The following is a 55,599-nucleotide window of genomic DNA, read 5'->3' on the forward strand; positions in this document are numbered from 1 at the left end:
AATTGTCGCTCGACGGTTGCTCCTCGCAACAGCAAATGGTAGCCAGAATTCACCAACCGGCGCGGCCACCTATCGGCCATCAAAATTGACGCCGACCGGACACCGTAATCGTCGCGCTACAGTTTGCAGGCGGCGGTGTCATTTTCGCCGGCAAGCACAGCGTGCAGGTGGATGGCGATACGCTGCATTCGAACTGGTGGATGCCGAACATTCCACCTCCCTCTGTTGCCATGGGCGTTTACCCGCCTGAATCGTGCGTAGATCACTGGCTGGAAATGCGCTGGAACGCGCCGGCCTCGATGCGATTGCATGTTGGCGTCGCGCCTCATGGACACCCTCGCGACACCGGTTTCGAGGTGCCCCAGGCGCACATCCTTACGCCGGCCGACGAACACACGACCCACTACTTCTGGTCGTCGACCCGTATGAACGATGTCGACAATCCCGAGGTTGATGCGATGCTGATCAAGCTGTTTGGCGAGGCATTCGACGTCGAGGACAAGCCGATGATCGAAGCGGCATATGCCAATGTGCGCGGCAAGGATTTCTGGAAGGAAAAGCCGGTTTCGCTCGGGATTGACCAAGGCGGAACCCGTGCACGCCGCCTACTGGAAGCAATGTTGGCGCGCGAGACGGCGACCTGACAGGTCGCATATGAATTCCCTGATGCTGCGGGAGCATCACACCGGCAGCATCAGGAGCTACTTTGGAAGGTTGTTGGACCGGTATTCCACTTCCAGAACCTGCATATCGGGCGCGTTAGGGCGGATCGGGCTCGCGCCTGCACGCGGATCGCACTGTTCTGACCGCGCCTCTTCCTGCAGACGCTCGACCACCCATCGCAGCGCGCTGTCGCCGTTGTTGGCGATGTTCCACTGGATCGCTTCACGGATCGGCGGAATATCCAAAGGCACTTCGCGCATGGCAAGCGGCAGGCTTTTGACAAGGCGCTCCGCCATCCGGCGGTGCACCGTTGCAATCCGATTGGTGCCAAGGACGAGCCCAGGTAGGGAAAGGAAAGTAGGCGCGACAACCTCGATCCGGCGCTGCTGCTTTTGCCGACGCATGAACCAGTCATCGAAGGCCGCTACCCTGCCCCTGCCGAAACGCGGTGTAACGTGACCGAGTTCGAAATAGGTCTGGCGCGTCACTTCACCAGCAAGAGCAGGATTGTTGCGGTCTCCGACCAATACATAGTCGTCTTCGAAAAGGATCAGACTGGGGTGATCAGGCGAGATCGCGTAGTCAATGATCAGCAGCAGATCGACATACCCGCGCTCGATCGCTTCGATTGGATTGTCATTCATCGGCTGGATTTCAAAGCGCATGCGCGGCGCAAATGCCTCCAGCCCGGCTAACACTCTGGCGAGAAGCACCTCCGTCGAATAGTCCGAGGCCATGATCCGGAAATGTCGGTCGGATGTTGCCGGATCGAACGGCGGTGAGACGGCGATGGTCGTGCGGATCTGCTCCAGCACCGCGCGAACCGGCTCGATCAGCTCTTCGGCGCGGGCAGTGAGAATCATATGTCGTCCTTTGACGACAAGCAGTTCGTCCTCGAAGTAATCGCGCAGCCGGCCCAGTGCGGACGATGTCGCTGATTGCGAAAGACACAGCCGGTCGGCCGCCAGGCTGACACTGCGTTCGGTTAGGAGCGCGTCGAGTGCAACCAGCAGATTGAGGTCGAGCCTGCCGAACCGCATGACCATCTCCCCGCCCCCTTATGTCAACGTGGTGAGGGGACTGGCGGCAAGATTAACAGCGTTTCCGTCATGCGCAAAACCCGCATTGTCAACGGCAGAGGTGGAAAACGGCGGCAGGGCGGCATAGGCTGCTTCGAGGGCTTGATCTGGTACATGCAAGACCAGTCCGGCCGAAACCTGTGCCATTCCTCGCGCTGCCGCCCCCCACTCGATGCGCAGGAGATCGGGGGCAAGTGGTTCCCTCTCGCGGCTCCGGCCTGGTACAGGTGGGGGCTTGGTACATGTGGGCGAGCCTGCATGAGGACGTGAAGAAGCTCGGCGGCCACATCGACGACATCGGCCATCACACGCTGTGCCACGCCTGCATCACCCGGCTCGGCGTGGACGGGATGGAGTCGCAACACCTTTCCATGTGGGCCGGGCCCAGCGATCTCTCAATCACGGCCATGCGGTACAACCACCTCAAGGCCGATGCCCTGCTCTATGGTACGGCTATGGTGCGGCCATGCTTTAGAAAACCGCACAGCCCGCTAACACGGCTCCCAACCCCGATGTTATCCCGTGTCACGAACGATCAGGATACTGGTGGCATCCGTGCCAACGCTGGCACACCCATGGTTCAAAAAATGGCAGATTGCTGGGGAATGGCTGGCGGAGAGGGTGGGATTCGAACCCACGGTACGGTTGCCCGTACACCGCATTTCGAGTGCGGCGCATTCGACCACTCTGCCACCTCTCCATGGTGCCAAGGGATGCCGCAAGGGCTGTTCCCGGTCGAGGAAGCGCGCCGTTAGCGCAGTGTTCGTTGCTTGCCAAGCGGAAAGGTGCAGCTTTCTCGCGAACAAATACACCCTATTGCGTCGGTTCGCTTGTTTCGCACCTGCGGCGGACCTATATCAGACACATGGAACGTGCGAGCATCTTCCTGCCCCAGGCTGGCAGGCACATCACTGTCCCCGATATCAGCGAGGCGCGCTTCGCCATCGGCGATGTGGTGAGGCACAAACTGTTCGATTTCCGTGGCGTGGTGTTCGACATCGACCCAGTCTTCGCCAACAGCGAGGAATGGTACGAATCGATACCGGCGGATATCCGTCCGCCGCGCGACCAGCCCTTCTACCACCTGCTCGCCGAGAACGACGAGAGCAGCTATGTTGCCTACGTCAGCCAGCAGAACCTGACGGCAGATGCAGAATCAGGTCCGGTCGATCACCCGTCGCTTGACGAGATGTTCGATGGCTTTCGCAACGGACGCTACCGTCTCCGCCGCGGGCTTTCGCACTGACTGGTGCTGAAGGCCGTGTTCAGGCCTTCAGCTTCCAGCCGCTCTGCAGGATGGCATAGGTGATCGCGCCCAGCGCAAGGTTCAGCACGCCAAGCCCGATTGCCCCATGCAGCACCGCCGTGTTCGTGCTTCCGATGTCGCTCTGGCCCAGAAAGCCGAAGCGGAAGCCGGAAATCACGTAGAAGAAAGGATTTACCCGGCTGATTGCCTGGAACGTGGGTGCCAGCTTGTCGATCGCATAGAACGTGCCTGAAAGCATCGCCATCGGCGTGATGATGAAGTTCGTGACCGCAGCGTTGTGATCGAACTTTTCCGCCCAGAGCGAAGTCAGCACGCCGATCAGGGCGAGCAGGATCGAACCCATCAACCCGAACCAGACGATCGCCCAGCCATGATGCACCGGCAGTTCCAGACCCGGCCACAGCATCATCGCGCCCCAGACCGCCAGCCCAACCAGCGCCGCGCGCGTCACCGCTGCCGCAACCAGCGCCAGCAGCAGCTCTCCGTTGGAAATGGGCGGCATCAGGTAATCGATCACGGTGCCCTGCACCTTGCCCACCAGCAATCCGAAGCTGGAATTGGCGAAGGCATTGTTGATCATGCCCATGGCGATGAGGCCTGGAGCGACGAAAGTGGCGAAGGGAAAACCCCACACGGTGCGGCCGCCCGCACCAAGGGCAAGGGTGAAGATGACCAGATAAAGCAGCGTGGTCACCGCCGGAGCCCAGATCGTCTGCGTCTGCACCTTGAAGAACCGGCGGACCTCCTTCATATAGAGGGTCCACAGGCCAAGTCGGTTGAACCCGCGGAAAAGCGGTTGTCCGGGCGCTGGAAAGGCTCCGGGCATGCGGCTTGCCGTTTCCGGCGGCGTACCGGCAATCGGTTTGGGCTTCGGTTGATCAAGCATGGCAGGTGCGGTATCGCGCCCCGACCGCGATGGCAAGGCATTGGCCCAACGGGATTCCCCGGCGCGGCATTGAAGGAAATGACGAAGGCATGAGCTGGACGGAAGAGCGGATCGAAAAGCTGACCAAGATGTGGGAGGGCGGGGCCACCGCCAGCCAGATCGCCGATGAGCTCGGCGGCGTCAGCCGCAATGCCGTGATCGGCAAGGCGCATCGTCTTGGCCTCAAGGCGCGCCCTTCTCCGGTGAAGCCGAACGAAAAAGCCGAGGCTGCACCTGCAGCGCCCAAGGCTGCGCGGCCGGCACCGCCACCTGCAGAACCGCGTGCTCCTGCGCCGCGCCCGGCGCCTCCTCCGGCAGCAGCGGCTCCTGCGCCTCGCCCTGCGCCAGCGCCGGCCGCACCGATGGCTGCGGCTGCCCCTGCCGCAGACACTCCACCCGCTGCGCCCCAGCCGCGCATCGTCTCGGTTGGCCCGGGTGGCTTCCTGCGCCAGGGGCCGGGTGATCAACAGGCGCCGATCCCGCCTGCGCCCCCTCGCCGCCTTGTGCCGGCTCGCCCCAGCCCTGAGATTGCCGACAAGACGAGCTTGTTGGACCTGAACGATCGCATCTGCCGCTGGCCGATGGGTCATCCGGGTGAGCCCGATTTCCACTTCTGTGGCGACAAGGTGAACCCAGGCTTCCCCTATTGCGTGGAACATTGCGGCCGAGCCTACCAGGCGCAGCTGCCACGTGGCCACCGCCGCCCGCCGCCGCCGATGCCATTCGGCGGCCCTCGCGTTCGCTGAGCGACACACGTTTCGAGAAGAGGGCGCAGGCGATTTCTCGTCGGCGCTCTTTTTTCATTTCGCAGCACATTTTCACCCTCCCGATGGTTAACCTCGTCGCTCCTGCGCCGTTCTGACGTGCATGACGCACCAGAATTCCAGCGACAGCGGGCGCCGCGGCGGTTGGCGACAGTGGTTCGGTCTCGTCCCCGAGGCTGAGGACGACGAAGGTCCGATCGAACAGCCCCAAGCGACGGCTGCGGCTGCGTCATCGCGCGATCCCACCGCACGCGAAGTGTGGCTGCCGGCGAAACGTCGCCTGCTCGGCAAGGTTGCCGATTTCCTGATCGATCACGATCTGGAGGTACTGCCTTACACGCTTGGTGTTGCCTATGATTGCGTCACCGGCGCCAGCCCCCGGCTTGCCCAGCTGATTCTGGAACGCACCGAAAAGGGCATGCCCATCACCATCCAGTGGCTGGAGGAAGTGGGCGGTGAGGTGAGCCGCGACAAGAACGCCGAAGCCATCGCCAACCTGATGGAGCGCCTGGAAGACAGTCTCGACGAGTTCGGGCAGGCGACCAGCGGCGCCCGCACGGCCACTAGCGAATACAACAGCGCCCTGCAGCGCCATGTTGACGATCTGCAGCAGGTGAGCAAGGCCGGCATGGTCATTTCCGAGCTGGCATCGCTCACCCGCGCGATGATGGAACGCACCCGCTCGATCGAAGGCGAACTCGCCCGCAGCGAAAAGCGCGCCCAGGAACTGCAGCGGTCATTGGAAGAAACCCGTCGACTGGCCGATCAGGACCACCTTACCGGCCTGCCCAACCGTCGCGCCTTTGAACACCTGCTGGAACGGGAACTGCGCGAAGCGAAGCTGGCGCATGAGCCGCTGAGCGTGGCATTCTGCGATATTGACCACTTCAAGCGCATCAACGACGCCCACGGCCATCCAGCGGGCGACCGCGTGCTGAAGGTTGTCGCCGATACGCTCAGCCGCATCTCCGATTCAAAATGTCACGTCGCCCGGCACGGCGGCGAGGAGTTTGCAGTCGTATTCCGCGGGCTGACCGTGGAGCAGGCGTGGCAGAAGCTGGACGATGCACGCGACGAGATTTCGCAACGTCGGCTGGTCAATCGCGCGAACGACATGCCGTTTGGCCGTGTCACGTTCTCTGGTGGCGTGGCCGATGTCTTTGCCTACGAGACCAAATCGGCAGCATTGAAAGCAGCGGACGTGGCGCTTTATGCAGCCAAGCAGGCAGGTCGCAACCAGATCCTCATTGCAGGCCAGGATCCCGAACCGATCCGCGAGGCGGCGTGAGCAGGAACACGACATAGCCGGTAAAGCGGGGATCGCGCGACAGCTCCGGCGGTTCGCGCCAACGCCCACCCTGCACCAGGGCCACGCGATGTGGCACCGGCACGCGGTCGATCCTGCGAAAATAGGCTTCGTACCCCGCGATGGTTCGTGTCCCCTGATAGGTCTGGATCACCACTTCATCGACCACGCCCTGCAGGCTGGCGAGCGCGGCCGGATCACCATTGGCGCTCCAGTCCATAAGCCCGGTGACCGACAGCCGCATACCCTGCGGTAGTTGCGCACGCAGGCCGCGCAGGAATTCGGCATAGCCATCCAGCTTTCCGGTCGCCGTGTCGAAATCCACCTGAAGGCCGGCCAGAGGATTGCCCGCCGCCCGCCACCGCACCAGATCCGCCATCACGGCATCGGTCGTCCGCGCATCCCAATCCAGCCGGTTGCTTCGCACCACCAGCCAGACCTCCCCCCGATGCAGCCGGGGTATCCCGCGCAGCGAGACATAGCGCGGCGGCCCACCGCGCCGCACTTCCCCGCCCAGGATGTAGAGCGTGCTCGCCTTGGCCAGATAGTCGGGTGGCGGCACGCCCGCCCAAAGATAGAAGGCATCATGCTGTGCCGGATCAACCGGCATCTCCTGCGCCGGAGCACAGGCGGATAGCGCAACCGCCAGTGCCAGCCCCGCGCGCTTCACCAGTAGTAACGCAGCTTCTTCGCCCAGGGGCTCTTCGGGAACTGCGCCTTCAGCTGGTTGAACCACGCCTTGCGCTGCGCCACCGACACTTCCGTGCCCCCGCAACCGTCATAGCCACTCGGCGCGTAGCACATGACCGAACGATAGAGCGCATAGGCCCGCTCTTCGCCCCCGGCCGACTTGCTGGCCAGAACGCGGGCATAGATTGCGCCCCGCGTCAGCGGTGCTCCGGCGAATTCCTGCACCGCCCCGCCCAGATCCGCCGCAGGCGGGTTGCGATCCTGCTCCTGTGGGCCGTCATATCCATTCAGCCGCCAGAACTCGCCCAGGCAAAGCAGCGCGCGGGGATCGGCTGCATTGCTTGCCAGGGTCCGCGCCGTGCTCCCCAGCGCGCCACAGGCAAACCCGTCACTCACCTTGCCCTTGCTGAACAGTGCCGCCTGTGCAGCCTCCGTCCCCTCACCCGCAGGCCACGGAGCATCGGTCGGTACCTTGGCCAAGTCGCCCAGGAAATCGCCATAAAGGCCGCGGCTCAACTGCTTGTAGAGCAGCAGGTAAAGCGCCCGATCGCGCTCCTTTGCAGAGGCTCCGCCGCCGGCCACCTGCCGCAGAAGCCCCGCCCCCGCCGAGTGAGTCAGCAGGATGTCGCGCAGTTCGAAGCGCGTCACGGGCGAACCGGCGGCGAACACCTCCGCCAGCCTCCCATGCCGTTCATAATTCAGCGTCAGCCCCAGCTCGACCATCGGTCTTTGCCACAGGCCTGTGGCGCCATTCAGCAGGTCACGCCAGAACCCTGCCTCGTTGCGATCGCCCAGCGCAGCCAGCGCCTGCCCGCGCAACACCTGCCGGCTGAAGGCAAGCGGTGTGTAGGACGGCCGGTGGGAATCGTCGGGCAATAGCGCCAGCACCCGCCGGTAATCCTTGGCCACATAGAAGGCGTGGTTCGCCTGCACGAAGGCGTAGAGATCTGGCCGTGTGGCGAACGCGAGCTGCTGGCTGGCCAGGTCCTCGGCAGTCAGGCTCGGCTTTTCGAAAACCTCGCCGCTCTCGTCGATCACCGTGCGCATCGCCACCAGATCGGCCGCCGCCAGCACCATCGGCCCACCGCCGTGCGGCTTCTCGATATCCGGGTTGAACAGGAACTTGTTGTCGATCTCCTGAACCAGTTCCAGCCCCTGCGCATCTTGCACCGGCCGCGCGGTCAGCATGCTTTCATACTGCCTGCCCAGAGCATCGAAATTGCCTGCCAGCCACAGGACACGCCGCTCGAACCCTGCCGCCGATGCGGCATAGCGGCCCTGCGGGTAGGCCTTGCGGTAATCGCCCAATGCCTGCGCCGCGCGCGCCACCGCGGCCTGGTCGATGCCTTTCAGACCGGTGTAGTAACCGTATTCGTCCAGCGCCTTGTTCTGCGAAGCGGCCATTTCGGTCCGCACCAGCATATAGGCGGCCGTTTCCGCCACCCACGGCTCCTTGGCTCCACGCAGCGCGGAAAAGCCGTTGCGCGCCTCGTCCCAGTTGTCCGCATAGAAGGCATCGCTGGCGCGCAGGTAACCAAGGAAGGCCCACCCCGCAGATGACTTGATCGCCGTTGGCCATTGCACGGGCACGGCGTCACTCTTGCATGATTGCCCGATGCTGCCGCGTGTCGCGATCAACGCCGCCTTTTCCTCGGCAGGCAGGCCCTTTGCCGCGCCCAGCGCCTCATTGAAAGCCACAGCCCCGGCATCGAGGTGATCGCAGCGTGACATCACGCCGCTGTACCCACGTTCCGCATCATCGGGCAGCGGCGCAATGGCGTTCTGCAGCATCTGCCAATCGAGGAAGACCTGGCCGAAGCCCTCCTCCTCCCACTCCGCCTTGGGATAGCTTGTCGCGGCAAGCCCCTGCCCCGCGCTGTCACTGGCCAGCAGGAACAGGTTGACCCGGCTGTCATTCCCAGGGCCAATCGCGATGCGATTGGCGCAGGAATAGCTGCCCGAAAACAGGTTCCAGCTCATCTCGCAGCCAATGTCGGAACATGCCAGCGCCACGCTTGAACTTGCCAGCAGACCGGCGCCCACCACCCATTTCCACCCAACGCGACGCATCGGCCAACTCCCTTCAATCCAGCCCGCATGTGCGCCCATGCAGGTCTGTCGAGCAAGCGCGAACGCTACAGCGTCGGTTGCGGATGCTCCACGTCAAAGTCTGCAAGGACTTTAGCCGCATCGACAATGCGCCATTCCGCACCCTGCAGATCTGCGGGCAACTGGTCGGGGCGCACCATGCGGATGGTCAGCTGCGCCTCCCGGCCGTCGTTGATGTCACCCGATGCGTACATGCCGACCTGGTGCAGCGTGCGCTGCATCTGGCGACGCAGTTCGATGATGAAGTGGCCATACCCCTTTGATTTGGTCAGCGCCGCCGCACTGGCGATCGCCTGCTCGTCGATGGATGCCGCAGTCGCCAGCGATCCGGTAAAGCGCACGGTCCAGCGGTCGGGCAGATCCATCTGCGTGCTGGAATAGCCGTTGTCCGACAGGAAATAGCCATCGCCCGCCTTATGGACCTTGGGCTGGTTGCCCGGTGTTTCGGGTCGCGGCAATGCGCCCAGCCATTCCGGAAAAGTCAGATTGGCCTGCTTGGTCAAATAGCTCAGCAGGTCCTTGTGCTGCGTATCGATGAAAGTCTGTCGCTGCGGCGCCTCACCGGGCTCAAGCTTTACGATCTGGCTGACGATATCGGCCAGGACGAGCGAGACTTCCTTCGACTTCAGGCGGGAAATCTCGGCGAAGAGTTGTTCCGAGGTCATCGCCGGGGCTTCCTGTCGCAATGTCATCGCCGCGCGCCAGCCCTTCAGCGCCCGCTCCCCTTTGCCGCCCTCGGCCAGGCGTTGGTTGTAATCCTCCTGTACCGACCGCTTCCACGATCTGCCGGGTTCGGGCGGCGGCGGCGGTTCGGTTGCCCGGGCCAGGGCCGCATCGGCTGCATCCAGCGTGGCGCCTGCTTCCTTGGCGTTGCCCGACGCCATCAGGCCATAGGCCAGCATTCCTGCAATCTGCGCGCGCAGGGCGATGTCCGCATTGTCCGAAGGGCCGTCTCCTTCCACCTTCCAGCTGCCGCGCATTTCCGGCATCGAAACTGTAAGTCCGCGCCCGAGCGAGACCACATCCGCCATCCGTCCAGACCCAAGGGCGACGAGCATGGCCTGCATCAGTCCGCCAGGCATCAGGGGCGCGTTGCGGCGGACATCGGCCAGATAGGTATCGATACCGGGATCGGCCTGCATGCGCAGTTGCGAGGCGAGAAGACGGTCAACCGCAGCATAGGGCCGCAATTCTTCCACCTGTTCGATCAGGGGAACAGCCTCCTTTGGTCGTCCAAGGTCGATCAACGCCTTGGCCCGCATCAGTCGCGAAGCGATGCCGAATCCCAGATCACGCAGCCGATTGGGCGCCGCTCCTGCCAAGGCCTGCTCCCCATCCAGCACCGCCAGCGCGTCCGCGGGCTTGTGCGCAGCCATCAGATGAACCGCCTTCGACAGCATCAGGTTGGAGCGGCGATAGGTGAATTCCGGCTTCAGACGCACGTCGGCCAGTGCCTCGTCACAGGCCGTCACAGCCTCTTCGCCCACCGCAATCGCCACCGGCCGATGCTCCTCGCCCTGGACCGCCAGGCCGAACAGCAGGCTGCCGGTAAGGAAGCCGTCGCTCTTTCCGGGTGCCTGATACCCATCGCACCGGGTAAAAACGTCCGACGTCACCGGCCCCTTGGTGCCGACCAGTGCGCCCAGCAGCCCGGCCGCGATAAGCAATTGCATGGAAATCCCCCTTGATCCTCAAGGGGAACGATAGGCAGCCCGGCCAGCCAAAGCCAGATCACAGGCTGCATTACCACCAAAGCGAAGCAAAAAGGGGCGGCGGATTGCTCCGCCGCCCCTCAATGGCTTGTTGCAGGCCAGAAGCCGATCAGTCGTCGGACTTCAGGAACGCCGGCATATGATCGGGCGCAGCGCCTTCGTCGCGGTCGCGACGCGGGCCACGGTCGCCGCCATCACGGCGGGGGCCGCGGTCACCCCGGCCACCGCGGTCACCCCCACGGTCGCCGCCGCGATCGCCACGGGGACCACGCCGGTCGCCACGGTCGCCACGATCACCGCGCGGCTCGCGGGGTTCGCGCGGCGGACGGGTGTCCTCCAGCTCGCCACCGGTTTCCTGGTCGACAACGCGCATCGACAGGCGAACCTTGCCGCGCTGGTCGATTTCGAGGACCTTGACGAAGACCTCCTGGCCTTCCTTCACCACGTCGGTCGGCTTTTCCACGCGCTCGTTCTTCATTTCGGACACGTGGACGAGGCCGTCCTTGCCACCCATGAAGTTCACGAAGGCGCCGAAGTCGACGATGTTGACGACCTTGCCCTTGTAGATCTTGCCGACCTCGGCTTCTTCGACAATGCCGAGGATCCACTGGCGGGCGGCTTCGATCTGGTTCAGGTCAGAAGACGAGATCTTGATCAGGCCTTCGTCGTCGATGTCCACCTTCGCGCCGGTGGTGGCCACGATTTCGCGGATCACCTTGCCGCCGGTGCCGATCACGTCGCGGATCTTCGACTTGTCGATCTGCAGCGTTTCGATGCGCGGAGCGTGGGCCGAAAGCTCGGTGCGCGATTCACCCAGCGCCTTGGTCATTTCACCCAGGATGTGCGCGCGGCCTTCCGAAGCCTGGCGCAGCGCCACTTCGAAGATTTCACGCGTGATGCCCGCAACCTTGATGTCCATCTGCATCGTGGTGATGCCTTCAGACGTGCCGGCCACCTTGAAGTCCATGTCGCCGAGGTGATCCTCGTCGCCAAGGATGTCCGAAAGGACGGCGAACTTGTCGCCTTCCAGGATCAGGCCCATGGCGATGCCCGAAACCGGACGCTTCACCGGAACGCCCGCGTCCATCATCGAAAGGCAGCCGCCGCACACGGTCGCCATGGAGGACGAACCGTTCGACTCGGTGATGTCCGACAGGATGCGGATGGTATAGGGGAACTCGTCCTTGCTCGGCAGCACCGGGTGCAGCGCGCGCCACGCCAGCTTGCCATGGCCCACTTCGCGACGGCCCGGAGCGCCGAAGCGGCCAACTTCACCGACCGAATAGGGCGGGAAGTTGTAGTGCAGCATGAAGCTTTCGTACCGCAGGCCTTCCAGCCCGTCGATCATCTGCTCGGCGTCCTTGGTGCCCAGCGTGGTGGTGCAGATCGCCTGCGTTTCACCGCGGGTGAACAGCGCCGAACCATGCGTGCGCGGCAGGAAGCCAACGATCGCCTCGATCGGGCGCACCTGCGTGGTGGTGCGGCCATCGATGCGCTGGCCATCCTTCAGGATCGCGCCACGGACGATGTCGGCTTCCACCTTCTTCATCGTCTTGATGGCGACCATCTGGGTCTGCGCGCCTTCGTCGGCAAACGCGGCCTTGGCCTTTGCGCGGGCCTCGTTCAGCGCGTTCGAGCGCGCCGACTTGTCGGTCAGCTTGTAGGCTGCGGCAACGTCCTTGCCGACCAGGTCCTTGAGCTTCTTCTTGATGTCGGCGGTGTTGTCCGACAGGTCGATGTCCCAGGGGTCCTTGGCGGCCTTCTCGGCCAGCTGGATGATCGCGCCGATGACCTTCTTGATCTCGTCATGCGCAAACATCACGGCGCCGAGCATTTCGTCTTCGCTCAGTTCCTTGGCTTCCGATTCCACCATCATCACGGCGGTATCGGTTGCGGCGACGACGAGGTCGAGGCGGCCGTCGGTCAGCGCCGCGTCCTGCTTCGGGTTCAGCACGTATTCGCCATCGATGAAGCCGACGCGCGCGGCGCCGATCGGGCCCATGAACGGCACGCCCGAAATGGTCAGCGCGGCCGAAGCGGCGATCATCGCCACGATATCGGGCTCGGTCTCGCCGTCATAGCTCAGAACCTGGGCGATAACATTGATTTCGTTGTAGAAACCTTCGGGGAACAGCGGGCGAACCGGGCGGTCGATCAGGCGGGAAACCAGCGTTTCCTTTTCCGTCGCGCCGCGCTCACGCTTGAAGAAGCCGCCGGGGATGCGGCCGGCTGCGGAATACTTTTCCTGGTAGTGGACGGTCAGCGGGAAGAAGTCCTGGCCTTCCTTCACCGACTTGGCGGCTGTGACCGCGCAGAGCACCACGGTTTCACCGTAGGTGGCGAGGACCGCGCCGTCAGCCTGACGGGCAATGCGGCCGGTTTCGAGGGTGAGGGTCTTTCCGCCCCACTCCAGCGATACGGTTTTGACGTCGAACATTTCGTTTCCTTCAGCCCGCGCGCCCTATTGCGAGCGGGGTTTGCTGCCGGGGAATGCCGTCCCGGTCCGGTGCGGGGCCATTGATCGTGCCCCAGAGGCGGCTCGCCGGATTGCGAGCTTGGCCCAAAGCAAAAGCGGCCCACTTGGGGCCGCTCCGCTTGGTTACTTGCGAAGACCGAGCTTCTGGATCAGCGCGTTGTAGCGCTCGACATCCTTCTTCTTCAGGTAGTCGAGCAGCGAGCGGCGCTTGTTCACCATCTGCAGCAGGCCACGGCGGGAATGGTTGTCCTTGTGGTGGGCCTTGAAGTGCTCGGTCAGCGTCAGGATACGGCTGGTGAGGATCGCCACCTGGACTTCCGGCGAACCGGTGTCATTCGCCGCGCGGGCGTTGCTCTGGATGACTTCCTGCTTCTTTTCAGCGGTAATCGACATATCATTCACTCCGCGACATCGGAAAGGTTGAACCCCCTCGAAACGGTCAGGCTTCCGCCCGAAAGCTCCACCAGTGCGACCGGAACAGTTCCATGTCGCGCCCAGTACAGCCCGTCCTCGAAGGGCAATCCCGTCAGAACGCGGCCCTGTCGGACCGCCCTTGCCTGCTCGGGATCGAGGGAGAGAGCCGGGATGTCGACCAGCCCTGCCTCCAGCGGCAAGAGTACGTGTTCAAGGGGCGCGCCTTTACCCACATCGTTCAGTTTGTCCAGCGAAATCGCCTGTTCCAGCGCGAATGGGCCCGCGCGCAGGCGGCGCAGCATGGTCACGTGGCCATATGTGCCCATCGCCCGGGCAATGTCGCGCGCCAGGCTGCGGATATAGGTGCCCTTGGAAACATGCGCGATCAGCGTGGCGCTTTCCAGCGCGTCTTCCGGCCCCTCGGTCGCCGCGATCTCCAGCGAATGGATCGTCACCGCCCGGGGCTTGATCTCCACGTCCTCTCCCGCGCGGGCCCGGTCATAGGCGCGCTGGCCATCGATCATGATGGCGGAATAGGCCGGCGGGACCTGCAAAATGGGTCCATTGAAGGGGGGTAGAGACGTCTTGAGGAGGGGGTGAGACGGACTGAGGCCACCCTGAAGCGTCTTGATACCCTCCAGATCGAGGGTGTCCGTCTCGCTTCCGAAGGCCACGGTGAAGGCATAGGCCTTGCTGGCATCAAGCATCCGCCCGCACAGCTTGGTCGCCTCGCCCAGCGCGATCGGCAGCACTCCGGTGGCCAGCGGATCAAGCGTGCCGCCGTGGCCCACCTTCACCTTGCCCAGCCCCGCCTGCCGCAGGTTGCGCTTCACCGCAGCCACCGCCTGCGTCGATCCCAGCCCGTGCGGCTTGTCGAGGATGATCCACCCGTTCACCATGCCCGCGCCCATAGGCGGGTCGGCAACGGCTGTCACGCCATCAGGCGGGGTCCGCGCCAGCGATCCATGATGCCAGCGCGACGAAGTGATCGAGCAGCCAGCCCACCGGCGGCAGGATGATCCGGTCCACGATGTGCAGGCCCGGAACCAGCCAGGGCAGGATCACGAAAACCGCGAAGAACAGCGGGATACCGATCGGCTCGATCCGGTCCAGCAGCCGCACGCCCCCCCTCGGCAGCACCCCGCGCAGGATGCGTGATCCATCGAACGGCGGCAGCGGCAGCAGGTTGAACAACGCGAGGAAGAGGTTCACGACGAGGAAATTCTGAAGGTTTTCGGCCAGGAACTGGATGCCCAAGCCAGGCGCGCCGGATTGATAGTCTACCGAGCGGACCAGCAGGCCGAGGGCAACCGCCGTCAACAATGCCAGCACGATGTTGCTGGCAGGGCCAGCCGCGGCGACCAGCGCCATGTCGCGCTTCGGAGTGCGCAGCCGGCCATAGTTCACCGGCACCGGCTTGGCCCACCCGAACACGGGCAGGCCCGAAAGCTTGAGAATGCCCGGCAGGATGATCGTGCCGAAGGGATCGATATGGCGCAGCGGATTGAGGCTGAGCCGTCCGCGCTCCTGCGCCGTTCCATCCCCCAGCGCCCGCGCGGCATAGCCGTGAGACACTTCATGGAACACGATCGCGAAGATCATCGGCAGGACCAGCGTGGCCGCCGTGTAAAGCGTATCGTTCACTTGGCGCGCCCTTCCCATTCGCTGCGCAGGATGGAGAAGCAGTGCGTATCACGCACGTGACCGGTCCAGGTCTGGCGTTCATGGCGCAGTACGCCTTCCTCCACCGCACCCAACTTGGCCACCGCGGCGCGGCTGCGCAGGTTGCGCGCGTCGACCTTGAAGCCCACGCGCTCCAGCCCGCAGGCGAAGGCATGGTCAAGCATCAGCCGCTTGACCCGCCCGTTGAATCCGGTGCCACGCAGCGAAGGCGCGATGAAACTGTTGCCGATCTCGATCGACCAGCCCGGCGCGCCGCTCTCGATCCACGCGGTCATGCCCACCACGGCTCCCTCGGCACAGATCGCGTAAGCGCGGCGACGCGCGCCACCGTTGAGAATGGCATCGAACTGCGGATCGAAATGCGCGCCGGCATAGCTGAAGGGATAGATCTCCCAGATCGCGTCATCCTCGGCACAGGCCGCGCGCAGGCCTTCGCGGTGGCGCTCCTGCAAGGGTTCGAGAGAAAGCTCCCCATCGGACAGGGTGACGTAAAGGGCGTCGTCGCTCATTACCGCTCGCGTGGAAAGGTGTGGTCAGATGCGGGCGCATCCGGCACAGGAAATAGGCCCTGCCGGGTCAAACACCAGTCCCTTGCCGAGAATAAAAGCCCCGCGCGTGCGTTGATGAACCGGAACCTGCCATGCATGAACGCACCCTGATCACCTTCGCCACAGCCCCTCTGCTGTTTCTTCTGACCGCAGCCGTGGAACCGCAGCACATCCGCTATGCGCTGGACAAATCGCACAGCAACGTTTCGGCACGCGTGGCGTTTCTGGGCCTTTCAACGAAGACGGCCCGCTTTCCGGACATGAACGGTACGTTCGCGGTATCCCCCGCCGATCCGTCTGCCGTGACGATGCAGGTGGATATCGATGCGCGGACGCTGACGACCGGGGATTCCCAGACCAAGACATTGCGCGGGAAGTCGTTCTTTGACGTGGGCCGCTATCCCACCCTGCGCTTCGTGGCGAGCCGGATGGACATGCACGGCGATCGCGCCGCCACCGTTGATGGCCAATTGACCGCAAAGGGCATCACCCGGCCGATCCGACTGGACGTGACCTTTTCCGCCCCACCCATGGAAACCGGCGGTACGCAGCCGATCGAACTGGTGGCCAATACCACCGTGGACCGCAACCGCTTTGGCATGACGGCCTGGCCGCTGGTGGTCGGCCGCATGGTGAAGGTGACGATCCGCGCCCGGATGGTGCCGCAGGGCTAAGCCTCGCCCTCCACATCGCGGCGCACGCGGGGATCGGCCAGCAGCATGTCGATGCGGGTGGCCTCGTCAAAGCTTTCGTCGGCGAGGAACTTGATCTTCGCCGCATACTTCAGCTTCAGCTTGCCCGCCACTTCCTTCTGGAAAAACGCCGTATTGGTGCGCAAGGCCTTGAGCACCTCGTCCTCGTCCTTGCCCAGCAGGGCCTTGATGAACACGGTGGCGTGGCGCAGATCGGGCGACATGCGCACTTCGGTGACCGACACGGTATGGCCGGTCAGCACATCGTCATGCACGATCTGGCGGGCCAGCAGCTCGGAGATCACATGGCGCACCTGCTCACCCACCTTGAGCAGGCGGACCGAGCGGGTTTCAGGCGTGGTATGCTTGGACAATTCTAACCCATCTTCGCAAGAATTCGGGCAATCGAGCGCACATTGCGCGCGGTGCCCCGGCAGCCGAGCCGCCGTTCGATAAAGGCGTTGGTCAGCCTGCTGCCCCCCACCCCGTCGACATAGTCGATATAGAGGCTGCGTTTTCCGATTGCGAGTTTTTCAGGCCCGCGCCCGGCATGGTCAGCCGCCAGCTTCTCGAACGCCGCCGGATCGGGCTCCCGCTCCAGGAACAGGGTGTGCACGAGATTGTCCGCGCCCAGCCCGGTGAACGGATTGCCCTCAACCGCCTCCGCCATCGCCGCGCGATCGCGCACGGCGGCAAAGGTGGCGATGTCGAAGCGATCCTGCAGGACGTGGGCAAACAGGTCTTCCAAACCGTCCAGGGGGCGCTCGTCATAGTCGAACAGCAGGTTGCCGCTGGCAACCACGGTTTCCAGCCCGGTAAGCCCTTCCCGCTCGAACGCCCAGCGCAGGTCCGCCATCGTCAGCCGATTGCCGCCAACGTTGATGGAACCGAACAGGGCGACGTAACGGGTCATCAGGTTCTCGCAATTAGCCGGACGACCGGCTGCGGCAGAACGAAGCAGCCAAGGCCAACGGCGGTCATTGCACCAAGGCAACCACAACCGACGCGGTCGATCAGCCCGTCGAGCAGAGCATTGCCGAGCCGCCCACTGAAAGTGGGGGGACGTTCACCGCTGGCCTTCGCCTTGGTGATTGGCTTGCGCCGCCGTCCCCTGCCCTTTGCCACGCCTTACAGCGTGCGTTCGCGCATCTCGACTTCGAACACTTCCAGCTGGTCGCCAGCCTTGATGTCGTTGGTGTCCTGCAGCAGCACGCCGCATTCCAGCCCCGCGCGGACTTCCGCCACGTCGTCCTTGAAGCGACGCAGCGACGCGATGGTCGTGCGGCTAACGATGACGTCGTTGCGCGTGAGACGGGCATGCAGCCCCTTGCGGATGACACCTTCGACCACAAGCAGACCGGCGGCCTTGTCCTTCTTGCCCGCGGGGAACACTTCCTTGACCTCGGCACGGCCGACAACGGTTTCGATCGCCTCCGGACCAAGCTCGCCCGCCATTTCCGAACGGATGTCGTCGGTGAGCTGATAGATCACGTCGAAGTACTTCATCCGCACCTTGTTGCGCTCGATCAGCTCGCGCGCCTTGGCGTTGGGACGGACATTGAAGCCCACGATCGGCGCACCGCTGGCCTGGGCCAGGTTCACGTCGCTTTCAGTGATCGCACCCACGCCCGAAGACAGGATGCGCACCTTGATCTCGTCGGTAGAGATCTTGTTCAGCGCGTTGACGATGGCCTCGGCAGAACCCTGCACGTCGGCACGGATAACCAGCGGATATTCGATGACGGCATTCTTCGCGGCGAGCGCGGAGAACATGTTCTCAAGGCTGGTGGGCGCCGTGGCGGTGCGCTTGGCAGTCGCCTGTTCATGACGATAGGAGGCGACCTCGCGGGCCCGCGCTTCGTTCTCCACAACCGTCAGAGTGTCACCGGCCATCGGCACGCCGCCGATGCCGAGCACCTCCACAGGCAGCGAAGGCGGCGCTTCCTTCAGCTGACGACCCTTGTCATCCAGCATGGCGCGCACGCGGCCCGACTGGGTGCCGACGACCAGGATGTCGCCCACCCTCAACGTGCCGCGGTTGACCAGCACGGTTGCCAACGGCCCCTTGCCCTTGTCCAGCTTCGCCTCGATCACGGTCGCTTCCGCCGCGCGATCGGGGTTTGCCTTCAATTCAAGCAGTTCGGCCTGCAGCAGGATCTTTTCGATCAGGTTGTCCAGGCCATCGCCGGTCCGCGCCGAAACTTCCACGTCCTGCACATCGCCCGACATCGCCTCGACGATGATCTCGTGCTCGAGCAGGCGCTCGCGGATCTTCTGCGGGTTGAACTCGGGCTTGTCCGACTTGGTGATCGCCACGATCATCGGCACGCCGGCCGCCTTGGTGTGGTTGATCGCCTCGATCGTCTGCGGCATCAGCCCGTCGTCACCCGCCACCACCAGGATGACGATGTCGGTGACGTTGGCGCCACGCATGCGCATTTCGGTGAAGGCTTCGTGGCCCGGCGTATCAAGGAAGGTGATGAAGTCACCCCCCTTGGTCTTGATCTGATACGCACCGATATGCTGCGTAATGCCGCCGGCTTCGCCGCGCACCACGTCGGTACCGCGCAGCGCGTCCAGCAGGCTGGTCTTGCCGTGGTCGACGTGACCCATGATCGTGACCACCGGTGGACGCGGCTTCAGCGTTTCCTCGGCATCGACGTCTGCCGCGGTATCGATATCGACGTCGCTTTCGCTCACGCGCTGGATGTTGTGGCCGAATTCGGTGACCAGCAGTTCGGCGGTGTCCTGGTCGATGGTCTGGTTGATGGTGACCATCATGCCCATCTTGAACAGCGCCTTGACCAGGTCCGCGGCCTTTTCAGCCATGCGGTTGGCCAGATCCTGCACGGTGATCGCCTCGGGCACGATCACGTCGCGCACCTGCTTTTCGCGCTGGTGCTGCTGCCCGGCGAAGTGGGCACGGCGTTCCTTTTCGCGCGCACGCTTCAGTGCGGCGAGCGAACGCGCGCGGGCGCCCTCGTCCTCGTTCAACGCGCGGGTGACGGTCAGCTTGCCACCACGGCGCTCATCACCGCCCTTGCGATCGCGCGGGGCCGGCTGCGGCTTCTTGGCAACCGGTTCGGGGCGCTTGATCGGCGCGACCGGGGTAAAACGGCGCGGCGCGGGCGCGGCAGGCGCTTCTTCCTTGGCTTCAGCAGGCGCTGCAACTTCGGCTGCGGGTGCCGGGGCGGGCTCAGCTTCGGCCTTCGGCGCTTCGGCCTTGGGCGCTTCGGCAACCGGAGCGGGCGCGGCCGGTGCAGGTGCAGCTTCGGGCTCGGCAACGGGCGCAGGTGCAGCGGCAGCAGCAGGCGTGTCCTCGGCCTTGCGGTTTTCCTCGGCGCGGCGGCGCTCTTCCTCGATCGCGCGCAGGCGTTCTTCCTGCTCGCGGCGGTTCGCGGCCTCCAGCGCGGCGAGGCGGGCTTCCTCGGCCTCACGCAGCAGGCGCGCCTGCAGTTCCTGGCGCGTCTCGCGTGAGGCGGCGGGCGGAGCCGGCGGCGGCGCGGGCGGAGTCGGGCGCGCGACCGGAGCCGCGGGCGCTGCGGGCGCAACGGGTTCGGCAACCGGCGCTGCGGTTTCGCCCGGACGGCCCATCAGCTTGCGCCGCTTGACCTCGACCACCACCTTGTTGGTGCGGCCGTGGCTGAAGGTCTGCTTGACCTCGCCAGCCTCGACCGAGGTCTTCAGGCCCAGTGGCCTGCGGCCCAGCGTCGGCTTCTTGTCATCGCTCATCGAACTCATTCGCCCTTCGTATCAAAATCGTCGTTGGCGGCCGGTCCTTGCGGTCCGGCAGCCTCATCGCTCTCGCGCCCGAGAAAATGCAGCAGGCGCGCCAAGACGCCCCCCACCCTTTCGGCCGCGGCGGCATCGGTCAGCGCCAGATGAACGACGTTGTCGCGGCCCAATGCCACAGACAGCGCCGCCCGGTCCAGCGGCAAGATTGCACCTTTCAGCCCGGTGCCTTCGGCCATCTCGCCCACGCGCCAGGCCTGGGCCAGCTTGTTCGGCCCGTCGCTGCCGGCATCGCTGGCGTGGGCGAGAAAAGTCACCGCACCGGCGCGCGCACCGGCAGCGATCTTTTCCGTACCCAGCAGCATGTTGCCGGCGCGCAGTTCGATGCCCAGGCGATCGGTCAGCGTGCGAACCAGCGCCTGTTCGATGCGCTGGCCAAGGTCTTCGGGAATGGAGAGCGGCGCACCCTTGAACGCGCGCGCCAAGGCCCCCTTAAGCTTGCCATTCGACAGTGCTTTTTCAAGGGCTTCGCGCGAAACGCCGATCCACGCGCCGCGCCCCGGCGCACGCGCCAGCACGTCGGGCAGCACCAGCCCGTCGGGCGAGATCGCCAGACGCACGAGCGAGTCACGCGATGCGTGCTCTCCGGAGAGGATGCACTTCCTCTCCGGCCCGTCAGCGGTGATGTCGGAGCTTACGCGCTCATTGTGAGGAATCCGCATCGGCGGCCTCCTCGTTGGGTTCGTCTTCGAACCAGTGCGCGCGGGCGGCCATGATGATCTCGTTGCCCTGTTCTTCGCTCAGGCCATATTCGCCCAGCACGCCACCCTTGTCCTGCTCGCGCTCGGTGCGCTCGCGGCGCTGCGGGCCATCGTTGTTGCGGCGGCGCTGTTCGGTGCCGCGCTTCTTGGCAATGAGTTCGTCGGTGGCGAGATCAGCCAGGTCGTCGAGCGTCTTGATGCCCGCCTTGCCCAGCGTGACGAGCATCGCTTCGGTCAGGTGCGGCAGCTCGGCCAGCGCATCTTCCACACCCAGGCCACGGCGCTCTTCACGCTGCGCTTCTTCGCGGCGTTCAAGCGCTTCGGCGGCGCGGCTCTGCAGTTCTTCGGCCAGCTCCTCGTCGAAGCCTTCGATCGCGGCGAGTTCGGCGATGTCGATGTAGGCCACTTCCTCCAGCTCGGTGAAGCCTTCGGCCACCAGCAGCTGCGACAGCGTCTCGTCGACGTCGAGCTCTTCCTCGAACATCTTGGAGCGCTCGGCGAACTCCTTCTGGCGCTTCTCGCTCGATTCCGCCTCGGTCATGATGTCGATGGCCGAACCGGTCAGCGACGAAGCCAGGCGCACGTTCTGCCCGCGGCGGCCAATGGCGAGCGAGAGCTGGTCATCGGGCACGACGACTTCGATGCGGCTCTCTTCCTCGTCGATCACCACGCGGCTGACGGTGGCGGGCTGCAGCGCGTTGACCACGAACGTCGCGGTGTCCTCGCTCCAGGGGATGATGTCGATCTTTTCGCCCTGCAGTTCCTGCACCACCGCCTGCACGCGGCTGCCCTTCATGCCGACACAGGCGCCGACCGGGTCGATGCTGGAATCGCGGCTGATCACCCCGATCTTGGCGCGGCTGCCCGGATCGCGGGCGGCGGCCTTGATCTCGATGATGCCGTCGTAGATTTCGGGCACTTCCTGCGCGAACAGGCGCTTCATGAAGTCCGGATGGGCGCGGCTCAGGAAGATCTGCGGACCGCGGTTCTGGCGCTCCACCTTCATGATCAGCGCGCGCACGCGCTCGCCCACGCGGGGCACTTCGCGCGGGATCTGCTGGTCGCGGCGGATCACGCCTTCGGCGCGGCCAAGGTTGACGATCACATGGCCGAACTCGACCGACTTGATCACGCCGGTGATCACTTCGCCGGCGCGGTCCTTGAATTCTTCGTACTGGCGATCGCGCTCGGCATCGCGGACCTTCTGGAAGATCACCTGCTTGGCGCTCTGCGCGTCGATGCGGCCCAGGTCCACCGGCGGCAGCGGATCGACGATGAAGTCACCCACCTTGGCGCCCGGCTGCAGCTTTTCCGCCGCCTTCAGGTCCACCTGCTTGAAGTAATCCTCGACCTCTTCCACTACCTCGACCACGCGCCACAGGCGCAGGTCACCGGTGCGCGGATCAAGCTTTGCGCGGATGTCGTTCTCGGCGCCATAGCGGTTGCGGGCCGACTTCTGGATCGCCTCTTCCATCGCCTCGATCACGATCGACTTGTCGATCATCTTCTCGGTGGCGACGGCGTTCGCAATCGCGAGCAGCTCGGCACGGTTGGCGGAAATCGCACTGGCCATGGCTTAGTCTTCCTGTTCCTCGACGATGTCATCCGCTCCGCTGGCATCCAGCGGCCGGGAGGCGGCAATCAGCTTGTCCGTAAGGATAAGCTTGGCATTGGCAACGAGGCTGAACGGCACGGCATATACCACACCATCGTCCTCGATAGAAATGATCTGCGCATCCGCGTCGAACCCGGTCAGGTCCCCGCGGAAGCGCTTGCGATTGTCGAGCAGCTCGGCCAGCTCGATCCGCGCCTCGTGCCCGATCCAGGCGGCAAAGTCCTTTGCCCGCGTCAACGGACGATCGATGCCGGGGCTGCTCACTTCAAGGCGATAGGCATCCTCGATCAGCACCTCACCCGCTTCTTCCAGCGCGTCGAACGCATCGGAAACGCGGTTGGACAGCGCAGCGCAGTCCGCGATCACCAGCTGGCCGGTTGCGGGCCGCTCGGCCATGATCTGGAGCGTATGCTCCTCGTCACCGATCTCGCCACCCTTGAAATAGCGTACGCGCACGAGATCGAAGCCGAGAGCCTTTGCCTCCACCTCCACAACCTCGGTAATACGCGCAATATCCGCCATTCGAACTCCGATACCTGCCCCGGTCCATGCAAACGCATCTTCATGCCGGTTCCTGCGGGAACCAGCCTGACTTTGCTTTCACAATGTCGGGATGAGTGGCCAGATAGGCGCGAAGTGCTCCGAAAGCAAGAACAAAAGGGGCTGCATGCCGATCCAGGGTTGGCATGCAGCCCCCAGTCGAAAACCGCCCTCTTGCTGAAAGAAGGAGACGGTCCGCGCACTGCACCCGCACGCTTTGGCCATCCGCCGCAAAGGGGAAAGCGGCCGGTCTTCAAGCCACCTTGCGGCGGCACGATTCCTTGTTGGCAAAATATCGGTGAATAGCGCCAATATTTGGCATTCATTTGCCGTTCACGCACTGATTTTCGCGAGGAAATGGCGGAAAACGGGGTTTGGCACGGCTTCTGCAGTGCATGGATCATCCTCCGGAGAGACCAATCTCCGAAGCAACCGATCCCAGGAAGGACCACGAAGATGACCACGTTCCGCCAGTTCAGCCAACCCCTCTTCGCCGGCGTCGCCGCTTTCGCCCTCTCGCTGGCGATGATCTCGGGCACGGTCTCGGTACCGCACCAGACCGCCTCTTCCGCCAACACCAGCATGGAGTACGCCGCATGAGCGACCTGCGTTTCGAAGACTCGACCGTCCGCCCCGTCGCCAGCCGCGGCTTCCGCCTCGGCCGCGATCGCAAGAAGGTGATGGGCGTGTGCGCGGGAATTTCCGATTACTTCGGCATCGATGTCACGCTGGTGCGCATCGCCTGGGTGGCGGGGATGCTGATCGGCTTTGGCTCGCTGATCCTGATCTACCTCGCCGTCGCGCTGATCGCCGACTGACCAGCCCCACATCCGGCCAGCCCCCGGAGAAGCCCCTGCCCCTCACGGCGGGGGCTTTTTTTCTGCTGGCTGTCACGCTGTGGTGGTTCGACAAGCTCACCACGAGCGGTTTTTTTGAAACTTCTACCTAGATCCGCTCATGCTGAGCTTGTCGAAGCATCGTGGTGAGCTTGTCGAACCCCAACAGCGCAGCATCTCGATTCAAACCGCATCCGTTTTGGCAAAGGGTGAGAAGTCGATGTCGGTGTCGAACACGTCAACGCCTTCCTTGCGCTTCAGGAAGCCGACCACGGCATAGGTTGCGGGCGTCAGGATCACTTCCCACGCCACCTTCATCGCCCAGTTGGTGATCATCACCGTCAGCACCGCCTGGTTGGTCCAGGTGCCGAGGAACGCGATGGGGTAGAACAGCGCGCTATCCACCGCCTGACCGAACACGGTCGAGCCGATCGTGCGGGTCCACAGGTGCCTGCCCCCGGTCAACACCTTCATCCGTGCCAGCACGAAAGAATTGACGAACTCGCCCGCCCAGAAGGCGATGATCGATGCGGCGACAATGCGCCAGGTGCTGCCGAATACCGATTCATAGGTGGTCTGGCAGATCGTGCCCGCCGATGTCTGCTTCACCAGATCCGCGAACAGCGGGTTGCCGCTGCTGGCGCAGCCCCAGCTGGCCGAAGGCGGCATGGCCACGACCACGAAGCTCATCACCGCCATGAACAACAGCGCAAAAAAGCCCATCCACACGCAGCGCCGCGCGTTTGCATAGCCATAGACCTCGGTCAGCACGTCCCCCAACACATAGCTGACTGGGAAAAACAGGATCCCTGCGCCAAAGGTGAAGCCGTCCACTTCCGCCAGCTTGGCCGCGCCGATCAGGTTCGACAGCAGCAGGATGCCCACGAAACTGGCCATCATGTAGTCGAAATAGCGGAAATGGCGGCGCGCACCGGCCGAACCGGCGATGCGATCGAGATGGTCTTGCTGCTGATCGTCCATGGCCGCTTGCTAACGGCATTTGCACGCGGCGCAAAGCCGCCTTATGGGCATGGCAGCGCGCGCCCGTAGCTCAGCTGGATAGAGCACGAGCCTTCTAAGCTTGGGGCCGCAGGTTCGAACCCTGCCGGGCGCGCCAATCCGCCACGGTGGCGTTGCGCCGACGCGGGCTTGATTATATCTACTAAATCAATAGACAATAAGCCGGATCCCAGTCCGCTCCCACTCAAGAGGATCGCCTAACGATGACCGAGACCCGCAAGCACCGCCCCGAAACCCTGGCCCTGCACGCCGGCTGGCGCGCCGATCCGACCACCGGGTCGGTCGCGGTGCCGATCCACCAGACCACGTCGTACCAGTTCCACAGCACCGAACACGCCGCGAACCTTTTCGCGTTGAAAGAGCTGGGCAACATCTACACGCGCCTGATGAACCCGACGACCGACGTGCTGGAACAGCGCGTTGCCGCGTTGGAAGGCGGCGTGGCGGCACTTGCGGTGGCTTCGGGCCAGGCGGCCTCGACCTATTCGGTGCTGAACCTCGCCCGCGCGGGCGACAACATCGTCAGTTCCACCGATCTCTACGGCGGCACCTGGAACCTCTTTGCCAACACGCTGCGCGATCTCGGCATCGAAGTGCGCTTCGTCGATCCGGCCGATCCCGAAGGCTTCCGCCGTGCAACAGATGACCGCACCCGCGCCTATTACGCAGAATCGCTGCCCAACCCGAAGCTGGCCCCCTTCCCCATTGCGGAAGTGGCCGCCATCGGCCGCGAATACGGCATCCCGCTGATCGTCGACAACACCGCCGCCCCCACCCTGATCCGCCCGCTGGACCATGGCGCGGCAATCGTGGTCTATTCCGCCACCAAGTATATCGGCGGGCATGGCACTTCCATCGGCGGCATCATCGTGGATGGCGGCAACTTCGACTGGGAAGCCAACCCGGCGCGCCAGCCCCTGCTCAACGAGCCTGATCGCAGCTATCACGGCGCCGTCTGGGCGCGGGACATCAAGCCGCTGGGCCCCATCGCCTACATCATCCGCGCCCGGGTGATCCTGCTGCGCGATACCGGCGCGGCGCTGAGCCCGTTCAACGCGTTCCAACTGATCCAAGGGCTTGAAACCATGCCGCTGCGCGTGGAACGCCACAGCCAGAATGCTGAAGCGGTGGCGCATTGGCTGGCCAAGCACCCCAAGGTGACCAAGGTAATCCACCCCGCACTGGCGCAGGGCCGCGAAAAGGCCTTGGCCGACAAGTACCTGCCCGGTGGCAAGGGCGGCCTGCTTGGCTTCGAGCTTGCCGGCGGCGCGGACGCGGGCAAGCGCTTCATCGATGCGCTGCAGCTGTTCTACCACGTGGCCAACATCGGCGATGCGCGCAGCCTGGCGATCCACCCGGCATCGACCACCCATTCGCAGCTTTCGGCCGAAGAGCAACTGGCGACCGGCGTCAGCCCCGGCTACGTGCGCCTGTCGATCGGCATAGAACACATCGAGGATATCCTCGCCGATCTCGAGAGCGCTCTGGCTGCGGCCTGATTTCCGAATCGAAACGGGCGGCCATTGCTGGCCGCCCGCAAAACCTTGGAACGATGCAGATGCTTCAATCGCGCGGCGAAGGCAGGCGATCGGCCTTCTCTTCAGCCGTCGCGGTATTCGGCTTGGCCGAAGCATAGGCTGAAGGCGCGGCGTTCAACGGCTTCACCCGCGCCGCCATCGCCGCCAGTGCATCCAGCGCGTTGCGCGCCACCGGGCGCGCGGCGATGTTGTTCTCGGGGAGGTATGAAGCGTTGCCGCGCACTTCGGACGGCGCGGAAGCAGCCGTCGGGAGCGAAGCTTCGGCAACCTTGGCGGGCGCGGAGACCGGCCTGGCGACCGGCAATGCCGGCTTCAGCAGAACGGCATTGACCGCCGGTTCTGCCGTGGCCGTCCGCACAGTGGGTGCGCTTGCCTTGCTTGCCGCGATCACGGGCTTCGGCGCGGCAACCGGCTTGGCCACCACCGGTTGCGCAGCGACGGGCTTTACCGCCTCCGCCCGCGCAACCTTCACGGGCGTGACGGCAGGCTTGGCAAACGTGACCACGGGTGCCGGCGCCGCAGGCTTCGGCCTGGCTTCCAAGCTGGCCACTTTGGCCGGAACGCGCATCACCGGTGTCACAACGCGCTTGGCAAGGCGTGCAGGCGCTGGCGAGACACTTGCCGGCGTTGCTGCCTTGGCGATTGCAGGCTTGACGATTGCGGGCTTGATCGTCTCGGTCTTCGTCACCTTCTCAGGAGTGGCCTTCGCGATCCTGACCACAGCAGGCTTGGCGACCACGACGGGTGGCGCAGTGCGCACAGCCGCAGGCGCTTGCGGGACCTTGGCGGAAACAGCGAGCTTCGCTGTCTGCACGCGCTTCACCGTCGGCAGCACAGCTTTCGACGCGGGAGCCGCCTTCGGCTCGACCATTGCGACCTTGGACTGGCGGGCCTGTTCGGCCGCCCGGACCGGCGCAGCCTTCTCCACCAAGGCCACAGCCACGGGCTTGGTGGCTTCAGGAGCGACCTTTGCGGCAGGCACGGGCTGGGCCTGGGCCAACTGGGGCGCTGCGGGCGCGGCAATCGCTGGCTGGGCCGGTGGCGGCACCAGATCGGCGACCGCGGCAGGTGGCTCGGCATAGGCCCAGGCGGAAGCTGGCTGCCGCACGATACGGCCTTGGTCGATCTGCTCTGCTGCCGGTTCGGCCGACGGCGGGATAGTGACAGGTCGGTCAGGCTTCGACGCAACCATGGCCAAAGCCGCCACAGGGTCTGTCTGAGCGGGTGCGGCAATGGTCGTGGTCTGGACGGAAGCAATTGCCGGCGCGGCTTCAATCGGAGCAGCCGGTTGGGAGACAGCCTCGGTTACACGCGCAAACTGTGCCGCAAACGCGGGCACGGCGCCATCGGGCACGGCACGAGCCGCGTGCGCATCCGCACCGATGATGGCCGCGTGCGTACCTTCCGCCCCCGGATCAAGCACCGACAGTGCGGCGGCGGCGGCATGGGCTTCGGCGCTCGGCTTGCCCTTGCCGAAGGCAGGCACGGGCAGCGCGAACTGCCGCAGTCGCGGCTGACCTTCGCTGTCGTCGTCGTCCAGCGTGTCGCGCGCGGTCAGCTGGTCGGCTGCTCCGGTGCGCAACAGCAACCCTGCCCCGACCAGTACCGAGGCAAAACGCAGCGCGTGAAGCGCCAACCGGCGAACCCGGCGGGTGCCATGGAACGGGCCATCCATCGTGGCGATAGCCGTGGCCGACTCATCCATTGCGCATGCCCCCAATGATCAACCGTTAACGTATAGGGCCAAACCGTTAACCCGCGCAATTGACGAGAGCATGTCAACTCGGTTCGAATCGGATTGTATCTGCAGGTAAATCAGCCCCCATGCGCCTTGCTGCGCACGAACGCGCGGAGGGCCGCAATGTCCATGGCGGGGTCAAGCTGATGCTGAACTGCGGCGCCCAATTCGAAGCAGCCCAATACGGTGGCCGCCACCTCCACGTTCTCGACCGGGCGGATCGTGCCGTCCACCACGCCTTCGCGGATGCAATCGATCAGCTTCTGCCGCACTTCCTCATGCCGTTTCAGGAAAAGATCGCGCTGGGGCAACAGGTTGGCGAGTGCGGCCGACAGCAGCACGTAATACGCCGATCCAATGCGATCACTCTCGATGCCGGACAGGAATACGTCCAAGTAATCGACCAGCTTGGCACGCCCGCTGCGCGCGGATTCCAACCGTGTGCGCCACGCCTTCTCCAGCCGCGCGCTGAGCCACGCGATGACGGCCTCCATCAGCCCGTCCTTCGATCCGAAGCGCTGCGTCACCAGCCCCTTGCTATAGCCTGCTCGCTCGCTGATGCGGTCAAAAGTTGCGGCATTGTAGCCCTGCTCCACCAGGATTTCCGCCGCCGCGATCAGCAGGCCGCGCTCGGACCGGGCGCGGCGTTCCGCCTGCGTTCGGCGCAGCGGCTTCAGCGATTGGGCCAGGTCATCCATCTGCGCAACCAGAGTGCCATTCAATCCTCTTCCCGCGGCAGCACACGCCAATTCATCTCCAAATGCAACGGATTTTGCGCCGAGCCGCCCCTTTCACTTGACGTTCGCGTAAACCCGCGCCACCCGCGCCTGCGCCACTGGGAGTTCATCACGTGCCTCACACCACCCTTCATGCCGATGCGCCGTTCAAAGGCCATCTTCAGCACATTGCCGAAGGGGAATGGGCCGATTGGTACACCTGGGGCAGCATCGATCCGTTTGAAGCCCTTGCGGGCCCGTTCTATTTGCGCAGGGACAGCGAGAAGGGCGGGATCCAGTGCGGCTTCAGACCTGCCGAGCAGAACCGCAACGGCCACGGCATGATCCACGGCGGCAGCCTGATGACCTTCGCGGATTTCTGCCTCTTTGCCATTGCCAGTTCGGCTGGCGAGGAAATCCATGGTGTCACCGTTACGATGAACAGCGAGTTCGTCGGCCCAGCGCAGGCGGGCCAGCTCCTGCTGGGGCATGGGGAAGTCGTGCGGAGCGGTGGCAGCCTTGTTTTCGTTCGCGGCACCATCACCGCCGATGGCAACCCCGTCCTGGCTTTTTCGGGTACGATCAAGCGCATTCGCCCGCGCGCCTGATCTTAAGCGCGGGCTTCGGAAGCTCAGCCTGTCCGCGATCCGGTCATGGGAAAGCTGCCGAACATCCCGGCCTTTACCGTGCCGGAAATGCTGTCACCTTCCACGGTCGCGGTGCATTCCAGCGTGATCGGCATCGGGCTGGTCATCATGCTGGTCCAGCTCAGGGTGTTGCCGCTTACCGCTCCATCGGTGATGTCCATCGATCCCATCGCGCCGGCATTGCTGCCGGTAAAGCGGTCGCCTTCCGCCACCACGGTCAGAGTTGAGGCCTGATCGCCCATCGGCGTTTTCGTCACGCATGTGTACTGGCCGGCTACCGACATCGCTCTTCTCCCAAACCTTGGCTGGGCATCCTTCCGGCTGCCGTCATCGCCGTCAATGGGTGTTGCGCCGGTTGACGGCGGGCTGGCAGCGGGAGAGAAAGGGCGCGTGAACCCGGAAGCCTCCCCATCCATCGTGCACGACGGCTTCCTGCTGCTCGGCTTCGCCCTCGCCTTCGTGCTCGTTTTCCGCAGGCTCGGCCTCGGCGCAACCTTGGGCTATCTGCTTGCCGGCGCCGTGGTCGGACCTCAAGCGCTGCATCTGGTGGGTGAGGCCGAACAGAAGATGGGCATCGGCGAACTGGGCATCACCCTGCTGCTGTTCCTGGTGGGGCTTGAGCTGGAGCCGAAACGGCTCTGGGCCATGCGCAAGGACATACTGGGCCTCGGCCTGGCGCAGGTGGTCCTGTGCGGCATCGCTGTCGCGGGTGCCATCCTGCTGACCACCGGTTTTTCGCCGGCCGCAGCCTTGGCCCTCGGCATGCCGCTGGCGCTGTCGTCCACGGCGCAGGTCCTGCCGATGCTGCAATCGTCGGGACGGATGAAGACGCGCTTTGGCGAGCGCGCCTTTTCCATCCTGCTGTTCCAGGACCTTTCGATCATCCCGATGATCACCATCGTCGCCGCGATGAGCCGCAATCCTGCGGATGCCAGCGGACCTCCCGGCTGGTTGCTGGCGGTTGAAACCTTTGCCGCAATCGCCGCGTTGGTCTTTGCCGGGCGCTTTGTCATCCGGCCGCTGTTCCGCCTGATCGGCAACCTGGGCGAACGTGAAATGTTCGTGGTGGCGGCGCTGTTCACCGTGCTGGCAGCCGCCGGGCTAATGGAATGGCTCGGCCTGTCGACTGCTCTGGGCGCCTTCATCGCCGGGGTGATGCTGGCGGATTCACCCTATCGGCATGAACTTGAAGCTGATGTCGAACCGTTCCGCTCGATCCTGCTCGGCCTGTTCTTCCTCACCGTGGGAATGATGCTGGATCTGGGCGCAATCGCCCGTGATCCGCTGTTCGTTGTCGGCATGGCGGCCATGCTGATCGTGGTGAAGACCGGGGTCATCTTCCTCGTTGCGCGGCTGTTCGGCATGGGCTGGCGTCCCGCGCTGGCGCTTGGCCTGCTGCTCAGCCAGGGCGGCGAATTCGGTTTCGTGCTGTTCGCGCAGGCGCAGCACGCCTTCCTGATCGCGCCCGAAGCCGCCAGCCTGTTTGGTGCGGTGGTCACCCTGTCCATGGCGACCACGCCGTTCCTGATGATGGCCACCCGTCGCTTCCGCGAGGCTCCCGCCACCGCAGCCCAAAGTCGGGAAGAGCCCGGCGGCGGTGATTGCGCCAACGCGCTGATCGTCGGCTACGGCCGTTTCGGGCAGGCCGTCGGTCAGGTCCTGCTCGCCGGCGGCATCCAGGTTACGCTGATCGATACCGATGTGGAAATGATCGATGTCGCCGCCAACTTCGGCGCGAAGGTCTACTTCGGAGACGGCACCCGGCTGGACATGCTGCGCCAGGCAGGCGGCGCGGAAGCGGAAATGATCCTGTTCTGCATCGATGGTGATCAGATCGAACCGCCATTGCTGGAAGCGGTTCACGAAGCCTTTCCGCAGGCGGCGATCTATGTCCGCGCGTTTGACCGCAGGGCCCTGCTCAGGCTGGAATCCGGCCCGGCCGCACTGGTGGTGCGCGAAACGATGGAATCCGCCATCGCCATGGCTCGCGCCGCGCTCGACGGCGCCGGCCTTGGCCAGGAAGCGATCAACCGCGCCGAAGACGTGTTCCGCAAGCGCGACCGCGAACGGCTCGATGCACAGATCGAAAGCGGTGACATCCGCACTGCGCGCGATCGCATCATCACCGAGGCAATGGCACCACCGGCATAGCGTCCTGCGGTCGGCCGGGCCGGGCCGCCTTCCCCATTGCCACAGATCAAGCATCTGAATTACTGATGCATTTCAGCTGCTAGCCAGGATGGATTCGACCCTCTGTTGCCAGCGGAGAAGCTGTGCCAAAGGAAGCCTCCCCGGGGCAGGATTCTCCGAATCTGCAGCGCGGCGGGACGTTCCTGATCCGCTTATCCATGCACTTGCATCGAAAATACATGCACCTGCATCGTCCGATCGATGCAGGTGCATCGGCTTTCATGCAGCTGCATCGATTTTGCATGCACCTGCATCGATCAGCCCTTGCGGTTTGGTTAACGCCCTCCCCTGCGCTCTGCCGGAATTGATGCAGGTGCATGGCTCGCGGTATCGCTTCGCGCCATGAACAAGCCCGCTGCCATAACCGTCCTTGCTTGGGATCGCCTGATGAACGCAGGCACCGCCGCGCTGCGCGCCGCCCGCGCCGAACTGAAGCGCGCCGGCATGCCACCGCTGGAATGGTACGATCTGCTGCTGGAAATCGAACGCCGCGGCCCCAGCCGCCCGCGTGATCTGCAGCGCTGGCTGGACATGGCGCAGTATACCCTTTCCCGTACGCTGGATCGCATGGAAAAGCGCGGATTGGTGCGGATTTCCGCCTGCCCTGGCGATGGCCGCGGTCAGGTGGTTGAACTGACCGAGCTTGGCGTTGCAGAGCGCGCGCGGATGTGGCCCGCCTATGCCAACGCCATCCACGGCGTGATCGAACAGCGACTCGATGATGGGGAACGTGTCGCCCTTGCCGGACTGCTCGCCCGTGTGGCTTGAACTCCTTCTGGCGCTTGCCCGGGCCTTATGGCCCCGGCGTGACATCCAGCGTGATCACGTCGCTATAGGTTCCGGCAAGCTTTCCGGTCGGCAGCCCTTCGGGCAGCGTCAGCATGAAGTTGATGTCACGCCCCTGCACGCCCGCGCGCTGGGTGGAAACGGTGCTGCCGCCGGGCACGATCCTGCGGTCCCAGAAGAACATGTTGAACGGGATCGTGGCGTAGGACGGCCACGGCTGTGGCGTGCCTTCGCGCACCATCCTGCCGCCGTTCTGGGTATTGGCCGAAACGTTCAGCGTGCTCGTGCTGCGCACGTTGATCATGATCGTCTGGCGTGTGGTGGTAAAGTTGCCAAAGTCGATCACCGAAGGCCGCGCGGTGACGATGGTCGCCATGCGCGGGATCGGCACGGTCAACGTCAGGTTTGCGGGAACCAGCAGATCCTGCGCGGTCACCGTGCCTTGCTGGTTAAGGCACTGGATCGAATACAGGAATGGCTGATTGAAAGTGCGCCCGCCGATGTAGTCCGCCACCGGGCCACTATTGCCGAAAAGGCGCACGCGGGCATTGATCGAGATCGACGTGGTGGGCGCGCCACTGATCGGGCGAACTGCGGCATTCGCTGCGCTGATCACGGTGTTGCGCGAAAAGGCGATCAGCGCCCCACTGGCGTTGTCGGCAATTTCATAGCGCATCGCCGGGGCAAGCGAGACCACGATCGGCGGTGCCGGCGTATCGATATCATGCAGGATCACCCGCACCCCGCGGGTCGAAGCGCTCACCCGCTGCACCGTCAGCGTCAGCGGCAGGTCCTGCGCCTGTCCGTCCAGCGGGCTCCACGAAGAGAAGAGCAGGGTGCCCGGCGAAGCGGTTACCGTGCCGCAGGCCGCAGCCGATGCCTGGGCCGGAGCGAACAGGACCGCGCCTGCTCCGGCCATAAGCGCCATGATCAGCTTCCTCGTCATTTGCTCTGCTCCCTGCTGGGCACGGGCCGCAGCGTGCCGACGCGGGCAATCCCGTCGGGGCTTTCGGCCAGGGTCATTTCGTATGTCGTCATGGGATCGGTCAGCGCTTCCACGCGCCAGCGCCCGGCGCGCAGGCCCTGCGCCCCAAAGCGGCCCGTGCGCGAAGTAAACAGCAGCACCGGCTCACGCCTGGGGTTGTCGAGGTCATAGGCCTTGGCCGAGACGAGCTTTACCGGCTCACCCTTGGCATCCAGCAGCGTGCCGACCGCCATGAGGTGATAGTCGGATCCGACCTCAACCTTGTATCCGCTGCGATAGCGGGCGCGCATCGTCACGTTGCCCGCGCCAAGATCATACCCCGCAGGCGCGTCCGGCACCTGATACACCAGCGTGCGGAAGGTGTGGGCTGATATCAGCCCGTCGAGCGCCGGGCCCAGCGCGCCGGACCGAGCAATCTCGCCATCACCCTGCGGATCGACGAAGATCTGCGCGCCCTTCAGCGACTTGTGGGGCTTCATGATCACGAAGGCTTCGCCCACCGGTCGCCCGATCGCCACAGCCCCGCCGGCAAAGGCGAGCGAGAAGCCGGCACGCAGCGTGGTGCGCGCGTCGGTCACCCCGCCACCACGATCGAAAGCCACGCTCTGCTGCGCGCCCAGTGCGAAGCGGTTCGTATCCAGCGCCCCGCTGGCGGTGAGGCTGGCGTCTTCTGGCCGCCGGTTGAAATTGGCCTGCGCATTCCATGCGCCAATGCCGCTGCCGCCGGAAGAGGAGACGTTCGCGCTGATTTCCCCGCGCGAGCTGATGTCGGACTGCGCCAGCCCGCGCTGGCCAAAGCGGACGCGCAGGCCGGTGCGAACCCAGCTTTCCCGCTGCGATCCGCGCTTCCAGCCCGCCTCGGCCAACAGGGTGAAGCGGTCTGACAGCGGCAGGCCGCCGCTCGCCTGCACGCCCCAGTTGCGCCCGGTCACCCCATCGCGATCAAACCGGCCATCCAGCGCGATGAAGCGATCGCGCGAAAACGATCGGATCATCCCCACGCTGGCATGCAGTTCGCTGCGCTGCGGCCCGAATGCCACCTGCGGCAGTTCGAACCGATTGCTGCGCACTTCCACCGCACCACGCAGCGCCGTGTTGTTCTCGCCCCCGCCGGTCAGCAGCCGTTCGTAGGTCAGCGCCGCGGCCACGCCCTGCCCGCCGCCCCGCCGCGTGCTGGCCGAAAGATCGAAGCCGATCAGGCCAAGCGGCCCGCCCCACAGCACCTGCACCCCGCCCTGCTGGACCTGCGCCGTCGCCTGGAAATTGGCGCCCAGCGTCAGCGTGTCGGACACGCCCCGCCGCACGAAGCCGGAGCCGACCCAGCGCCGGTCATAGCTGAAGCCTGTCCGCGTGGGGGAGGAGAACACGCCGCCGACCAGCGAAAACTCGGTCAATCCGCGCGCCAGCAGCGCCTGGTTGGCATAGGCGGAAAACTCGATCACCCGGACCGCACCGGTCGCGTCCTCGATGCGCAGCCGCACCTGGTTCGATCCCTCGGCCAGCGGAAAATCGCGCAGGGTATAGTTGCCCGGGCCGATGCTGCGCCGTTCGACGCTGCGGCCGTTGACGAAGGTTTCCACCGTGCTGGCGCCGGCAATGCTGAACTGCTGCGATCCGCTGGCGCGTACCTCGCGCTGCGGATCAAGCTCGGCATAGCGGCGCGAGATGCCAAGGCCGAGCACCGACGGACTGGCCTGGAACCGCTGCGCCTGCACAAAGGTATCGCCCAGCGTCAGCCGCACCTTGCGGGTCAGGTCTTCATAGACCAGCCGTGATCCGCTGCGCCTAAACGCCGGATCACCCGAACGCGCGGAGACATAGCCCTGGTTCTCCAGAACCAGCCCCTTCAGGTTGAAGCCGGATTCCAGCTCCGCCGTCGGCGCCATGACACCGGGCTGCACGCCATGCTCGACCACGTCCGTCGCCGCGCGCACCGTCAGAAATCCGCTGAACGCCGCAGGCCGGATCGATTCCCCCTGCACACCGCCCATGTTGCGCAGCCCCAGCGTCTGCCCTTCGCGCTTCTCCAGGCCGATCGCCAAAGCCAGAGACAGCTTTTCCGGATCATAGCTGAGCGTCACGCCCTCGGATGCGAGCAGCGCCGCCGAAAGCGGCTTTCCCGCCTGAACCTTGGCCGAAACCGCCCGAAAGGCGTCGGCTTTCAGCAGGGGCTGCAGCAGCTGCAGCATGCGGTCCGCCTGCACCGAAAGTTCATCCCGGGGCGAAACGGTCAGCTCCACCTCGCCCAGAAAGGTCTCCCCATCGGTAACGGGCACGATGAAATGCAGGTCCCGCTTGGTCGGGTTGATCCTGATTGCAGGGGCGGATGGCACCGCCGTTGCTGCGCTGCCGTCTGCCGATGCAGCATCGTCGGCAACCTCGTCACCAAGATTGCCGCCCGCGAAAACCATGTCGCCATCGCCCGCACGTGCAAAGGCGACTGGCGGGATCGCAGCTCCTACACAGCCGTGGTCTGGTCGGAACTGTCGGGGAAACGCCAGCAGCGACCCTTTCCGCGCAACGGCGGGGGGAGAACGCCAGTCATCGAGCGACTGGCATGCAGGCGCGGCGTCATTCGCCACGCTCTTCGACCAGCGTCGCCGTCAGCGTCCCGTCCTTCGTCGGCAGCTCGATCGGCAGGGTAAAGCTGCGCTGCTGGCCGGTGGCGACCAGGCCGAACCCGACGAGCTGGGCAAATTCATTGCCGCTGACAGTGCGGTTGAACACTTCCGTGCCCTTGGCGTCCTTTTCCACCAGGTGCAGCGCGTGCTGGCTGAGGTAGTCATAGGTCGTGCCGGTGTTGGACACGGTGACGACCGGCGCGGGCTTATCCTTGTTCTGGCCGATGCTGGCGGCGGAAACGGCCAGCTGGCCCTTGCCATTGGCAAGGCCGACGCTGACGAGAACCTTGAAATTATACAGGATCTGCAGTGCCGATTGCCCATCGGGCAGCTTCACCGGCAGCTCGTTGATCGAAACGTAATAATGCTTGCTCTCGGCAGGCGCCGGATCGCCCACCCACTGGACGCGGAACGCCTGGGTCTGGCCCGGCGGGATCAACGCGTTGGGCGGCATCACCAGCAGGTCTTCGGTCTCTTCGGTATTTTCGGCAAAGCCGTCGGCCGAAGCCGTGAGCACCTTGGTCACCGCCTCCACCGGCAGCGGCTTGGCCCCATCGTTCACGACCTGGATATTGGCCACGACCTTGCGCCCCGTGCTCTGCAGTTCGAGCGAAAGCGGGCTGACCGATGTGGCCAGCGCCGGACCGGTGAAACTGGCACAGGCAGCGGTTGCGAAGGCGATACGCGAAAGAAGGCGGTTCATCCCGGTTCCATCAGTTTGCTGAGTTCGACAGCGTGATTGTCGAACTGTAGAGCGTATTGTTGGCGAAGTTGGAACTCGCCGGGATGTTGCTGATACTTACCGTCACAGTGGCAGACGTGGATGCGCTGCTGCTCGAACCCGCCGTGGTATTGCCAGCGGTGTACGTGATCGCGCTGCCCCAGCCACTCACCGTGATCGTATAGCTCTGGCTCGTCTGGCCAGATGCGGTGAGCAGGCCGGAAATGACGCGCACGGTCCCGCCTGTCGGCGCATTGCAACGGGCGGTGGCTGTCGTGCTTGTTCCGTTTGCCCCCGCAACGGTTGTGGTCGTGTTGCTGCCGGTTCTGCGATGGGTGACTGTTATGGAGGTCGGCGCAATCGAGCATGCCTTGGTGACTTTGGCACTGACCGTTGTGCTGTTGGCCGCCTGCGCGCGTGCAGCTGTCGCCGGAAGGGCGGCCGCTGCAACGGCAAGCGGCAGGACCTTGCACAGGCGCCGCCGCATGGTGTCGGTTCTGTCTGCCAAGGTCCTGCTCCCTGTTCGCTCGATCAGGCGCCCGGAGTGAGCGTCACGGTCAGCGAGCCGGTGTAATCCCCAGCATAGGGACGCGCACCGCTCAGGCCGTTGATGCTGCTGGCGGTAACAACCAGGTTGCCGGCAACCGCGCCGATGGTGGTGGTGCCTTCGTTCAGGGTAGCGCCAGAACCGATCTTGGCGGTGGTGGTGAAGGTCAGCGTCTTGGTGAAGCCACCAGCGTCAGCGGTATAGGCCGAGTTGGTGATGGTGTTGCCGGTCGACAGCGTCAGCGTGGCAGCTGCGCCGTTGCAGTACACGGCGGTACCGGTCGAAGAAGCGCTCTGGCCCGAAGCAACGGTGCCGTCGCTGTTCAGGGTCAGCGTGCTGAACGAGATGGTGCCGTTCGAACCGGCGTTGCAGCTCTGCGGCACCGAGGCCGTGACGTCGTAGGTTGCCGACGGCGCTGCAGCGAGAGCCGGAGTAGAGATAACCGCGCCGAGCGAGGCGGCGGCGAGAAGCAGCTTCTTCATGTCCTGTCCTTTCATTGACGAACGATCCCGGTAAAGTGAAATCCGGCCCGGAAACCGGTCAGCAGGCCGCCGCGGGCGGTACACTGGCTGTTGCGGAGGACGGAGGCGGCACTCAAGGCTGCGCTCCGAGCGTTACGACGAGGCGATCGACATACCTGCCGCTGGTCATCAGCGGGGTGGCCGACGCGCCCCAGGTTATTGTCATTGCCATGTTCCGGTTCCACGCAGGGCTCGCACCGGTGGAAAGGCCGGCTCCAGCAGGCGAAAGCGCACAGCTGGACTGGCCACTGCGCAGCGAGGCTGAACTGCAGGTGGCGCTTACGCTCGATCCGCTGTCCAGCGGCAGCTGCACCGCAAGGTTATAGGGCAACACCGGCGTGGTGCCCTGCTGCGCGGGGGAAAGGTTCTGCAACTGCCCTCTCGTCGATTGCACACGAACGACAAAGGGTGTGTTGCAGTGGACAGTCGCCTGCGCGGAACCCGCACCGGGCGTTCCGATGTTGAGCGTGGGGAAGTTGCCGGAGTTGAATATGCGGCAAGCCGGAACCACCGTGCCGCGCGCCGGAATGGCGATCGTGTCGGCCAGGGCCGCTGAAGGCACGGATAAGGCGCCTGCCATTGGACAGATGAACAGAAGAACGGCGCGCAAGCCGGTTAACCGCCCCTCTGCCCCCATGTCCAATCCCCTAAGTCTATACCCTTAGGGGTTCATAACCATGATCAAGGCTGCCAAACAAACAAAATTCCGCAATCTGGCAGAAAACTTGGAAATTTTCTAAATTTCGAGAGGCCTCACCCTCCCCCAAAGTTAGTATCAAAATAAAACTATCTGAGGATTTGCAAACCGATATGGATAACAGCTGTGGTTAATCCGCCGACATGAAAATCTTATGATTCGTCACGTTATGCTGATCTCCCTGCTTATCCGCTGCGGCTGTCCATGATCGTTTCCATCGCCACGAAGGTGGATGTGCTGGCCACATGGGGCAGGCTCGAAATCTTCTCTCCCAGCACTTCGCGATAGCGACGGATGTTCGCCGTCCGCACCTTGAGCAGATAGTCGAAGGAACTTGCGATCATGTGGCATTCCTCCACCTCGGGGATGCGGCGGACGGCGGCATTGAATTCCTCCAGTGCGCGCTCTCGCGTGTCCGAAAGCTTCACTTCGGCAAAGGCAACGTGATCGAGCCCCAGTTTGCCAGCGTCGATCACTGCCCGGAAACCGCGGATGTAACCTTGGGTCATCAACCGCTTGAGCCGGGCCTGCGTGGGCGTTTTGGAAAGGCCGATACGGTCCGCCAGTTCAGTCACCGCAATCCGGCCATCCACCGCCAGGATATCCAGCATGGCCATGTCAAACCGGTCAAGTTGCCCAACTTCATCCATCTCACGCTCCATAATGCCTGTGAATCAGGCTGATAATGCAACAACTTGCCTTTCGCATTGTTAAATTTGGCAAGAATGCCTTCGCCCAACGGGTTATTCTGTGCGCATGAACGCAGCCTCCCCTTTCGCAGCATTTGCCGGCCCCGTCGGCGCACAAGGCGCGCTCCGCGCCGCCATCACGGATGCCTGTCGCCGTCCCGAACCGGACTGCGTCCCACCGCTGATCGCCGCGGCAACGGTGCCCGGACATCTGCACGCTGCGATCCGTGCCACTGCGATGGACCTGGTCGGCCGGTTGCGCAGCAGCCATCGGCCCGGTGCCGTGCAATCGCTGGTGCACGAATATGCGCTGTCCACGCCCGAAGGTGTCGCGCTGATGTGCCTCGCCGAAGCGCTGCTGCGCATTCCTGACACGGCGACGCGTGATGCGCTGATCCGTGACAAGATCGCCGGCGGAGACTGGCGTGGATACCTGGGGATGGATCGCCCGCTGTTCGTCAACGCGGCATCGTGGGGCCTGCTGCTCACCGGCAGGCTGGCGCAGGCAGAAGAGGCGGACAGTCTTGGCGGCACCCTCACCCGCCTGCTCGCCCGCGCTGGAGAGCCGGTGATCCGTCGCGCCATGGATGCGGCGATGCGCGCCATGGGCGAACAGTTCGTGTGCGGCGAAACCATTGAGGAAGCTCTGCACCGCGCCGCGCCGCGCGAAGCGCGCGGCTTTGCCTTTTCCTATGACATGCTGGGCGAAGCGGCACTGACCGCCGCCGACGCGGCGCGCTATCTGGCGGATTATGAAGCCGCGATCCACGCCATCGGCACCGCCTCGGCAGGCCGCGGACCGATTGCGGGGCCGGGCATCTCGATCAAGCTTTCGGCGCTGCATCCCCGCTATTCCCGCGCGCAATCAGCACGGGTCCGCTCGGAACTGCTGGTGCGGGTGGCGGACCTTTGCCGGCTGGCCAAGCGCTATGACATCGGCCTGAACATCGACGCGGAAGAGGCGGACAGGCTGGAGATTTCACTGGACCTGCTCGAGGCGCTGGCGCTCGATCCTTCGATGGCCGGGTGGAATGGCCTCGGCTTCGTGGTGCAGGCCTACCAGAAGCGTTGTCCCTTCGTGATCGACTGGATCATCGATCTTGCCCGGCGGAGCGGGCGGCGGATCATGGTGCGGCTGGTCAAGGGCGCTTACTGGGACGCGGAAATCAAGCGTGCGCAGGTCGACGGCCTGCCCGGCTATCCGGTCTATACCCGCAAGCCCTATACCGACGTGTCGTACATCGCCTGCGCGCGCAAACTGCTGGCGGCGCGTGACGTCGTATTCCCGCAGTTCGCCACGCACAATGCGCAGAGCGTGGCCAGCGTGCTCCATCTGGCGGGACCGGACTTCACACCCGGCGATTGGGAATTCCAGTGCCTGCACGGCATGGGCGAGGCACTGTATGACGAGGTTGTCGGCCCGGACAGGCTGGACCGCCCCTGCCGCGTCTATGCCCCGGTGGGCACGCACGAGACGCTGCTCGCTTATCTGGTGCGGCGGCTGCTGGAGAACGGGGCCAACTCCTCGTTCGTCAACCGCATCCACGATCCCGCCGTGCCGATCGAGGCGCTGGCCGCCGATCCCGCAGCGGAGTGCGAGCGGATCGAACCGACCGGCACGCCACATCCGCTAATCCCCCTGCCCACCGATCTCTATCCCGGTCGAGCCAACTCCACAGGGCTCGATCTGGCCAGCGAAACGGTGTTGTCAGACCTGGCTCAGTCGATCTCAACCGGCCTTCAGTCGATCTCAACCGGTTCTCAACCCCTCCTCAATCCGGCCAATCATGGCGATATCGTGGGCCATGTAACCCCGATGGGTGAGGCCGAGGCCCGCGAGGCGGCAAGCGCCGTGGCCGCAGCGTCGCCCCGCTGGGCGAGCCTTCCGGTTGAAAAACGTGCTGCAATTCTCGAACGCGCGGCAGACCTGATGCAGTCGCGGCTGCCGCACCTGATCGGCCCGATCATGCGCGAAGCGGGCAAGACGGCCGCCAACGCCATTGCCGAAGTGCGCGAAGCGATTGATTTTCTGCGCTATTATGCACAACAGGCGCGCGAGACTCTCACCGGAGCCACGCCGCTGGGCGTGGTCACCTGCATCAGCCCGTGGAACTTCCCGCTGGCGATCTTCACCGGCCAGGTCGCCGCGGCGCTGGCCACCGGCAATGCCGTGCTGGCCAAACCGGCCGAAGAAACCCCGCTGATCGCCCAGACTGCCGTCGCCATCCTCCACGAAGCCGGCGTACCCCACGATGTCCTGCGCCTGGTGATCGGTGACGGACGCATTGGCGCGGCGCTGGTGGCAGCGTGCGAGACATCGGCGGTGCTGTTCACCGGATCGACCGAGGTGGCGCGCGCGATCCAGCAATCGCTGGCGATGCGCACCGATGCGCAAGGGCGCCCCATCCCGCTGGTGGCCGAGACCGGCGGTCAGAACGTGATGATCGTGGACTCTTCGGCCCTGCCCGAACAGGTCGTGGCAGATGTGCTCGCCTCCGCCTTCGACAGCGCGGGTCAGCGCTGTTCCGCTCTCCGCGTGCTGTGCCTGCAGGAAGACATTGCCGAGCGCACGCTGGCCATGCTGCGCGGCGCGATGGCGGAACTGGTGGTGGGCAACCCTGACCGGCTTTCCACCGACATCGGCCCGGTGATCTCTGCCGAAGCGCAAGCGGGGATCGAGCAGCATGTTTCCGCGATGGCCGCAAGAGGCCATGCGGTGTGGCGCCTCCCCCTTTCGGAAGAAACGGCGCAGGGCACCTACGTCGCCCCCACGCTGATCGAGATCGACAGCCTGGCCGACCTTTCGCGCGAGGTGTTCGGCCCGGTGCTGCACGTGCTGCGCTATCGCGCGCGCGATCTCGACGCGCTGCTGAAGAGCGTGAACGATACCGGTTACGGCCTCACCTTCGGCCTGCACACGCGCCTGGACGAGACGGTGCGGCGGGTGTGCAGCGTGGTTGAGGCGGGCAACCACTACGTCAACCGCAACATGGTGGGCGCGGTGGTGGGCGTGCAGCCGTTCGGTGGGCGCGGACTTTCAGGCACCGGGCCCAAGGCGGGCGGTCCGCTTTACCTGACGCGCCTTGCCCACGGAGCGCGCTGGAACGGCCCTCAGGGACAAGCGCCCGACAACCTGCGCAAGTTCGCCCATTGGCTGAACGCGCAAGGCCTGGCCGCGCTGGCCGAAGAGGCGCTGGCCCTGCCGACGCGGCTGGGCATCGTGATGGACCTGCCGGGCCCGGTGGGCGAGACCAGCCGCTATTCGCTTCATCCGCGCGGCACGCTGGCCCTGCAGGCGCGGACAGCCGAGGGCCTGTGGCGACAGGTCGCCGCCACGCTCGCCACGGGCAACGCCGCGCTGGTCATGCCGGGCAGCCCGGTGAGCGCGCGGCCGGCCGGCCTGCCCGCCGATCTGCCAATCGAATGGTCTGACGAAGGCCTCGCCACCGCACCCGGCATCGCCGCGGCGCTGGTGGAAGGCGACGCCCTCGCCGCCGCACAGTCCCTGGCGGCACGTGATGGCGCAGTGGTGCCGCTCCATGCCGAAACCGGCGGGTGCTATCCGCTGGACCTGCTGGTGGAAGAGCGCAGCACTTCGATCAACACCACCGCCGCAGGCGGCAACGCCAGCCTGATGGCGATGGCTTAACCGGGCGTCAGTCGCCCAGCTGGCTGAAATCCGTCAATGCCGCATCGCGCAGGCCGCGCCACACGTGCAGGGCCTGCACGGTTTCAGGCACGTCATGCACCCGCACCACGTGGCAGCCCGTGTCAAAGGCGCGCAGGGCCACGGCGAGCGAGCCGCCGAGCCGCTGGTGCGCAGGCGCTTCGTTGCTGAGCGCGCCGATCATCCGTTTGCGGCTGGCGCCAAACAGGATCGGCTGGCCCAGCGCGTGGAGCAGCGGCAGCGCGTTGATCAGCGCGAGGTTCTCGGCCAGCGACTTGCCGAAGCCGATGCCCGGATCGAGCAGGATCTTTTCCCGCGCGATGCCGCCCGCGATCGCCGCATCGCGCCGTTCGCGCAGTGCGTCGAACACATCCAGCACCACATCGGCATAGTCGCCATCGGCATGCAGGTCACTGGCGTCGCCCGGCGCGTGCATCAGCACCACCGGCGCGCCCGAAGCGGCGACGATCTCCATGCTGCGCGGATCGTGGCGCAGGCCCGACACATCGTTGACGATGTGCGCACCCGCAGCCAGCGCCGCCTCGATCACGCTGGAACGGCGGCTGTCGATGGAAATTGCCGCCCCGCTGGCAGCCAGGCGCTCGATCACCGGCACCACGCGCTTCAGCTCGTCACCTTCCCACACTGCGGGGGCATTGGGACGGGTGGATTCCCCGCCTACATCGATGATCGCCGCGCCCGCTTCCAGCATGGCGTGGGCATGGGCCAGCGCCTCGTCAGGCTTGTCGAGGAACTTGCCGCCATCGGAAAAACTGTCGGGCGTCACGTTGAGGATGCCCATGACCTGCGGCTGATCAAGCCGCAGCGTGCGCGAACCAGCCTGCAGCGGGGGATGCGCGCGGCGCAGGTCCGCCCACTGTGCCTCGCCCTCGGCATGCAGGTTTCCCGGCAGGCAGGCCAGCGCCTCGGCCATGTTGGAAACGCTGGCCCGACGGCGGCTGATCACCCGGCCCCCTTCGCGCACGATCAGGGCAAAGCGGCTGGCATAGACCAGCCCGCCGGCCAGGCGGATAGCCTCACCCTCCTCGCTCTGCGGGCTTTCGGCAAGCGCGATGGGGCGAATGTAGAGCTGCTGGGTCATGGCGGGGTGATACCGGAGAATTGTGGGCTTGGCACGTGTGGAGAGGCTGCGCTGTTATGGTTCGACAAGCTCACCATGAGCGGTCTGCTTTTGGGATGCTATTTCCAACACCCGCTCATCCTGAGCCTGTCGAAGGATGCCTTCGCAACCTCGCCGACCAGCCTCAGTCCTCCACCGCCAGCAGGTAAAGCTGCCGCAGGGCGTCGATCGGCTTGACCTCGCCTTCATGCTCCACGTGCCAGAAAGTCCAGCCGTTGCACGAAGGTGCGCCCTGCAGCTTTGCGCCAAGCCCGTGGATCGAACCCGTTTCAGCCTCGGCCTGCAGCGAACCATCGGCCCGCACGGTGGCGGTGAAGCGGCGCTTCTTGTCGAACACCTTTGCACCCGGGGCCAGCCAGCCGGATTCCACCAGCGCGCCGAACGCCACCTTGGGCGCGCTGCGCTTTGATTGCATGGTGGCAAGTGCGGATTCATCAAGAGGCAGCGCCATCTCGATGCGCTCTTCCGCCACCTCGATATAGCTGTCCTCGCGCTCGCAGCCGATCCAGTCACGGCCAAGGCGCTTGGCCACCGCGCCGGTGGTGCCGGTGCCGAAGAACGGATCGAGCACCACGTCGCCCTTGTTGGTGGTGGCCAGCATCACGCGATAGAGCAGCGCCTCCGGCTTCTGCGTCGGGTGCGCCTTGGTGCCGTTGCGCTTCAGCCGTTCCTGCCCGTTGCAGATCGGCAGGACCCAGTCAGACCGCATCTGCAGTTCATCGTTCAGCGTCTTCATCGCGCGATAGTTGAAGGTGTACTTCGACTTCTCGCTCTTCGACGCCCAGATCAGCGTTTCATGCGCATTGGTGAAGCGGGTGCCCTTGAAGTTGGGCATCGGGTTCGCCTTGCGCCAGATGATGTCGTTGAGGATCCAGAAGCCCATGTCCTGCAGGATCGCGCCGACGCGGAAAATGTTGTGGTAGCTGCCGATCACCCAGATCGAACCATCGGTCTTCAGCAGCCGCCGCGCCTCGGCCAGCCATTCGCGGGTGAACGTGTCATAGGCGGCAAAGCTGGAGAACTTGTCCCAATCGTTGGTCACCGCATCCACATGGCTGCCATCGGGGCGCGCCAGATCGCCGCCCAGCTGCAGGTTGTAGGGCGGATCGGCGAAGATCATGTCGATCGAGGCATCGGGCAGGCTGCGCATCATCTCGATGCAGTCACCGCGCAGGATGCGGTTTACCGGCAGGACGCGCGCCTTCACCGCCTTGTCGGGCGCTGCCCTGAGTGCGCGAGCCTTTTCCTTTACCAAAGCGACCATGTCCGTCCTGCAAACCCTGTGGATAAAGACCACAAGTGAATCATCGCGGACTCGCCGTCAAGCCACGACTCGCGGACTTCTGCGGAGTCACGCAGGAGAACGGAACGAGTCCGGCACCACATGTTGAGTCCTTTGGCGCAATGCGGACTCAATATCTGGTGGGTGTATCCCGGCGGACTCAGGCGCGAATTTTTTGTCTGCACAGGTTGCCCACCCCGCTGCGACCAGCCTCGCCTGTGGCTCGGCAAGTCTCGCTCCCCTCCCGCTTGCGGGAGGGGTTGGGGGTTAGCATTGGGGGCGCAACACAGCCTCAGGCCACGAAATCGACCTGCGTCTTCGTGGACACCATCCCCGCCAGCCTGGCCGCGTCCCAGTTGGTCAGGCGAACGCAGCCGTGGCTCTCGGTATGGCCGATGCTGGCCGGCTCGGTGGTGCCATGGATGCCGTAATGCTCTTTCGACAGGTCTATCCAGACAACGCCCACCGGGCTGTTGGGGCCGGGCGGCAGCATCGCATCGGGCTTGGCGTCGGAAACGTCCCAGAACAGCTTGGGATTGTAATGAAACTTGGGGTTGCGATCGACGGCCAGGATCTTCCAACGGCCCAGCGGCAGCGGATCGCGCTCCGAGCCGGTGGTCACCGTGAACAGGCCGATCAGCTTGCCATCGGCGTCAAAGGCCTTGAGCGTGCCTTCTCCCTTGCTGACCACGATCCGGGCGGCGGGAGGTGCATTGGTGCCCACGCCCAAGCTGGCAAGCGTGGCCGCCCAGGCCGGATTTTCCGTGCGCGCGGGATCGATGAAGTCCGCGCCCACGTTGGGCACGCGGATGGTCTGGCCTGCAGAATAGGCGGCAGGCTGCTGTGTTGCGGGATCGGCCCCGGCATTCAGCGCGCGCAGCACTTCCGGCGTGGTGTGAAAGCGCTCGGCCAGCTTCTCCTCAAGGCTGGCATAGCCCAACGCCGGCAGCTTTGATTTGGCGACCGCATCCTGTGGCAGCGGGGCGAATGGCCCTGCGGCGAAATCGGCGGGGATGGTGACCAGCCGTGTGGCGGGCACTTCCTTCTGCACACCCACCAGCGCGCGACGGGTGGCATCATCGAAGTCACCCGTCTGCGGCAGGTTCATCGCCTGCTGAAAGCCCATCACGGCGTTGCGGGTGGGAAGGCTCATCCGGCCATCCACCACACCCGGCGAGAAGCCGGCCCGGTCCAGCATCACCTGCGCCTGCATCAACGGGCGCGGCTGGTCTTCGGGCGGCGCGGTGGCGTCGTCCTGGCTGGCCATGCTGTCGGCGCCGTCGTTGTCGGCCTCGGCACTGGCAGTGGGCTGGTCGGGGCTCTGGCCGGTGCCGTTGGAATTGCAGGCAGCAAGCGCAAGGCACAGCGCTGTGCCAATCAGGTGTTTTGTCATTGAGGCTCCGGGGGAGGATGGACCCGGAGATGAAAGCCCTGGCTGCTCAGTCGGTTCCAGCGGCCTCGGCATGCGCCCTGGCAATCGCGGCGGCGAAGGCGCTCACGGCCTCGGCCTCGTCGCCTCCCCACACGGCATTGCTCACGGCAAGGAAGTCAGCCCCTGCCGCCACGAGCGGACCGCAGTTTTCAGGGGTGATGCCGCCAATCGCAACGCAGGGCAGCTCAAACAGCGAAGACCACCATGTCAGCAATTCCGGCTCGGGCCGGTGCTTGGTCTCCTTGGTGTTGCTGGGGAAAAACGCGCCGAAGGCAACGTAGTCCGCCCCGCCCTCGCCCGCTTCCATGGCCAGATGGCGGCTGTCGTGGCAGGTCACGCCGATCTGTGCTTCGCGGCCAAGGCGCTGGCGTGCTTCGGCAACCGATCCGTCCTCCTGCCCCAGATGGACGCCATCGGCACCGATGCGCTTTGCCAGGCTGATGGAATCATTGACGATGAAGGCAACCTCGCGGTCCGCGCAGATCTTTTGCAGCGGCTCCGCCAGCTTGACCGCGGTGTGCTCGTCCACGTTCTTCACGCGGAACTGGAATGCGGCGACCGGGCCGGCATCGAGCGCGCGTTCGAGCCGCGCGGGGAAGTCGCCGGAAACGTCGAGAGGGGAGATCAGGTAGAGCTGGCAGGCGGGAGTGGTCATGGCCAAACGCCCTACTCCGCCCGTGGCGCGTCCGCAATCGGCGCGTTCTGGAACGGTTCAGTCGGCCATGCCATTGTGGGGGCATGAACAGGCTTTCGATCATCGCCGCCGCCAGCGCCTCGCTCCTGATCGCAGGGTGCGCCACTGTCCCGCCACCCGTGCGCAGCGATGGCTTCGCCATGCTGCATGAAGCCACGCGGGTCGGCCCGCTGACCGTAAGGCCCGAAGCCGTGCGCGAGGACAGCCGCTGCCCCATGAATGCGCGCTGCATCTGGGCCGGGCGCGTGGTGATCGACGCAAGCGTGAAGGAAGGCGATCGCTGGATCCCGCGCAGCCTGGTGTTGGGCGAACCGGCGCTCACCACCGATGGCGAGGTGATGCTGGACAGCGTGGAGCCGCCGACGCGGACCGACACGCCGATCCGCGCGCAGGACTATCGCTTCCACTTCAGCTGGAAAGGCCGCTAGAGCCTGATAACGAAGACGCCCCGCCCCCGGTTGCCGGGGTGCGGGGCGGCCTTTCTCCATCCTCACGCAACTGTTGCGATTCCCTTGGCGGGGAACCGGTTAAGGATTTACGCAGCGACCGCGGCGGTCTTCTGCGTGGAACCCTTGAAAATCTCGTCGATCGCAGCGCCGAGCGAAGCGTCGAACTCGGCGTCGGTCATCTGCGCGCGCAGGTCTTCCAGCAGGGCGCGGCTGAAGCTGGCGATGATGCCGGCGTTCTTGGCCAGTTCCACGCAGGCTTCGGGGCGCTTGAACCCGCCCGACAGTGCAACCACGCGCAGCACCTTGGGGTGCGAGACCAGCGGGTCGAACGTGCCCGCCACCACCGGCAGCGACAGCTTGAGCATGACCTTCTGCCCTTCCGGCAGGGCGTCGAGGTTCTTGAGAATTTCCGCGAGCAGGATCGTGTCGCACTCGGCGCGGGTCTCGCTCTTGATGTTCACTTCCGGCTCGATGATCGGCATCATGCCGTGGCCGAGCACCTGCGCGCCAACCTCGAACTGCTGCTTCACCACCGCAGCGATGCCTTCGGCATTGGCGGAGTTGATCACCGAGCGTTCCTTGGTGCCGAACACGCCCAGCGCCTTCGAACGGACCAGCAGCGCGTCGAGCGTGGGCATCGGCTTCATCAGCTGCACGCCGTTGGCCTCGTCTTCCAGGCCCTTGTCGATCTTGATGAACGGCACCACGCCCTTGGCGATGAGCGCGGCAGGAACCGCCGTGCCATCAACATCGCCATCCATGGTGCGTTCGAACAGGATCGCGCCGATCACCTTTTCACCGGTGAATGCGGGCGACTTGATGATCCGCGCGCGCATCGCGTGGATCAGGCCGAACATTTCCTCTTCGGTGCTCCATGCGCCTTCCGTCACGCCGTAGCCGGCCAATGCCTTGGGCGTCGATCCGCCGCTCTGGTCCAGCGCGGCGATGAACCCGTTACCCGCGGCCATCTTCTCGGTCATTTCGGCAAAGTTCATGGGGCTTCCTGTTCCTGTTGCGGCCCATCGCGATGGGGCCATGCATACCTATGCGCAAACGCTCCATAAACAGGCGCGGGTTGCAGTGCAACATCCGCGCCTGCCTTTGATGCGAAATTATTGCTCCAGAGCGGCGACGCCGGGCAATTCCTTGCCCTCCATCCATTCCAGGAACGCGCCACCGGCGGTGGAGATATAGGTGAAGTCACCCGCCACACCCGCGTGGTTCAGCGCGGCAACGGTATCCCCGCCGCCAGCGACCGAAACCAGAGAGCCTTCCTTGCTCAGCGCTGCCGCGGTGCGGGCCAGCGCCACGGTGGCGGCATCGAATGGCGCCATTTCGAACGCACCCATCGGCCCGTTCCACACCAGCGTCCTGCAGGTCTTCAGCACGTCGCCCAGCGCCTCGACCGCTGTCGGCCCCACGTCGAGGATCATCTCGTCAGCGGCGACTTCGTGCACGTTGCAGGTGCGAAGGGAGGCCGGGTTGGCGGCGAATTCCTTGGACACGACCACGTCATAGGGCAGGTGCACGGTACAGCCGGCCTTGTCCGCATGGTCGAGGATTTCCTCGGCGGTCGCCTTCAGGTCATGCTCGCACAGCGACTTGCCAACGTCCACGTCCCGCGCGGCGAGGAAGGTGTTGGCCATGCCGCCACCGATGATCAGGTGATCGACCTTGGACACGAGATGCTTGAGCACATCCAGCTTTGTCGAGACCTTGGCCCCGCCGACCACGGCCGCCACCGGCCGCTCCGGTGCGCCCAACGCCTTTTCCAGCGCCTTCAGCTCCGCTTCCATGGCCCGGCCGGCATAGGCCGGTAGCGCGCGGGCCAGCCCCTCGGTGGAGGCATGGGCACGATGCGCGGCCGAGAAGGCGTCGTTGACATAGAGATCGCCCAGCGCGGCAAAGCGTTCGATCACCGCCGGATCGTTCGTTTCCTCGCCGCCAAAGAAGCGGGTGTTCTCAAGCACGGCCACATCGCCCGGGGCCAGCTTGGCCACGGCCTCGGCCGCGCCTTCCCAGTCGATGTACTGCACCGGACGGCCCAGCACGCCGGCCAGCGGCTCGGCCAGCTTGTTGAGCGAGAATTCATCGGAAGGCTGCCCGTTGGGCCGGCCGAAGTGCGCCAGCACCAGCACCTTCGCACCCTTGTCCGCCAGCTCGGCCAGCGTGGGCACCGCGGCGCGCAGGCGGGTGTCGTCGGTCACCCTGCCATCGGCCATGGGCACGTTCAGGTCCTCGCGCACCAGCACGGCCTTGCCCGCCACGTCGCCAATGTCGTCCAGCGTCTTGAAGCTCATTGCTCGATCCTCACTTCGTCGCCGATGGCGATTTCGCCATCGCTGATGACCTTGCCGCACACGCCGCCGCGCCAGTCGGGCAGCAGCGCGGCCTTCAGGCCGGGGGCGATCTCGTCCATGCGGCTGCACGGGTCGCATTCGCAGTTCACGCGGATGCGCAGGGTTTCGCCGATGGCGATGATGGCGCCAGGTTCGCGCGGCAGGCGCAGGCCCGAAACCAGCAGGTTGGCGCGGCGCACATGCCAGGGCAGGTCGATGTTCAGGTCGGCAAGCGCAGCGGCCCAGCTCTCCGCCTCGATCAGCGTGATCTGGCGCTTGCCCTTCTTGCCAGGGCCGATGGCGCCACGCAGATCGCCGTGGACACCCTCACCTTCGGTCACGCGGACGCGCGGCACCGTCTCGATGGGACCGCGCGGCCGATCATGCCGCGCGATGCCCCCCAGAATGCCGACGCCGCGTGCCGCGCCCATCTTGGCTTAAAGGAACTTCGCCATCGCGCCCGCCGTGTCGAGCATGCGGTTGGAGAAGCCCCACTCGTTGTCGTACCACGAAAGCACGCGCACCAGCTTGCCTTCGAGAACCGCGGTTTCCAGGCTGTCGATGGTCGACGAGTGCGGATCGTGGTTGAAGTCGATCGAGACCAGCGGCTCTTCGGTATAGCCCAGCACGCCCTTCAGCGCGCCTTCGGCCGCAGCCTTGAGCAGGCCGTTCACTTCTTCAACCGTGGTGTCGCGCTTCGGCGTGAAGGTCAGGTCCACCACCGAAACGTTCGGCGTCGGCACGCGGATCGACGAACCGTCGAGCTTGCCCTTCAGGTCGGGCAGCACTTCGCCCACGGCCACGGCGGCGCCGGTGCTGGTGGGGATCATGTTCATCGCGGCGGCGCGGGCACGGCGCGGATCGCTGTGGATCTGGTCCAGGATCTTCTGGTCGTTGGTGTAGGAATGGATCGTGGTCATCAGGCCACGTTCGATGCCGATCGATTCATGCAGCACCTTGGCCAGCGGGGCCAGGCAGTTGGTGGTGCACGATGCGTTGGACACGATCTTGTGATCGGCGGTCAGCTTCTCATGATTCACGCCGAACACGACGGTGAGGTCCACGTTCTTGGCCGGAGCCGAAATCAGCACGCGCTTGGCGCCGGCGTCGAGGTGCTTCTGCCCGCCATCGCGATTGGTGAAGAAGCCGGTGCATTCCAGCGCGATGTCGATGCCATTGGCGGCGTGCGGCAGGTTGGCGGGATCGCGCTCGGCGGTCACCTGGATGCGCTTGCCGTTGACGATCAGGTCGTTGCCGTCAACCGACACTTCGCCCGAGAAAGCGCCGTGGACGCTGTCACGCTTGAACAGCAGGGCATTGGCCTTCGCATCGGCGAGGTCGTTGATCGAAACCAGCTCGAGCCCGGCTTCAGGCCGCTCGAGGATGGCGCGGGCGACATTGCGCCCGATGCGTCCGAAACCGTTGATCGCAACCTTGATCGCCATGTGAAGACTCCTTCTGAATTAGGAAAGGCGTGCCAGAACCTGCGGAACGATCTTGTCCGCGGTCAGCCCGAAATGATCGTAGAGAACGGGGGCCGGAGCCGAAGCGCCGAAGCTGTCGATGCCGATGGTCAGGCCATCGCCGACATACTTCTGCCAGCCCAGCGTGACGCCGGCCTCGATCGAGACCTTGAGCACGTCGGCGGGCAGCACGTCTGCGCGATAGGCGGCGTCCTGCGCGTCAAACAGTTCCCAGCAGGGGAACGAGACGACATCGGCGCCAACGCCCTTTTCCTCAAGCGCGGCCGCAGTGGCCATCGCGATCTCGACTTCCGAACCGCTGGCCAGCAGCACCACCTTGCGCGCGGCCTTGGCGGAAACAAGGCGATAGGCGCCCTTGGCGCTCTTCATCTCGGTATCGAAACGCACCGGCGGCAGGTTCTGGCGCGAGAGCGCGAGGACCGACGAGGCGTGCTTGTCGGCCAGCGCCAGCGCCCAGGCCTCGGCGGTTTCCAGCGCATCGGCCGGACGGAACACCTTGAGGCCGGGGATCATGCGCAGCGACATGACGTGCTCCACCGGCTGGTGGGTCGGTCCGTCTTCACCCAGGCCGATCGAATCGTGCGTCAGCACATAGACCACACGGGTGTGCTGCAGCGCCGACATGCGGATGGCGTTGCGGCAATAGTCGGAGAAGACGAGGAAGGTGCCGCCATAGGGAACGATGCCGCCGTGCAGCGCCATGCCGTTCATGGCCGCGGCCATGCCGAATTCGCGGATGCCGTAGTAGACATGCCGACCGGCATAATCGTGCGCACCGAACGGCGTGGTCGACTTGGTCTTCGTCAGGTTCGAACCGGTCAGGTCCGCCGATCCGCCAACCAGTTCGGGAACGGCAGCGGTGAAGGCTTCCAGCGCCATCTCGCTCGCCTTGCGGGTCGCGACCTTGGGCGGGTTGGCGATCAGAGACTGCACATAGGCGTCAAATCCGCTGTCGGCGGGCAGTTCGCCGGCCATGCGGCGGCTGAACTCGTCGGCCTTGTCGCTCTTGGCGGCGCGGGCCTGCCATTCGGCATGGGCCACCTTGCCCGCTTCACCGGTGGAGCGCCAGTTGGCAAGGATGTCTGCCGGCACTTCGAACGGAGCGGAGGTCCAGCCGAGATATTCGCGCGCGGCGGCGATTTCGTCCGCACCCAGCGGCGCGCCGTGAACGCTGTGGCCGCCCTGCTTGTTGGGCGCGCCCTTGCCGATCACGGTGCGGCAGGCGACCAGCGACGGGCGCGGATCGGCGGCGGCTTCGGCCAGCGCGCGGGCGATGTCGGCAAAGTCATGCCCGTCGCACGAAACGGTGTGCCACCCGGTGGCGGCATAGCGTGCAAGGATGTCCTCGCTGGTGGACAGCGAAGTGTCACCGTCGATGGTGATCTTGTTGTCGTCCCACAGCACGTTCAGGCGGCCAAGCTTGAGCGTGGCGGCAAGTCCGATCGCCTCGTGGTTCACGCCCTCCATCAGGCAGCCGTCGCCCGCGATCACCCAGGTCTTGTGATCGACCAGCTCGTCACCGAACTGCGCGTTCAGGTGCCGCTCGGCCATGGCCATGCCCACTGCCATGGCGATGCCCTGGCCCAGCGGGCCGGTGGTGCATTCCACGCCGGGAATCATGAAGTTCTCAGGGTGACCCGCGCAGACCGAGCCAAGCTGGCGGAAATTGCGGATGTCCTCCATCGTCGGGCTTTCATAGCCCGACAGGTGGAGCAGCGCGTAGATCAGCATCGAGCCATGGCCGGCCGACAGCACGAAGCGGTCACGGTCAGCCCACTTCGGCGCGGAAGGATCGAACTTCAGGAACTGCGACCACAGCACGGTGGCAACGTCGGCCATGCCCATGGGCATGCCGGGGTGGCCGGAGTTCGCAGCCTGAACGGCGTCCATGGCGAGCGCACGGATCGCATTGGCCATCGGCGCCAGCACAGCGGTGTCGCGAGTCATAACCTGAAAAAGCCCTTCCAAAGCGCCCTGATGCGCCATTGCCGGTGATTCGGAGCGCGGCCTCATTGGCCACCCCATACCCCACCGTCAAGGCTGGCGCCCCGCGCATTGCATTGCACGGCCTGCGATTCGGTGCATTCGTATGCACAGCCGGAGTTGCGCGGGCAAGCAAAACTGTGTGCAGTGCAACAGCGAAAGCTGGGGATGGAGGATCAACCCGGCTTGCAGAGCGGCAAGGCTGTGGTAGCGCAAGGCCATGGGAACCGATGGTCTGGACTCGGCGCTCGACCGGATCGAGCAGGCGCTGGTACGGCTGGAAGATGCCGTTTCCATGCGTGAGGCGCAGGCAGCCGAACTGGGCGATCTCAAGGCCCGGCATCGCAAGCTGAAGGAAACGGTGACGCAGGAACTGCGCCAGCTCGACCTCCTTCTCACCAACTTGCCGCAATAAGCCAGCACCGGAACCGCGATGAGCAACGTCACCCTGCAGATCGGCGGCCGCCCCTTCACCGTTTCGGCGGCTGAAGGCGAGGAAGCGCATATCGAGATGCTCGGCCGCATGATCGACGAGCGGGTAAAGCGGATGGGCGGCAACAGCCAGAGCGAGGCTCGGATGATGCTGTTCGCGGCGCTGATCCTGGCCGATGAACTGCACGAGGAGCACCGCAAGGCCCCTCCCCCACCGCCAGAACCCGTCGCCGCGCCTTCTGCCGAAGTGTCTGCCCAGGTGCTCTCCCGCATCGAGTCACTGGCCGAGCGCGTGGAAAAGCTGGCGCAAACCCTTGAGCATGCGACCTCGGCATCCTAGATGGGGTCGTGACGGGTACTGCCCGGCACGAGCCGCATGAACATCCCTGAGGCTATAAGCAATCCAAGGGGGCTGTCCCTGCCGGGACCCTGGTCCTGGATACATGGTCCCCACCTGACGTGAAGGCGTCAGAGGATTTTCCGAGCAAACGACCCATGGTGGTCCCGTCACCCACCTTCCTTCCCGCCTGGAGCAGCACGGTTTGCAGATGAAGGCCGAACTTCGCCGCAGGCTGCGCGCAGAGCGCAAGGCACATGTCGCCGCGCTGGATCCGCGCGTGGGCGCGCTGGTGATGATGCGCCCGCCCGCGCCGCTCCTGGCGCTGGTGCCGCCGGGCGCTGTCGTGGGCCTCTACTACAATTCGCCCGAAGAGACGCCCACCGGCGGCTATGCCCGCTTCCTTGTCGATGCAGGACACACAGTTGCCCTGCCGTGGTTTGCCGCACGCGATGAAGCAATGACATTCCGCACCTGGGCCTCGCCCCACGTCGACGAATTGCTGGGCATGGGGCCATACGGGCCTCAGCCATTGGCCGATGCGGCAGAGGTGACGCCCGACGTCCTGTTCGTGCCGCTGGTCGGCTTCGATGTCGAAGGCGGCCGGCTGGGCCAGGGCGGCGGCCACTATGACCGCTGGCTGGCGGCGCACCCGGATGTGCCGGCCATCGGCATGGCGTGGGATTGCCAGCTGGTCGATGCCTTGCCCCGCGAGGCGCATGACCGGCCCCTTGCCGCCGTGGTAACGCCGACGCGACTCTACGGGCCATTCTGAGGACTCATTCCGCCGTGAACGACGATTACAAGCCGACATGGCGCAAGCCGGTGGGAATCCTCGCGCTGATCACGGCGCTGATGGTCTATGCCGGAATCGTCGCGGCGCTGTCCGGCCCGCTTTCCGCGCTGCCGGTGCTGGTGCAGACACCGGTCTACCTGATCCTCGGCGTCGCCTGGCTGCTGCCGCTGCGCCGCTTCCTGATCTGGATGGAAACCGGCCGCTGGGGCTGATCTTCAAGGCTGTTGGCGATCCTGGGGGAATGGCTTAACCGTTTGCCGAAACGCGAACGGGAGAGACGCCATGCCAAGTCCAGTCGAAACGGTCGAAGCCTTCTGCGCGATGTGGGCGCAACC

Annotated in this window: 54 protein-coding genes and 2 tRNA genes (1 of these 56 only partly in view); 19 read left to right on the top strand and 37 right to left on the bottom strand. The window is 64.9% G+C overall.

Going from position 1 to position 55,599, the window contains the following annotated elements; translation table 11 throughout:
- Positions 1-161: 161 nt before the first annotated feature.
- Positions 162-644: a hypothetical protein gene (locus tag POM99_RS17550; RefSeq protein WP_277279790.1), complete on the top strand. Its 483-nt coding sequence runs from the start codon at positions 162-164 to the stop codon at positions 642-644.
- A gap of 57 nt (positions 645-701) precedes the next feature.
- On the opposite strand, the gene POM99_RS17555 is transcribed toward POM99_RS17550, so the two are convergent.
- Both POM99_RS17555 and POM99_RS17560 read right to left on the bottom strand, forming a co-directional pair.
- Complete coding sequence (locus tag POM99_RS17555; RefSeq protein WP_277279793.1) at positions 702-1,709, bottom strand: LysR family transcriptional regulator; 1,008 nt, start codon at positions 1,707-1,709, stop codon at positions 702-704.
- Positions 1,710-2,352: 643 nt separating this feature from the next.
- A tRNA-Ser gene (locus tag POM99_RS17560) sits at positions 2,353-2,442 on the bottom strand.
- 165 nt (positions 2,443-2,607) lie between these two features.
- Between POM99_RS17560 and hspQ the strand changes: the two genes are divergently transcribed.
- On the top strand, positions 2,608-2,988 hold the full coding sequence (gene hspQ / locus POM99_RS17565) for a heat shock protein HspQ (RefSeq protein WP_277279795.1): 381 nt from the start codon (positions 2,608-2,610) through the stop codon (positions 2,986-2,988).
- Positions 2,989-3,007: 19 nt separating this feature from the next.
- On the opposite strand, the gene POM99_RS17570 is transcribed toward hspQ, so the two are convergent.
- Positions 3,008-3,895, bottom strand: coding sequence for an ABC transporter permease (locus tag POM99_RS17570; protein WP_438823027.1), 888 nt, complete (start codon positions 3,893-3,895; stop codon positions 3,008-3,010).
- 89 nt (positions 3,896-3,984) lie between these two features.
- Here POM99_RS17570 and POM99_RS17575 point away from each other — a divergent pair, with 89 nt between their 5' ends.
- Both POM99_RS17575 and POM99_RS17580 read left to right on the top strand, forming a co-directional pair.
- Positions 3,985-4,680 carry a GcrA family cell cycle regulator gene (locus POM99_RS17575; protein WP_277279797.1) on the top strand — a complete coding sequence of 232 codons (696 nt, stop codon included), beginning with the start codon at positions 3,985-3,987 and terminating at the stop codon, positions 4,678-4,680.
- A 121-nt stretch (positions 4,681-4,801) separates the two neighbouring features.
- Positions 4,802-5,986, top strand: coding sequence for a GGDEF domain-containing protein (locus POM99_RS17580; protein ID WP_277279799.1), 1,185 nt, complete (start codon positions 4,802-4,804; stop codon positions 5,984-5,986).
- Here POM99_RS17580 and POM99_RS17585 read toward each other — a convergent pair.
- The 8 genes from POM99_RS17585 to POM99_RS17620 form a co-directional block, all read right to left on the bottom strand.
- Entirely contained in the window at positions 5,943-6,740 is a 798-nt protein-coding gene (locus POM99_RS17585; RefSeq protein WP_277279800.1) for a DUF3142 domain-containing protein, read from the bottom strand. The two genes, POM99_RS17580 and POM99_RS17585, sit on opposite strands and share 44 nt — an antisense overlap.
- The gene (locus tag POM99_RS17590) at positions 6,671-8,764 is read right to left on the bottom strand and encodes a PA5441 family protein (protein WP_277279802.1); all 2,094 of its coding nucleotides are present in this window, start codon (positions 8,762-8,764) and stop codon (positions 6,671-6,673) included. The genes POM99_RS17585 and POM99_RS17590 overlap by 70 nt, the downstream gene beginning before the upstream one ends.
- 65 nt (positions 8,765-8,829) lie before the next feature.
- Positions 8,830-10,476 carry a hypothetical protein gene (locus tag POM99_RS17595; RefSeq protein WP_277279803.1) on the bottom strand — a complete coding sequence of 549 codons (1,647 nt, stop codon included), beginning with the start codon at positions 10,474-10,476 and terminating at the stop codon, positions 8,830-8,832.
- Between the two features lie 148 nt (positions 10,477-10,624).
- Positions 10,625-12,952 carry a polyribonucleotide nucleotidyltransferase gene (gene pnp, locus POM99_RS17600; protein ID WP_277279806.1) on the bottom strand — a complete coding sequence of 776 codons (2,328 nt, stop codon included), beginning with the start codon at positions 12,950-12,952 and terminating at the stop codon, positions 10,625-10,627.
- Positions 12,953-13,114: 162 nt separating this feature from the next.
- Entirely contained in the window at positions 13,115-13,384 is a 270-nt protein-coding gene (gene rpsO / locus POM99_RS17605) for a 30S ribosomal protein S15 (protein WP_277279808.1), read from the bottom strand.
- Between the two features lie 5 nt (positions 13,385-13,389).
- Positions 13,390-14,304 carry a tRNA pseudouridine(55) synthase TruB gene (gene truB, locus POM99_RS17610; RefSeq protein WP_277279922.1) on the bottom strand — a complete coding sequence of 305 codons (915 nt, stop codon included), beginning with the start codon at positions 14,302-14,304 and terminating at the stop codon, positions 13,390-13,392.
- Between the two features lie 40 nt (positions 14,305-14,344).
- Positions 14,345-15,049 carry a site-2 protease family protein gene (locus tag POM99_RS17615; protein ID WP_277279810.1) on the bottom strand — a complete coding sequence of 235 codons (705 nt, stop codon included), beginning with the start codon at positions 15,047-15,049 and terminating at the stop codon, positions 14,345-14,347.
- The gene (locus POM99_RS17620) at positions 15,046-15,597 is read right to left on the bottom strand and encodes a GNAT family N-acetyltransferase (protein WP_277279811.1); all 552 of its coding nucleotides are present in this window, start codon (positions 15,595-15,597) and stop codon (positions 15,046-15,048) included. Before POM99_RS17620 ends, POM99_RS17615 begins: the two co-directional genes overlap by 4 nt.
- A gap of 131 nt (positions 15,598-15,728) precedes the next feature.
- Here POM99_RS17620 and POM99_RS17625 point away from each other — a divergent pair, with 131 nt between their 5' ends.
- A complete protein-coding gene (locus POM99_RS17625) occupies positions 15,729-16,310 on the top strand; it encodes a YceI family protein (protein WP_277279813.1) in 582 nt (193 codons plus the stop codon).
- Here POM99_RS17625 and rbfA read toward each other — a convergent pair.
- The 6 genes from rbfA to rimP form a co-directional block, all read right to left on the bottom strand.
- Entirely contained in the window at positions 16,307-16,702 is a 396-nt protein-coding gene (rbfA, locus tag POM99_RS17630) for a 30S ribosome-binding factor RbfA (RefSeq protein ID WP_277279815.1), read from the bottom strand. The two genes, POM99_RS17625 and rbfA, sit on opposite strands and share 4 nt — an antisense overlap.
- A 2-nt stretch (positions 16,703-16,704) precedes the next feature.
- On the bottom strand, positions 16,705-17,241 hold the full coding sequence (locus POM99_RS17635; RefSeq protein WP_277279816.1) for a DUF1697 domain-containing protein: 537 nt from the start codon (positions 17,239-17,241) through the stop codon (positions 16,705-16,707).
- 215 nt (positions 17,242-17,456) lie between these two features.
- Positions 17,457-20,060 carry a translation initiation factor IF-2 gene (gene infB, locus POM99_RS17640; protein WP_277279817.1) on the bottom strand — a complete coding sequence of 868 codons (2,604 nt, stop codon included), beginning with the start codon at positions 20,058-20,060 and terminating at the stop codon, positions 17,457-17,459.
- Positions 20,061-20,065: 5 nt separating this feature from the next.
- Complete coding sequence (locus tag POM99_RS17645; RefSeq protein ID WP_277279818.1) at positions 20,066-20,782, bottom strand: DUF448 domain-containing protein; 717 nt, start codon at positions 20,780-20,782, stop codon at positions 20,066-20,068.
- The gene (gene nusA, locus POM99_RS17650; RefSeq protein ID WP_277279819.1) at positions 20,763-22,394 is read right to left on the bottom strand and encodes a transcription termination factor NusA; all 1,632 of its coding nucleotides are present in this window, start codon (positions 22,392-22,394) and stop codon (positions 20,763-20,765) included. Before nusA ends, POM99_RS17645 begins: the two co-directional genes overlap by 20 nt.
- A gap of 3 nt (positions 22,395-22,397) precedes the next feature.
- Entirely contained in the window at positions 22,398-22,958 is a 561-nt protein-coding gene (gene rimP / locus POM99_RS17655) for a ribosome maturation protein RimP (protein ID WP_277279821.1), read from the bottom strand.
- A gap of 474 nt (positions 22,959-23,432) precedes the next feature.
- On the opposite strand from rimP, the gene POM99_RS17660 reads away from it, so the two are divergent.
- Positions 23,433-23,576, top strand: coding sequence for a hypothetical protein (locus tag POM99_RS17660; protein ID WP_277279822.1), 144 nt, complete (start codon positions 23,433-23,435; stop codon positions 23,574-23,576).
- A complete protein-coding gene (locus tag POM99_RS17665; protein ID WP_277279824.1) occupies positions 23,573-23,794 on the top strand; it encodes a PspC domain-containing protein in 222 nt (73 codons plus the stop codon). Before POM99_RS17660 ends, POM99_RS17665 begins: the two co-directional genes overlap by 4 nt.
- A gap of 201 nt (positions 23,795-23,995) precedes the next feature.
- Here the strand turns inward: POM99_RS17665 and POM99_RS17670 are convergent, their stop codons facing one another.
- The gene (locus POM99_RS17670; RefSeq protein WP_277279825.1) at positions 23,996-24,793 is read right to left on the bottom strand and encodes a queuosine precursor transporter; all 798 of its coding nucleotides are present in this window, start codon (positions 24,791-24,793) and stop codon (positions 23,996-23,998) included.
- Positions 24,794-24,852: 59 nt separating this feature from the next.
- On the opposite strand from POM99_RS17670, the gene POM99_RS17675 reads away from it, so the two are divergent.
- Positions 24,853-24,929, top strand: a tRNA-Arg gene (locus tag POM99_RS17675).
- 106 nt (positions 24,930-25,035) lie between these two features.
- Entirely contained in the window at positions 25,036-26,331 is a 1,296-nt protein-coding gene (locus tag POM99_RS17680; RefSeq protein WP_277279828.1) for an O-acetylhomoserine aminocarboxypropyltransferase/cysteine synthase family protein, read from the top strand.
- Positions 26,332-26,395: 64 nt separating this feature from the next.
- Here the strand turns inward: POM99_RS17680 and POM99_RS17685 are convergent, their stop codons facing one another.
- Positions 26,396-28,075: a hypothetical protein gene (locus tag POM99_RS17685; protein ID WP_277279829.1), complete on the bottom strand. Its 1,680-nt coding sequence runs from the start codon at positions 28,073-28,075 to the stop codon at positions 26,396-26,398.
- A 110-nt stretch (positions 28,076-28,185) separates the two neighbouring features.
- Positions 28,186-28,806, bottom strand: coding sequence for a TetR/AcrR family transcriptional regulator (locus POM99_RS17690; RefSeq protein ID WP_277279831.1), 621 nt, complete (start codon positions 28,804-28,806; stop codon positions 28,186-28,188).
- Between the two features lie 152 nt (positions 28,807-28,958).
- Between POM99_RS17690 and POM99_RS22420 the strand changes: the two genes are divergently transcribed.
- The gene (locus POM99_RS22420; RefSeq protein WP_277279833.1) at positions 28,959-29,432 is read left to right on the top strand and encodes a PaaI family thioesterase; all 474 of its coding nucleotides are present in this window, start codon (positions 28,959-28,961) and stop codon (positions 29,430-29,432) included.
- Between the two features lie 23 nt (positions 29,433-29,455).
- Here POM99_RS22420 and POM99_RS17700 read toward each other — a convergent pair whose 3' ends face one another.
- Positions 29,456-29,755: a hypothetical protein gene (locus POM99_RS17700; protein WP_277279835.1), complete on the bottom strand. Its 300-nt coding sequence runs from the start codon at positions 29,753-29,755 to the stop codon at positions 29,456-29,458.
- 55 nt (positions 29,756-29,810) lie between these two features.
- On the opposite strand from POM99_RS17700, the gene POM99_RS17705 reads away from it, so the two are divergent.
- Both POM99_RS17705 and POM99_RS17710 read left to right on the top strand, forming a co-directional pair.
- Entirely contained in the window at positions 29,811-31,622 is a 1,812-nt protein-coding gene (locus POM99_RS17705; protein WP_277279837.1) for a cation:proton antiporter domain-containing protein, read from the top strand.
- Between the two features lie 381 nt (positions 31,623-32,003).
- On the top strand, positions 32,004-32,429 hold the full coding sequence (locus tag POM99_RS17710) for a MarR family winged helix-turn-helix transcriptional regulator (RefSeq protein ID WP_277279838.1): 426 nt from the start codon (positions 32,004-32,006) through the stop codon (positions 32,427-32,429).
- 25 nt (positions 32,430-32,454) lie between these two features.
- Here the strand turns inward: POM99_RS17710 and POM99_RS17715 are convergent, their stop codons facing one another.
- The 7 genes from POM99_RS17715 to POM99_RS17745 form a co-directional block, all read right to left on the bottom strand.
- Positions 32,455-33,393, bottom strand: coding sequence for a hypothetical protein (locus tag POM99_RS17715; protein WP_277279839.1), 939 nt, complete (start codon positions 33,391-33,393; stop codon positions 32,455-32,457).
- On the bottom strand, positions 33,390-35,843 hold the full coding sequence (locus tag POM99_RS17720) for a fimbria/pilus outer membrane usher protein (RefSeq protein WP_277279840.1): 2,454 nt from the start codon (positions 35,841-35,843) through the stop codon (positions 33,390-33,392). Before POM99_RS17720 ends, POM99_RS17715 begins: the two co-directional genes overlap by 4 nt.
- Positions 35,844-36,003: 160 nt before the next feature.
- Positions 36,004-36,756 (bottom strand): fimbrial biogenesis chaperone, encoded by a 753-nt coding sequence (locus POM99_RS17725; protein WP_277279841.1) that lies wholly within the window; start codon positions 36,754-36,756, stop codon positions 36,004-36,006.
- Positions 36,757-36,766: 10 nt separating this feature from the next.
- Positions 36,767-37,282, bottom strand: a complete 516-nt coding sequence (locus POM99_RS17730) for a hypothetical protein (protein WP_277279843.1) — start codon at positions 37,280-37,282, stop codon at positions 36,767-36,769.
- Positions 37,283-37,305: 23 nt separating this feature from the next.
- Positions 37,306-37,803, bottom strand: a complete 498-nt coding sequence (locus POM99_RS17735) for a hypothetical protein (protein WP_277279845.1) — start codon at positions 37,801-37,803, stop codon at positions 37,306-37,308.
- 112 nt (positions 37,804-37,915) lie between these two features.
- Positions 37,916-38,404 carry a hypothetical protein gene (locus POM99_RS17740; protein ID WP_277279847.1) on the bottom strand — a complete coding sequence of 163 codons (489 nt, stop codon included), beginning with the start codon at positions 38,402-38,404 and terminating at the stop codon, positions 37,916-37,918.
- A gap of 320 nt (positions 38,405-38,724) precedes the next feature.
- The gene (locus POM99_RS17745; RefSeq protein WP_277279848.1) at positions 38,725-39,189 is read right to left on the bottom strand and encodes an Lrp/AsnC family transcriptional regulator; all 465 of its coding nucleotides are present in this window, start codon (positions 39,187-39,189) and stop codon (positions 38,725-38,727) included.
- 106 nt (positions 39,190-39,295) lie between these two features.
- Here POM99_RS17745 and putA point away from each other — a divergent pair, with 106 nt between their 5' ends.
- Positions 39,296-42,877: a bifunctional proline dehydrogenase/L-glutamate gamma-semialdehyde dehydrogenase PutA gene (gene putA, locus POM99_RS17750; RefSeq protein WP_277279850.1), complete on the top strand. Its 3,582-nt coding sequence runs from the start codon at positions 39,296-39,298 to the stop codon at positions 42,875-42,877.
- 7 nt (positions 42,878-42,884) lie between these two features.
- Here putA and folP read toward each other — a convergent pair whose 3' ends face one another.
- The 4 genes from folP to thiE form a co-directional block, all read right to left on the bottom strand.
- Positions 42,885-43,997 (bottom strand): dihydropteroate synthase, encoded by a 1,113-nt coding sequence (gene folP / locus POM99_RS17755; protein WP_277279851.1) that lies wholly within the window; start codon positions 43,995-43,997, stop codon positions 42,885-42,887.
- 163 nt (positions 43,998-44,160) lie between these two features.
- Positions 44,161-45,300, bottom strand: a complete 1,140-nt coding sequence (locus POM99_RS17760) for a site-specific DNA-methyltransferase (protein ID WP_277279852.1) — start codon at positions 45,298-45,300, stop codon at positions 44,161-44,163.
- A gap of 310 nt (positions 45,301-45,610) precedes the next feature.
- A complete protein-coding gene (locus POM99_RS17765; protein WP_277279853.1) occupies positions 45,611-46,711 on the bottom strand; it encodes a L,D-transpeptidase family protein in 1,101 nt (366 codons plus the stop codon).
- A gap of 46 nt (positions 46,712-46,757) precedes the next feature.
- Positions 46,758-47,405: a thiamine phosphate synthase gene (thiE, locus tag POM99_RS17770; protein WP_277279855.1), complete on the bottom strand. Its 648-nt coding sequence runs from the start codon at positions 47,403-47,405 to the stop codon at positions 46,758-46,760.
- An 83-nt stretch (positions 47,406-47,488) separates the two neighbouring features.
- Between thiE and POM99_RS17775 the strand changes: the two genes are divergently transcribed.
- A complete protein-coding gene (locus POM99_RS17775; RefSeq protein WP_277279856.1) occupies positions 47,489-47,872 on the top strand; it encodes a hypothetical protein in 384 nt (127 codons plus the stop codon).
- A gap of 107 nt (positions 47,873-47,979) precedes the next feature.
- On the opposite strand, the gene POM99_RS17780 is transcribed toward POM99_RS17775, so the two are convergent.
- From POM99_RS17780 to tkt, 5 genes are all read right to left on the bottom strand, one after another.
- The gene (locus POM99_RS17780; RefSeq protein WP_277279858.1) at positions 47,980-48,888 is read right to left on the bottom strand and encodes a fructose bisphosphate aldolase; all 909 of its coding nucleotides are present in this window, start codon (positions 48,886-48,888) and stop codon (positions 47,980-47,982) included.
- Positions 48,889-49,005: 117 nt separating this feature from the next.
- Positions 49,006-50,193, bottom strand: coding sequence for a phosphoglycerate kinase (locus tag POM99_RS17785; RefSeq protein WP_277279859.1), 1,188 nt, complete (start codon positions 50,191-50,193; stop codon positions 49,006-49,008).
- Positions 50,190-50,663: an MOSC domain-containing protein gene (locus POM99_RS17790; RefSeq protein WP_277279860.1), complete on the bottom strand. Its 474-nt coding sequence runs from the start codon at positions 50,661-50,663 to the stop codon at positions 50,190-50,192. Before POM99_RS17790 ends, POM99_RS17785 begins: the two co-directional genes overlap by 4 nt.
- A gap of 6 nt (positions 50,664-50,669) precedes the next feature.
- Entirely contained in the window at positions 50,670-51,677 is a 1,008-nt protein-coding gene (gap, locus tag POM99_RS17795) for a type I glyceraldehyde-3-phosphate dehydrogenase (protein WP_277279862.1), read from the bottom strand.
- An 18-nt stretch (positions 51,678-51,695) separates the two neighbouring features.
- Positions 51,696-53,663: a transketolase gene (gene tkt / locus POM99_RS17800; protein ID WP_277279864.1), complete on the bottom strand. Its 1,968-nt coding sequence runs from the start codon at positions 53,661-53,663 to the stop codon at positions 51,696-51,698.
- 256 nt (positions 53,664-53,919) lie between these two features.
- Between tkt and POM99_RS17805 the strand changes: the two genes are divergently transcribed.
- The 5 genes from POM99_RS17805 to POM99_RS17825 all read left to right on the top strand — a co-directional run.
- Positions 53,920-54,114 (top strand): hypothetical protein, encoded by a 195-nt coding sequence (locus POM99_RS17805; protein ID WP_277279866.1) that lies wholly within the window; start codon positions 53,920-53,922, stop codon positions 54,112-54,114.
- An 18-nt stretch (positions 54,115-54,132) separates the two neighbouring features.
- On the top strand, positions 54,133-54,471 hold the full coding sequence (locus POM99_RS17810) for a cell division protein ZapA (RefSeq protein ID WP_277279868.1): 339 nt from the start codon (positions 54,133-54,135) through the stop codon (positions 54,469-54,471).
- Between the two features lie 208 nt (positions 54,472-54,679).
- Positions 54,680-55,243: a 5-formyltetrahydrofolate cyclo-ligase gene (locus POM99_RS17815; RefSeq protein WP_277279869.1), complete on the top strand. Its 564-nt coding sequence runs from the start codon at positions 54,680-54,682 to the stop codon at positions 55,241-55,243.
- Between the two features lie 14 nt (positions 55,244-55,257).
- On the top strand, positions 55,258-55,476 hold the full coding sequence (locus tag POM99_RS17820) for a DUF2842 domain-containing protein (RefSeq protein ID WP_277279872.1): 219 nt from the start codon (positions 55,258-55,260) through the stop codon (positions 55,474-55,476).
- A 70-nt stretch (positions 55,477-55,546) separates the two neighbouring features.
- A protein-coding gene (locus POM99_RS17825; RefSeq protein ID WP_277279874.1) for a limonene-1,2-epoxide hydrolase family protein crosses the window boundary here: on the top strand, positions 55,547-55,599 show its start. The gene runs 325 nt beyond the window's last position; the window shows 53 of its 378 coding nt (coding positions 1-53); its start codon is at positions 55,547-55,549; its stop codon lies off the right edge, out of view.

The organism is Novosphingobium cyanobacteriorum (genome assembly GCF_029436685.1).
Lineage (GTDB): Bacteria > Pseudomonadota > Alphaproteobacteria > Sphingomonadales > Sphingomonadaceae > Novosphingobium > Novosphingobium cyanobacteriorum.

What these genes read in the sequence shown, in the direction of transcription:
- POM99_RS17625 (WP_277279813.1), top strand. Translation starts at nt 15,729, where the DNA reads ATGCATGAACGCACCCTGATCACCTTCGCCACAGCCCCTCTGCTGTTT.
- hspQ (WP_277279795.1), top strand. Translation starts at nt 2,608, where the DNA reads ATGGAACGTGCGAGCATCTTCCTGCCCCAGGCTGGCAGGCACATCACT.
- POM99_RS17810 (WP_277279868.1), top strand. Translation starts at nt 54,133, where the DNA reads ATGAGCAACGTCACCCTGCAGATCGGCGGCCGCCCCTTCACCGTTTCG.
- POM99_RS17745 (WP_277279848.1), bottom strand. Translation starts at nt 39,189, where the DNA reads ATGGATGAAGTTGGGCAACTTGACCGGTTTGACATGGCCATGCTGGAT.
- POM99_RS17620 (WP_277279811.1), bottom strand. Translation starts at nt 15,597, where the DNA reads ATGAGCGACGACGCCCTTTACGTCACCCTGTCCGATGGGGAGCTTTCT.
- POM99_RS17670 (WP_277279825.1), bottom strand. Translation starts at nt 24,793, where the DNA reads ATGGACGATCAGCAGCAAGACCATCTCGATCGCATCGCCGGTTCGGCC.
- tkt (WP_277279864.1), bottom strand. Translation starts at nt 53,663, where the DNA reads ATGACTCGCGACACCGCTGTGCTGGCGCCGATGGCCAATGCGATCCGT.
- POM99_RS17725 (WP_277279841.1), bottom strand. Translation starts at nt 36,756, where the DNA reads ATGAACCGCCTTCTTTCGCGTATCGCCTTCGCAACCGCTGCCTGTGCC.
- POM99_RS17690 (WP_277279831.1), bottom strand. Translation starts at nt 28,806, where the DNA reads ATGGATGACCTGGCCCAATCGCTGAAGCCGCTGCGCCGAACGCAGGCG.
- POM99_RS17805 (WP_277279866.1), top strand. Translation starts at nt 53,920, where the DNA reads ATGGGAACCGATGGTCTGGACTCGGCGCTCGACCGGATCGAGCAGGCG.
- POM99_RS17555 (WP_277279793.1), bottom strand. Translation starts at nt 1,709, where the DNA reads ATGGTCATGCGGTTCGGCAGGCTCGACCTCAATCTGCTGGTTGCACTC.
- POM99_RS17790 (WP_277279860.1), bottom strand. Translation starts at nt 50,663, where the DNA reads ATGGGCGCGGCACGCGGCGTCGGCATTCTGGGGGGCATCGCGCGGCAT.
- POM99_RS17580 (WP_277279799.1), top strand. Translation starts at nt 4,802, where the DNA reads ATGACGCACCAGAATTCCAGCGACAGCGGGCGCCGCGGCGGTTGGCGA.
- POM99_RS17635 (WP_277279816.1), bottom strand. Translation starts at nt 17,241, where the DNA reads ATGACCCGTTACGTCGCCCTGTTCGGTTCCATCAACGTTGGCGGCAAT.
- POM99_RS17645 (WP_277279818.1), bottom strand. Translation starts at nt 20,782, where the DNA reads ATGCGGATTCCTCACAATGAGCGCGTAAGCTCCGACATCACCGCTGAC.
- thiE (WP_277279855.1), bottom strand. Translation starts at nt 47,405, where the DNA reads ATGACCACTCCCGCCTGCCAGCTCTACCTGATCTCCCCTCTCGACGTT.
- POM99_RS17595 (WP_277279803.1), bottom strand. Translation starts at nt 10,476, where the DNA reads ATGCAATTGCTTATCGCGGCCGGGCTGCTGGGCGCACTGGTCGGCACC.
- POM99_RS17705 (WP_277279837.1), top strand. Translation starts at nt 29,811, where the DNA reads ATGGGTGTTGCGCCGGTTGACGGCGGGCTGGCAGCGGGAGAGAAAGGG.
- POM99_RS17685 (WP_277279829.1), bottom strand. Translation starts at nt 28,075, where the DNA reads ATGGATGAGTCGGCCACGGCTATCGCCACGATGGATGGCCCGTTCCAT.
- POM99_RS17735 (WP_277279845.1), bottom strand. Translation starts at nt 37,803, where the DNA reads ATGAAGAAGCTGCTTCTCGCCGCCGCCTCGCTCGGCGCGGTTATCTCT.
- rpsO (WP_277279808.1), bottom strand. Translation starts at nt 13,384, where the DNA reads ATGTCGATTACCGCTGAAAAGAAGCAGGAAGTCATCCAGAGCAACGCC.
- truB (WP_277279922.1), bottom strand. Translation starts at nt 14,304, where the DNA reads ATGGTGAACGGGTGGATCATCCTCGACAAGCCGCACGGGCTGGGATCG.
- gap (WP_277279862.1), bottom strand. Translation starts at nt 51,677, where the DNA reads ATGGCGATCAAGGTTGCGATCAACGGTTTCGGACGCATCGGGCGCAAT.
- POM99_RS17590 (WP_277279802.1), bottom strand. Translation starts at nt 8,764, where the DNA reads ATGCGTCGCGTTGGGTGGAAATGGGTGGTGGGCGCCGGTCTGCTGGCA.
- POM99_RS17665 (WP_277279824.1), top strand. Translation starts at nt 23,573, where the DNA reads ATGAGCGACCTGCGTTTCGAAGACTCGACCGTCCGCCCCGTCGCCAGC.
- POM99_RS17575 (WP_277279797.1), top strand. Translation starts at nt 3,985, where the DNA reads ATGAGCTGGACGGAAGAGCGGATCGAAAAGCTGACCAAGATGTGGGAG.
- POM99_RS17715 (WP_277279839.1), bottom strand. Translation starts at nt 33,393, where the DNA reads ATGACGAGGAAGCTGATCATGGCGCTTATGGCCGGAGCAGGCGCGGTC.
- POM99_RS17660 (WP_277279822.1), top strand. Translation starts at nt 23,433, where the DNA reads ATGACCACGTTCCGCCAGTTCAGCCAACCCCTCTTCGCCGGCGTCGCC.
- folP (WP_277279851.1), bottom strand. Translation starts at nt 43,997, where the DNA reads ATGACCCAGCAGCTCTACATTCGCCCCATCGCGCTTGCCGAAAGCCCG.
- POM99_RS17710 (WP_277279838.1), top strand. Translation starts at nt 32,004, where the DNA reads ATGAACAAGCCCGCTGCCATAACCGTCCTTGCTTGGGATCGCCTGATG.
- POM99_RS17775 (WP_277279856.1), top strand. Translation starts at nt 47,489, where the DNA reads ATGAACAGGCTTTCGATCATCGCCGCCGCCAGCGCCTCGCTCCTGATC.
- POM99_RS17765 (WP_277279853.1), bottom strand. Translation starts at nt 46,711, where the DNA reads ATGACAAAACACCTGATTGGCACAGCGCTGTGCCTTGCGCTTGCTGCC.
- nusA (WP_277279819.1), bottom strand. Translation starts at nt 22,394, where the DNA reads ATGGCCAGTGCGATTTCCGCCAACCGTGCCGAGCTGCTCGCGATTGCG.
- pnp (WP_277279806.1), bottom strand. Translation starts at nt 12,952, where the DNA reads ATGTTCGACGTCAAAACCGTATCGCTGGAGTGGGGCGGAAAGACCCTC.
- rimP (WP_277279821.1), bottom strand. Translation starts at nt 22,958, where the DNA reads ATGGCGGATATTGCGCGTATTACCGAGGTTGTGGAGGTGGAGGCAAAG.
- POM99_RS17785 (WP_277279859.1), bottom strand. Translation starts at nt 50,193, where the DNA reads ATGAGCTTCAAGACGCTGGACGACATTGGCGACGTGGCGGGCAAGGCC.
- POM99_RS17815 (WP_277279869.1), top strand. Translation starts at nt 54,680, where the DNA reads ATGAAGGCCGAACTTCGCCGCAGGCTGCGCGCAGAGCGCAAGGCACAT.
- POM99_RS17720 (WP_277279840.1), bottom strand. Translation starts at nt 35,843, where the DNA reads ATGGTTTTCGCGGGCGGCAATCTTGGTGACGAGGTTGCCGACGATGCT.
- infB (WP_277279817.1), bottom strand. Translation starts at nt 20,060, where the DNA reads ATGAGCGATGACAAGAAGCCGACGCTGGGCCGCAGGCCACTGGGCCTG.
- putA (WP_277279850.1), top strand. Translation starts at nt 39,296, where the DNA reads ATGAACGCAGCCTCCCCTTTCGCAGCATTTGCCGGCCCCGTCGGCGCA.
- POM99_RS17780 (WP_277279858.1), bottom strand. Translation starts at nt 48,888, where the DNA reads ATGAACTTTGCCGAAATGACCGAGAAGATGGCCGCGGGTAACGGGTTC.
- POM99_RS17570 (WP_438823027.1), bottom strand. Translation starts at nt 3,895, where the DNA reads ATGCTTGATCAACCGAAGCCCAAACCGATTGCCGGTACGCCGCCGGAA.
- POM99_RS17760 (WP_277279852.1), bottom strand. Translation starts at nt 45,300, where the DNA reads ATGGTCGCTTTGGTAAAGGAAAAGGCTCGCGCACTCAGGGCAGCGCCC.
- POM99_RS17700 (WP_277279835.1), bottom strand. Translation starts at nt 29,755, where the DNA reads ATGTCGGTAGCCGGCCAGTACACATGCGTGACGAAAACGCCGATGGGC.
- POM99_RS17680 (WP_277279828.1), top strand. Translation starts at nt 25,036, where the DNA reads ATGACCGAGACCCGCAAGCACCGCCCCGAAACCCTGGCCCTGCACGCC.